We start from the raw sequence: 57,406 nt of genomic DNA, 5'->3' as shown, positions 1-57,406 counted from the left end.
AAGGACGGTTTGCAGATCGGCGGACGTGGGCGTTCCCGCGCCGAAGACATTGAGCGGCGTGCACCCCGGATAGAGTCCGGGATTGGTCAGCGTAACGCGGCAGACGATCGAATTGTTCGGACCGCGAACCGCGTCCAGCGCCGCTGCCAGCTTGGGAATCTCGACCTGCGTCTGGGCGAATTTGGTGACGGACTTGCCATGGGTGTAGTCGGCGGTGACGTTCCATCCGCCAAGGTTCCATTCAAGGCCGCCGTTGATGAGATAGGCATTGGTCGCCTCCCGCGTCGGGATCGGCCCCTGCTCACCGATGAAGCGGAAGACGGTGAAGCTGTCATTCGGCCCCATTTGCGCCTGGACCGCCGGGTTCAGGAAGGCGTTGCCGCTGAAGAAGCGGAAGCCGAGTACGGACTGGGCCTGCGTATCGTAGCTGGTGACGCTGCGCGAGTAGCTGCCCTGGACATGCGCCGTCAGCCCGTCCGTCAGGTCGTAGGCCAGGCGGCCAAAGCCCTGTGTCGTCGTCAGCGGCGCGATCAACTGGTTGAAGCCGGGAATATAAAGGCCGTCGCCGCCCACATTGGTGCCCGGCGTACCAGTGGCTGTGCCGCGCTGGATGGGCCGCACCGCGCCGCCCGGCAGGAAGATATTATTGGTGAGCGAGGGCACGGTGCTCGTCAGGATGATGCCGTTATTATAGTCGTTGGTCGTGAAACGCAGGTTCGGCAGGAAGATGAACGGGTTTGCCTCGCGGCCCGGTGCGGCGGTCGACCCGGGGACCGAACCCACGGCCGCATAGGCGTCGTCACCATAGATGCGCGCGCTGCGCTTGATGCCATCGCTGTGAAAACGCTCGACCGAGGCGAGGATATGGCCGCGATCGCCCGCAAAGCTGAGGCCCCCCGCAATGCCGATGCGATAGTTGCCGAGGTCGCCGCGGGTCGATACGCCGCGCTGCGCGACGCCCTTCACGCCTTCGAACTTCTTGTCGAGGACGAAGTTGACCGCGCCGCTGACAGCGTCGGAGCCGTAGACCGCCGATGCGCCGCCGGTCACGACGTCGACGCGCTGGATCAGCAGTTGCGGAATCGTGTTGACGTCCACCGCGCCGCGGAATGTCGTGGGCGGCACGCGGATGCCGTCGAGCAGGATCAGCGCCCGCGTCGGGCCGACGCCGCGCAGGTTGAGCAGATTGCCATGCTCGCCGCTATTGCCCTGCAACTGGCTGTTCGACTGCGGGCTGACCGAGTTGGCGAATTGCGGCAGCTTGTTGATCGCATCGGCAAGGTTGGTGGGGGTCGCCTTCTCCAGCTCCGTGGTGGGCGCGACGGTGACGGGCGTCGGCTGGTTGTAGCCGTCGCGCACGACGCGCGTTCCGGTAACGATGATGTCTCGCGTGGAAGGCGCGGCGGCATCCTCCGCCGACTGCGGTTCGGTCGTCGCCGTCGCCGCCGTTTGCGCATGGGCCGGCACGATGATCCCGGCAAACGCGCATCCCGAAAGAAGCGCCAGTCGGCCAATCTTGAACCTTGTCATCATCTCTCTCCCTCTGATTAGGGCCATTTTGTCTTTCGCCCTGAAATCTCGTTTCATCCTGTCAGAAGATCAGACTGCGCCGGCCTCCCGCGCCGCCAGCCAGGCGGCCTTGGCGAGTGGTTCGATCCGTGTGACGATGTCGGCGGCATTGCTTGCGGTCTGCACGCCGTCGCGCGCCCGGCCGGCGATGCCCTGCAGAATGGCGGCCACCCGGAACAGGTTGAAGGCGCGATAGAAAGGATGCGTCGGATCGCCGCGAAGGCCGGTCCGCTCGCAATAGCGGCGGGCGTAATCTTCGGCCGTGGGAATGCCGAGCGCGGCAAGATCGGCGCCGCGCAGGGTTCCGCGCACGTCCACGCCCTCCGGCCTGAACCACTCCATCATATGGTAGGTGAGGTCGCCGAGCGGATTGCCCAGGGTCGACAACTCCCAGTCTATGACGGCGGATACGCGCGGCTCGGTCGGATGGACCAGCAGGTTGTGGAAGGAATAGTCGCCATGGATGATCGTGGTGCGCTCTTCCGTGGGCGGGATCGCGCCGGGCAGCCAGTCTATCAGCCGGTCCATCTCCGGGATGTCGCGGGTGCGCGACGCATCATATTGCCGCGACCAGCGGGAAATCTGCCGCGCGAAATAATTGCCCGGCTTGCCATAGTCGGAGAGCCCGAGCGCCGCGAAGTCGACCAGATGCAGGCGGGCAAGCGTTTCATTGGCGGAGTCATAGATCGCGGCGCGCTCCGCACGGTCTAGGCCCGGCATAAGCGGGTCCCAGAAACTGCGCCCCGGAACGTAGCGCATCACATAGAAGATGCTGCCGATGACATCCTCGTCCTCGCAAAGCAGCAGCGGTTCGGCGACGGGCAGGCCGGCTTCGTGCAGGGCCATGGTGATGCGATATTCGCGATCCACCGCATGGGCGGATTTCAGCAAAACGCCCGCCGGCTTGCGCCGCAGGACATAGCTTTGGTCCCGCGTCGACAGAAGGAAGGTCGGGTTGGACTGTCCGCCCTCGAACCGCTGGACGCGCATGGGTCCGGAAAAATCCGCGATCCGACCCGCCAGATAAGCGGCAAGTCGGGCTTCGTCGAACGCACTGTTGACGGCGACATCGACCTTCGAGCCGATCGTCGCGGCAGGCTGCGCGGCGCTCACGACGCTGCGCCTTCCGCATATTTGGCGAGTTCCATCCGGGCGAGCTGGCGTTCATGAACCTCGTCGGGCCCATCGGTCAGCCGCACGATGCGGGTGTTCGCCCAAAGCTCCGCCAGGCCGAAATCGTCGCTGACGCCGCCGCCGCCATGCGCCTGTATCGCGTCGTCGACGATCTGCTGCGCCATTTTCGGTGCGGCGATCTTGATCATCGCTATTTCGGCGCGGGCGGCCTTGTTGCCGACCGTATCCATCATATGCGCGGCCTTCAGGCACAGCAGGCGCGCCATCTCGATCTCGCAACGGGCGCGGGCGATCCGTTCCTCCCAGACCGAATGTTCGGCGATGACCTTGCCGAAGGCCCGTCGCGAAAGGAGGCGCCGGCACATCTTTTCCAGCGCGACTTCCATCGTCGCGATGTTGCGCATCGTGTGGTGGATGCGCCCGGGACCAAGGCGGCCCTGCGCGATCTCGAAGCCGCAGCCTTCGCCCAGCAGCATATTCTCCGCCGGCACGCGCACATTCTCCAGCGCCACCTCGAAATGGCCGTGCGGCGCATGATCGTAACCGAAGACGGGGAGGTGCCGCACAAGCGTCACGCCCGGCGTGTCGCGCGGCACCAGGATCATCGATTGCTGCCGGTAGGGCGCGGCGTCCGGATCGGTCTTGCCCATGACGATGAAGAAGTCGCAGCGCGGATGGCCCGCTCCCGACGACCACCATTTCCGGCCGTTGATGACATAGTCGCTTCCGTCGCGGCGAATGTCGGTCTGGATGTTCCGCGCGTCGGATGAAGCGACGGCCGGTTCGGTCATCAGGAAGGCGGACCGGGTCTGGCCGTCACGCAGCGGCACCATGAAGCGCTGCTTCTGCTCGGCCGTGCCATAGCGATGCAGCACCTCGAAATTGCCGGTGTCCGGCGCCATGCAGTTGAACACCTCGCTGGCGAAGGAAATCCGGCCCATCAGTTCGGCGATCGGCGCATATTCGACATTGGTGAGGCCGACGCTGGTGAAAAATTCATCGTCATGCTCAGATGGCGGCATGAAGATGTTCCACAGCCCCGCCTCCCGCGCCTTGTCCTTGAGTTCGTCGAACACGGGCGGGATTTCGGTCCAGCGATCGATCGCGGCGGACTGTTGGTGATAGACCGGAACGGCAGGAACGATGTGCTCCTCCATGAACGCCCTTACGCGCTCCATCCATTCCCTGGATTTGGCCGACTGTTCGAAATCCACGCATCCGCTCCAATTACGCCGCCGGATTCGAGCCGGCCTGCTCCCGTTCTAATACTCACCCGACCGATCGGTCGAGCGATAAGTAGTCGACCGACTGGTCGGCTGTCAAACTGGTCAGGGAAGAAATTTTTGGTTGACGCCCGACCAGTCGGTCGATCATCTGGACCGAGGAGAGCAAGCGATGACGAATAGCCCAATCATGGATGTCGCCCTGTTGCAGGGCTATGCGCCGTACACGCTTGCAGGATATGATATTTTCCGATCCGTGATCGAGTCGGACGGCGCGGTGCCGGCTCGCCTGAAAGCGCTGTTCGCGGCGGTGGCTGCCGTCGATCGCCGCCATCTGCCCCTTGCGCGCCGGGAACTGGAACGCGGCGTGAAGCTTGGCCTGACCGCCAAGGAGGCGACCGCAGGCCTTATCGTGCTGTCCAGCCTTCGCGGCGAGGCGGCGGCGCTCGATTTCGCGCAGCTCATCGAGGGCAGTTTTGGCGACGCCCAGGCGCCGGAGCCGCAACCCCTGCCCATGGCGGCGGAGGGAGAGGCGGAGGCCAATTTCCGGGCTTATTGGGCGGGGAGCATCCCCGCGCCGCTCGGCGCGTTGATGCGCCTCGTGCCCCAGGCTGCGGACGCCTATTATCTCATGCGGCGAGGCAGCATCGACGCCAACCCGCTCTCGCCCAAATATGGCGAACTGCTTCTGCTCGCCATATTGGCGGCGGGATACAGCCCCATGGCCGCGACCCATGTGCGCGGCGCGCGCAATGCAGGCGCGAGCGACGAGGAAATTGCCGAAGCGGTGCTCTGCGCCATTCCGTCGGCGGGGATCGCCGCCTGGATGGCCGTGGGCGGCATGCTTGCCCCGCCCGAAGAAGGCGGCATCGCCCGCTGAAAACGACCGATCTTTTCACATCTTTGCCAAGGAGAGAGTTACATGGAACCGGAAAAGGACGTCATCCAATATGAAGTGGCCGACAACGGCATCTGCACGATCTGGCTCAACCGTCCCCATGTGAAAAATTGCGTGAGCCCCCAGCTCCTGCGCGATCTTGAAGCGGCGGTGGACAAGGCGGCCGAGGACGATTCGGTGCTGGCCGTCGTGTTCCGCGGTCGCGGCCACACCTTCTGCGCCGGTGCGGATCTCGGGCAACTGGTGGGTCCGGTGCTGCACGAGACCAGCACCTCGCTTCAGCTCGCGATCGACTCCGCGCGCACCTATGACAAGATCTACAACATGAAAAAGCCGACCATCGCCTGCGTCGAGGGCTATGCCGTCGCCGGCGGGTTCGAACTCTTCATCTCCTGCGATTTCGGCATTGCCGCCGACGACGCCAAGATCGGCGACTTCCACATCCGCCGCGCCTTGTTCGGCGGCGCTGGCCCGATCTATCGCCTGCCGCGCTATATCGGCATGCGCAAGTCGAAGGAGCTGATGCTGACCGGCAAGCTCTTGTCCGGCAAGGAATGCGTCGAATGGGGCCTGTGCAACGCCTCGGCGCCCAGCGATCAGCTCGAGCAGTTGATCCAGGATTTCTGCGCGCCGCTGATCGACAAGAGCCCCTTCTGCATGTGGATGACCAAGATGGCGGTCAATCGCGGCATGGACGCCGACACCAACTCGCTCATCACGCTGGAGACGATGACCTGCAACGTGGTGCATCACTCCGCCGATGCGAAGGAAGGCGTCGCGGCCTTCCTCGAAAAGCGCCAGCCGGTCTGGACGGGCAAGTAAGCCATGGCGGTCAGCATGGTCGTCCTGGCCAGCCGGCCGCAGGACTGGACGCACGAGCAGTTCACCACCTGGTGGCGCGGCCCGCATGCCGACGCCGCCAGGATACTGCCCGGGCTGATAGCCTATCGGCACGGTGCGGTGACGAAGGATTATGACAATCCGCAAGCACCGGGCTGGGACGGCCACGCCGTGCTGACCTTCGCCGATCAGGCGGCGCTCGACGCCGCCTTCGCCTCGCCCGAATGGAAGGCGGCGACCGCCCAGACAAAGGGCATGGGCGGTCGCCGCATCATCCTCATCACCGATGAGGTCGATCTGCTTGCCGGAGACGATCATGGCTGACTGGAACCCCGGCTTCACCGCTGCCCAATTCCGCCTCGACGGCAAGCGCGCGCTCATAACCGGCGGACGCGGCGCGCTGGCCGAAGCCATGGCCGCAACGCTGGCGGACCTGGGCTGCGCCGTCGCCCTTGCGTCCCGCACGGAGGCCGACTGCGCCGATCTGGCGGCCGGCATAGCCGAGCGGTTCCGGGTTCCGGCTGTCGGCCTTTCCTGCAATATCGCCGACGAGGCGTCGGTGGAGGCGGCGGTCGCGGGAACGGTCGATCGGCTGGGCGGGCTCGACATCCTCATCAACAATGCAGGCGCCTCCTGGTGGGGTCTGCCGCAGGACATCCCGCTCAAGGGCTGGCAGAAGGTGATGGACGTCAATGTGACCGGCACCTTCCTCGCCTGCCGCCACGCCGCGCGCCACATGATCGCGGCGGGCGGCGGCGCCATCGTCAATATCGCGTCGGTAGGCGCATTCCTGTCCTATCAGCCGGACGCCGGGCAGGTCGTTCCCTATACCACCAGCAAGGCGGCAATCGTTCACCTGACCAGCGATCTCGCCGCCCAATGGGCCGGGCACAATATCCGCGTCAACGCCATCGCGCCCGGATCGATCGAGACGGGGATGACAGAGACGCTCGATCCCGCCATTCAGGAAAAGACGCGGGCAGGCATATTGATGCGCCGCTTCGGCCGCCCGGAAGAAGTGGCAGGCACGCTCGCCCTGCTGGCGTCGGACGCGGGCAGTTTCATCACCGGTCAGACCTTCCTGGTCGATGGAGGGCAATCCCTTGCCTGAAGAGCAAAGCCATCCGGCGTTCGAATGGGATGCCGAGCGGCTCTGGCCGCAATTCGCCCGCCTTGCCGACGCTGAACCGGACGCGCTTGCCCTGGCGGATTGCGATGATCGCCTGTGGAGCCGGGAGGAGTTGCGGGAGCAGGCGGTGGAGATCGCGGCTCTGCTGAAGGCGGTAGGGGTCGAGCCGGGCGACCGCGTCCTCGTCACCGCGCATAAAAGCCCTGCGACGATCGCGACGGCGCTTGCCATATCATCGCTGCAGGCGACCTTCTGCCCCGTATCGCCAAAGCTCGGAGCGGGCGACCTTGCCTCGCTCGAATCCTCGCTCGGCCATGCCGCCAAGGTGAGCGGCGCCGGCAGCGCCCCGCCCGATATTTTCGCTGCTATCGGCGGACGATCGAGCGACCCCCGCGATCGCGACACCGCGCTCATCGGCTTCACCTCCGGCAGCACCGGCGTCCCCAAGGGGGTGATGCATGGCCCCGAAGCCCTGAACTACGCGACCCGCGCCTGCGCGGCCATTGCGGGTCTGCAACCGGATGACGCGATCCTGGGCATCGTCCCGCTCGACAGTGCGCCCGGCTTCACCTTCACGGCGCATTTTGCGTTGTCTTTGGGGCATCCGCTGGTGCTGGTCGACCCTTGGGTGCCGGCCGAAGCGCTGCGGCGGGCCGAACGCTATGGATGCGGCTGGGCGATCGCGGTGCCGACGCATCTTTTCACGATGGTGGAGGCGGCGCGGCTTGGCGAATGGACCGGCCGCCTGCCGCTTCGCGCCATGGCGGTGGGCGGCAGCGCGATGACGCCGGAACTGATCGAGGACGCCGACCGGCTGCTCGGCCTCAAGGCGCTGCGCATGTTCGGCATGTCCGAATGCATGGGCCATGCCTCCACCCATCCGTCCCATTCGCTGGAGCGTCGTCAGCTGTTCGACGGCATCCCCTTTCCCGGCACGCAGGAGGAGGCGTTCGACGCCGATCTGCGTCCCCTGCCGCGCGGCAGCCGGGGGCAGGCAGGCGTGCGCGGCCCCTCGCTGTTCCTGGGCTATGCGCAGGGCATGGGGGCGGGGCAGGAGCGCATGACGCCCGACGGCTTCTACCTGACCGGCGACGAGATCGTCCGCGATCAGGACGGCTTCGTGCGCGTAGTCGGCCGCATCAAGGACCAGATCATTCGGGGCGGCTTCAACATCGATCCGGCCGAGGTGGAGGCAGCCCTGCTGCGCCATCCCGCCGTCGCTGAGGTGGCGGTGGTGGCCGTGCCCGAACGCAAGCTGGGCGAACAGGCCTGCGCCGTCTGCCGGCTGCGCACGGATGACGGGCGCATCGACCTGTCCGCCCTGCTCGACCACCTCTCCCAGCAGGGCCTGTCCCGCAAGAAATGGCCAGAGCATCTGGTGCTGGTCGAGGCGATGGCCGTCACCGCCACCGGCAAGCTCGACAAGAAGGCGATGGCCGCCATCGCCGTGGAGGAGGTCGCCCGCAGGCGCGCGGCGCCGCCCACCAGACAGGACGCATGACATGAAGCAGACCGCAACCAGCGTCGTCACCGACGGCGTCGCCCTGATCACGCTCGACAATCCGCCGGTTAACGCGCTCTCGGCGTCCCTCCGTCAGGGATTGCAGGCCAAACTGGAGCAGGCGTTCAGCGATGGGGCGGTTGGCGCCATCCTGTTGCTCTGCGCCGGACGGACCTTCATCGCCGGCGCGGACATCACCGAATTCGGCCAGCCCTGGCAGCCGCCGTCCTTGCCCGACCTTTGCGCCATGCTGGACGACGCGCCCAAGCCCGTCATCGCCGCCATTCATGGCACGGCGCTTGGGGGCGGGTTCGAACTGGCGCTCTCCTGCCACTATCGGGTGGCGGCGCGGAGCGCGAAGGTCGGCCTGCCGGAGGTGCATCTGGGCCTGCTTCCCGGCGCGGGCGGCACCCAGCGCGTGCCCCGGATCGTCGGTGCGGAGGCGGCGCTCGAAATCATCACGTCCGGGCGGCAGATCAAGGCTGCCGAAGCCCTTTCGCTCGGGCTGGTCGACGCCGTGGTCGATGATGCGGCCTTGCAGGACGAGGCGCTGGCCTTCGCGCGCCGCATCGTGGCCGATGGCGGTGCGAAGCCGCGAATATGCGATCGGGCCGACGCGCTCCAGCGCGACCGGGATCGCCCGGAGCTGTTCACCGCCTTTGCCGCCGCAAACGCACGCCGGTTCAAGGGGTTCGTCGCGCCCGCCGCCATCATCGAGGCTGTCGAGGCAGCAGTGACCCTTCCATTCGATGAGGGGCTGGCAAAGGAAACCGCCCTGTTCGAGCGGCTGGTCGCCAGCCCGGAATCCGCCGCCCAGCGCCATGTCTTCTTCGCGGAGCGGGAGGCGGCCCGCGTTCCCGACATCGGCCCCGACATATCCGCGATCGACATCCGATCGGTGGGCGTCATCGGCGCGGGCACGATGGGCGGCGGCATCACGATGAACTTCCTGAATGCCGGCATCCCCGTTACGCTGGTGGAGACGAGCCAGGAGGCGTTGGATCGCGGCATCGCCACCATCCGCCGCAACTATGAGGCTACGGCCGCCAAGGGAAGGATGACGGCGGCGCAGGTGGAGCAGCGCATGGGCCTGATTTCGCCCAGCCTCGACCTCGCCGCGCTCGCCGACGCCGATCTCATCATCGAAGCCGTCTACGAGAGCATGGACGTCAAGACGGACATTTTCGCCCGGCTTGACCGGATCGCCAGACAGGGGGCGATCCTGGCGTCCAATACCTCTTTCCTCGACCTTGATCGCATCGCGGCGGCGACCAGCCGGCCCGAATGGGTCATCGGCCTCCACTTCTTCTCGCCGGCCAATGTCATGCGCCTGCTGGAGGTGGTGCGAGGGGCGGAGACGGCGAAGCCGGTGGTCGCCACGGCGATGCGGCTGGCCAAGCGGATCGGCAAGGTGGCGGTGCTGAGCGGCGTGTGCGACGGCTTCATCGCCAACAGGCTGCTGGCTCCGCGTGGCGCGCAGGCCGAAGCGATGATGCTGGAAGGCACGCCGATCGCGGAGATCGACCGCGTGCTTGTCGACTACGGCTTTGCCATGGGCCATTTCCAGATGATGGATCTGGTGGGCCTGGACGTCATCGGCCGGAACGCGACGGAACGCACCGTGATGGGCGATCTTGTCGCCGCCGGACGGCTGGGCCAGAAGCGCGGCGCGGGTTATTATGACTATGATGAGAAGCGGCGCTCGCGTCCGTCGGACGTGACTGGCAGCCTGATAAGCGAGGTGGCCGCGGCGCGAGGCGTCGCCCATGCGCCCACATCGGGCGACGAGGCGCTGCTTGCGCGGCTGCTCTATCCGGTCGTCAACGAAGGGGCGAAGATCCTGGAGGAAGGCATCGCGCTGCGCGCCTCCGACATCGATATAGCCGCCGTGCTGGGCTATAACTGGCCAGTCTATCGCGGCGGACCGCTATTCTGGGCCGATCAGGTCGGGTTGGACGGGATCGTGGCGGACATGCGCCGGCTGGCGGCGGTGCATGGCGAAACCTTCCGCCCCGCGCCGCTGCTCGTGCGGCTGGCAGAGACGGGGCGGCGGTTCGGCGACAGGGCGTGACCCTCAACCGCTCCTGGGTGCTTGCGCACAGGCCCGAAGGCGCGGTGCGCGCCAGCGACTTCGCCTATCGGGAGGAGCCGTTCGATACGCCCGCGCTGCAGGAGGGCGACATTCTCGTCCGCACGCGGATCATCTCCTGCGCGCCGACGATCCGCAACTGGCTGAACCCGCCCGAACGCAGCTATCGCGGCGCGATCGGCATCGGCGACCCGGTTCGGGGCATGGCGGCGGTCGAAATATTGGCGTCTCGTCATGCACGGTTTGAACCCGGGCAATGGGCTACGGCTGTGGCGCCCTGGCAGGACTATGCTGTTCTGCAGCCGGATAAGGCGGCCGTGCCCGTCACCACCCTAGAGACCGGCATCGATCCGGTCGACGCCATGACGCTGTACTCGCCCAACAGCCTGACCGCCTATTTCGGCCTCTTCGCGGTGGGGGAGCCGAAACCCGGCATGACCGTGCTCGTGTCCGGTGCGGCGGGATCGGTCGGTGCGATGGTGTGCCAGATGGCCCGCATCGCGGGCTGCCGGGTCATCGCGGTGGCGGGCGGTCCCGACAAATGTCGTTGGCTGAAGGAAGAAGGCGGTGCGGATGTGGCGATCGACTATCGCTCGGCCGACCTTCCTGCGGCTTTGAAGGAGGCCAGTCCCGACGGCATCAACATCTTTTTCGACAATGTGGGCGGGGACATATTGCAGGCGGCCGTCGACCGGATGGCGCCCCATGGCCGCATCGTGCTTTGCGGACAGTTGGCCGCCTATGATTCGAATAGCCCCGCCGCCGGCCCCCGGGATATGATGAAGCTGGTCTATGGACGGATTCGGATGCAGGGCTTTGTCGTCGGGGACTATGCCGACGATTATGCGTCCGCGATCGCATCGATACGACAGTGGGAAGCTGAAGGGCGGCTGCGCAATCGCTATGATGTGCGGGACGGGTTCGAGCGCATACCCGACGCCTTTGTCGACATTTTCAACGGGCGCAACGCCGGAACGCTGATCGTCCGGATCTAGATCTTCGCGCTTCGCGAGAGACATGGCCACATTCGAAAATCCGGGGTGGGCGGAACCCACCCCGCGCATCTCACAGTCCGTCAAGGCCCTTGCTGACTAGGATATTCACCGCGACCCGGCGGTTCTGCGCCTTGCCTTCGATGGTGTCGTTGCTCGCCACAGGGTCCGCTTCGGACATGCCGGTGGGCGTCAGCATGCGATAGGGTTTCCACCCGCACGCCTGCTGAAGATAATTGACGACGCGGCCGGCCCGCTTCTCGCTAAGCTCCTGGTTGAAATCCTCGTCTCCCGTGGAATCGGTGTAACCGACCACGAGCAGCAGGGCGTTGCTCATTCCCTCGGCAGTCGCCGCCGTGGCGCAGAGATCGTTCTTCGCCTGAGACGACAGCACCGCCTTGCCGGTGTCGAAATTCACGTTGGTCGTGCTTTTCACATTATATTGGTCGATCTCACCCATGCGGCCGCGCAGCGCCTCGGTCGCGGCAGTCTGTTCGTCGAAGCGCTGGGCCGTGCCATTGTGGATCATGGACGCGGTTTTCAGATCCTTGTTCTGGAGATTGATATGGCTGGCCACGAGCCCGCCGCCCGACTGCAACGTCTTGACGGTGACCGGCAGGCCGTTCAGCAGCGAGGTTGCGGCAAGTTTGCTGCGGTTAAGGCCGAAAAAGCCCTTGCTGGCGGTAATCCGGGTGGCATCGTCGATGGCGACGACGGATTTGGTGCCGTCTGCCGCCGTGACCTGCATCTTGTCGCCGCTGCGCGCGGAAATGATGCCCTTTATCTCTGGGCCTTCCGACTTTTCGGCGGGCAGATAAGCGGTCGCAGAGACATCGGCCGACGGTGGGTCCTGCGTCTGCGCAGCCAGGCTGGCCGATGCCCCGGACAGCAGGGCAAGCAACAAGAGACATTTGGGGCTTCTGGAAATCACACTCATCACGCTACTCCTCCAAGCTTCGATAGTCGGGCCTGCAATGCCGCAGCTTTTCGTCCGACTGCCGTCTGCGTGATGGCGTATTCGGCTGTCAGAACCCCCTCCATTGTCCTTCCTAAGATGTGCGGCATGACGCCGCGCAGCTTCTGCCTGTTGAGAATGACCTTTCTGGTACATGAACAGGCTGGATCAGTCAGCTAGTTGAAGAGGCAATTGGAGCACATCCTGCGACGAACCGAAATCAATGGATGCCGCGCGGAAGAGCATTGCTGAAGTAGATATAGGGAATAGAGTGCTGAGTTCAGTTCTTCATCAATAGACGTTCGGCCAAACCGAAATCTGGACTGATTTCAAAGGCTAAATCTTGCAGTCAGGATTTTATCTTTTGGAAACACTGATTTGCACTCCGCTGGGATGAATGTCGCCGGGAATGATCAGGCTGCCCGGTGACGCACCTTGTCTTGATACCATCAATGTGAGGAAAAGGTGGCGGAGACGGAGGGATTATTATCTATATCGTAAGTAATTGATATAGAATCTAATTTATTGTCCAAATCCTATCTTACCAATCCGTTTCCCACATTCCTGTGAAGAACAGCTTCAATCGACATCTATACTTATAAGAAAAAGACACTGACATGTCCACCGTAACCTGCACATATCCCCAGGCGTCTGGTTCATATTTTTTCTTCAGAATCACGCTATGGCTGGCACATTATTGGGTGTGCGTCAGACCTATCTGATCTCCATCAGGTGCGACCCGTCCCCCGCCGGTTCGAAAGCGCACCGGCGCTCAAGAAACAGCGCAATCACGTCACTGGCTGTCAAGCTATGCTGGCTCGGCTTGACGGTCGTAAACCTTCCGTCACCTGCGAGCGCAAAAGGCAGCAGGAGTTGGTCTGCCAAATAGGGGCCTGCAAAGGCCCTCGATTCGAGGAAACCGAGCATCCGGCCTACCGCCCGCTTCGCCACACGTTCAGCTGGTACACCCAGTTCCCCGAAACCGCTGACGATCTCGGTGCCATGTTCGAAGCGAGCCTCGAGCAACAGGATATTGCCCGGCCCCTGGTCCTCCGGCAGTTCCCGCACGAAGCATTCCCGATCATTCCATCCAAGTCCCCGCTGCGCCGCCTTGATTTCCCGCTCGGCAATATCGAACGGCAATCCCGCGAAATAGGCGCAAGCGCTTCGATCCAGCAGTTGCCCCCGCTCGATGCAATCGACGGGAGCAAGCGGGGCCGGGGCGATATCGATCTCAATCCGGCCGCCACCGCGCGGGTAGAAGCCATGGCGGACAAGCTTTGCCTCGACGCGCGGTCCCATGCGGTTGATGACCGGCAGGAAGACCTTACTGATGAAATCGAACGGCGGAGCCAGCATGTTGTGCGTGCCGCCTTCCAACACCAAGCGTGAAGGCCTGCCGGCGAGAATCAGGGGCATGAGAACGGTCTGCAGGACGAGACCCGTGGAACCGGCCGTCCCCACCGCAAAATGATAGTCTCCCGGAATCACGCGCCCCGGCCGGAAGGTCAGTTCGGACGATCCGACGCTCAATCCTTCACAACTGGCGTTGCCAATGGCGCAAGCCGCTTCGATAGCCGTCACATGCTGGCGCATCAGGCCAGGCTTGGAGCGACGGGCACGGACATTGGTGATGCGGACAGGTTCTCCAGTGACGAGCGAAAGCGCGCACGAATTGCGAACGACCTGCCCTCCGCCTTCTCCCTCCGATCCATCGATGGTGATCATTTCAGTTCGATCCAATAAGTCTGTTTCGGTTCAGCAACAAAAACATGGTCCGTCCAGCAGTCGGCCATTAACGTGCCAACCTCCAGTCCACATCCACGGCATTGCTGATTGGGTCCACTGTGCCCGCTGGGACCACAGCATCCATTGAGACGGCAGGCGTCGTCCACATCTTTCACCCGACCAGCGACATCGATCGGGTTGAGCCAATATTGCGGCACGAACTGTAACGGTGGCCTATTGCCGGGATCGTCGCTCGACACCATCGGTTCTACCGAGAGAATCGCGCTTCCCGGCTCTGTAAGTGGCTTGCACTCATAGCCTGACCACACGCGGCCAGCCGGATATCCGGCCGACAATATGTCGATGGGCCCCGACAAAGAGACATGGCATTGGGCGCAGAATAGCTGCTGTGGCACGACTGACCCTTCTGGAATAGTTCTCACGGAGAAGGGTAGGCGATCATTGCCTAACCTTACCCCTTCACGCACACGACCTGTTTCAACGCATGGACGATCTCCACCAGATCGGCCTGCGCGGCCATCACGGCTTCGATCGGCTTGTAGGCCCTGGGCGTTTCGTCGATGACGCTCTCGTCCTTGCGGCATTCGACGCCCGCCGTGTCGGCGATATGCTCGTCGAGCGAGACCAGCTTCTTGGCCTGGGTGCGGGACATCACGCGCCCTGCGCCATGGCTGCAGCTCTCGAACGATTCCACATTGCCCAGACCGCGCACGATGAAAGACTTCGCACCCATCGAACCCGGGATGATGCCCATCGTGCCCTTCGCTGCGCGCACCGCGCCCTTGCGGGTCACGAGCACATTCTGGCCGAAATGGTTCTCACGGCGAACATAGTTGTGATGGCAGTTCACCGCCTCCAGTTCGGCATCGAATGGCTTGGCGATCTGGCCACGCAGCGCCCGGATCACATTGGTCATCATCATCCGGCGGTTCAGCGCCGCGAAGTCCTGCGCCCACTCGACCGCCTCGACATAGTCGTCGAAATGGTCGGTCCCTTCCGGGAAGTAGGCCAGATCCTCATCGGGCAGGTTGATGAACCACTTGCGCATGTCCTGCTTGGCCAGTTCGATGAAGAACGTACCGATTGCATTGCCCGCGCGGATCGAGCTCCGGGTGCACGGCAACAATCTTACTGTCGCCCTTGTCCTGTGACAGCTGGAGAATTTGCACTTGCTCCTTTTCTAACTCAGCGATTGCCAAAGGATTATGCGTAGTGATCAGAATGTGGCTGTTCTCCCGGTCACCGTCATTTTGTCCGGCGAACTTGCGGAGATAGCTGAGGTAATCCAATGCCCAGCGCGGGTTGAGGTGCGTGTCAGGTTCGTCAAGCAAGAACAAGCTTTCACTTTCGGCCGTGAACCTCAGTAAGCCGAGCACGGTCAAAAGCTGCTGTTCACCTTCGCTCAACTCCCGGAATGTCACAGTGCCATCGTTTTTCTTGAGGCGCACGCGGATGCGCACTTCGTCGATAAGCTGTGAGACGTGGGTGCTTTCCATATCCCGGAAGAACTCAGCCGGACGTTGAGCGCCAACGAGATCACGCAAGGATACAATGTCCTTGATATAGAGATATTTAAATTCAAGTTGCTTACTGTTCCACAAGGAAACAGGGACGTTCCGACTCGTTACAATCGGGGCCAATGCGATATCTTGCAGCCGGCTCAAGAAATCCGCGACGATGCCTTTTGCATTCCAAAATCGCGGATCGCCCTCTTTGGACGTCCAAGGTGGCTGATGAAGGACAAACAGGACCGACTCTATGCCTTCGTCTGGATCAACGCCGAGGTGGACGTAGCCGGTGTCCTTCAGGGCCTCCGACCCTTCAAGCACGACAAATTCTCCATCCTCTTCGACCGCTTCCGCGCTGACGCCAGAGCGGTGACGGATTTCGAAGGTGACTTCGCCTGCTGTGCGTTGCGCCACTGGCGTGGCCGTCTGCGTATTTGCCCACGCGAAGCAGCCAGAAAAGCCTGCCTTAAGCCATGGGTTCGCATTGTCGATTGTTGCGATGAGCATTACGATCCAGAAGGCACCGAAGCAGTAACCTAGTCGTTCATTTAAAGAAGCGGTGCCGTTCTTCATGCGGCAAGATGAGTCAGCTACCGATGAACTTTGCCCAGTCTGTCATGAGGCTGCGGCGCTTCTCGAGGAGATTACCTCGGCGATATGCCGCCTCAGTCTTGTCCTTGACGACATGCGCCAGCGCCGCTTCGGCAATTTCGCCCTGATATTCGGTTTCCTCACTGACCCAGTCTCGGAACGCCGATCGAAACCCATGGGCGGTGTAAGGCTCTTTCATTTCCTTGATAAGCTTGGTCAGCGTCATGTCGGACATCGGCTGGTTGCCCCGCATGCCCGGAAATATCAGGGGACAGTCACTGATACGCAGTTCGACACACCGCTCGACGATGCGGATAGCGCGCGGGCTAAGTGGAACCACATGCTCCCGATGGGCTTTCATTCTTTCCTTGGGAATGGTCCAGAGCTTTTCCTCCAGATCGATCTCATCCCAGTTCGCCCCTCGCACCTCGCCAGAACGGGCAGCCGTAAAGATTGCAAATTCCAGCGCCAGACGACTGAATGATTCACGCTCCCGGAGCTTGAGGACGAACCGAGGTACCTTGGAGTAAGGCATGGCAGCGAAATGCCCGTCCTTCTTGGGCTGCTTGGGCAAGCCCTTTGTGATCGCCCGCATGGGAGCCTCGCTCTCCCGATAACCCGACGCATAGGCCCAATCGAGAACAGTGCCGATCCGCTGCCTTACGCGTCGGGCCGTCTCTGGCTTCGTCAGCCAGATTTCGGCAAGGGCGTTGCGGATCATGGGTCCTGTGATCTCGCTGACCCGTACATCGCCAATGTGCGGAAAGGCATAGGCTTTGAGGGTCTGGAGCCACTGGGCCTCATGCTTCTCGTTCCGCCATGTCTTGCGATGAGCGGTCAGAACCTTTGCGGTAGCTTCCTTAAAGGTCGGCACCCCTTGCGCCTTGCGACGCTCGAACAGCGGATCGAGGCCCATCTCCATCCATGTCCGGATTTGTCGTGCACGTTCCCGCGCCTGCGCCAGCGATATTTTCGAAGCACTGCCCAGCCCGAAATCGCGGCGGTTGCCGTTCTTCTGCACGCGGCAGACCCAGCTTTTCGTTCCACCGGGCTGCACGAGCAGGAAGAGACCATCGCCGTCACCCAGTCGACCGGGTCGCGTTGCGGCTTTGACAGCCGTTGCCGAGAGCTTTCCCATGCTCAAAATCTCCCACAAATCTTACCACAAATCCAATCGGTTGCCGATGGAAGGCGGTGGATCGCAGGAGACTCGAATCACCCTGAAAGCCGCAGAAATGCGGGACTTTCAGCGATTGGCCCGGTTGTGAGAGGATGGAAAGGTGGCGGAGACGGAGGGATTCGAACCCTCGGTAGCCCCTTAAGGCTACGACGGTTTAGCAAACCGCTGGTTTCAGCCACTCACCCACGTCTCCGCACGAATTTGCCCACCGGATGAGGTGAGCAGTGGCTAGATGTCGGCCTATAGCGGCGGGTTTCATGCATGGCAACGGTCCGCAGCGGAGAAAAATCACCCGAATTCCGAAAAAGCGGATTCGGACTGGCGCGGAATCGACTCGGGTCGCCGTTCGTTCATTGTCGTTTCAGCTTGTTCCCCGATAATCTGAAATATGGTTGAAGAGCGGGTTCTTTGGGGAGTAGCGGGCATGATCGGGATTTTGCGGCGGTTTTCGGGCCGCGCTGCACGGGCGGGCGCTTTGGCGGCCGCGCTGGGCGGCATCACGCTGGCGCCGGTCGCACAGGCGCAGGTGCGCACCGTCGACCCCAATAGCGCCATCGATTCCGATCTGGCCCCCGTGCCGCAGCAGGGCGGCAGCACGCCCACCGATCCCGGTGTGGACCCCAATGCGCAGCCGGGGAGCAGCGCGCCCGCCGACAGCGGCGCACCCTATAATCCGCCGCCGGTCAGTTCGGGCGCGACCGCAACTGGCGCGCCGGTGACGGCCAATTCTCCGCCGGCGGCGATCTCCCCCAGCGATTCCTACCAGGAAGACGATCTGATCGGCGCGGCCGAAGGGGTGTTCGGCAAGGGGGCGGAAGGTCTGGCCGGGATCATCGAGAAGATCCTGAAGGACCAGGGCCGCCCCAATGCCTATATCGCCGGGCGCGAAGCGTCGGGCGCGTTCGTCGTCGGCCTGCGCTATGGGTCCGGCACCCTCAATCACAAGGTAGAGGGCAAGCGGGAGGTATATTGGACCGGCCCGTCCATCGGCTTCGACGTGGGCGGCAACGCGGCGAACACCTTCGTGCTCGTCTATAATCTCTATGACACGCAGGACCTTTACCATCGCTTCCCGGCGGCGGAGGGCACCGCCTATCTGGTAGGCGGCTTCACCGCCAGCTACCTGCGTTGGGGCAGCGTGGTGCTGATCCCGATCCGGTTGGGCGTCGGCTATCGGCTGGGGGTCAATGCCGGTTACATGAAGTTCACCGAGAAGCGGAACTGGCTGCCCTTCTGACGGCCCGGGGACAAGTGCTGGTTTTACGAAGCCAGCCGTGACCTTCTCCCCTTTCTCCTCCACCACCGCCTTGGGCGGCGGTCCCATTCCCCATCTTTCGATAAGGAGGATTTGGGGGATTCGCTCCTGCCGCCCTCTAAAGGGAGAGGTTGAGCTGCTCGCCGGCCTCTTCCGGCTCCTCATGATCCAGATTGTGCACGCCCAGCCCGAGCAGCCTGGCCCCCATGCGCAGCGGCAACTGGGCCCGCAGCAGCGCCCGGCCCGTCTGCGCCAACAGGTCGGGGGAGCGCACCGGTCCGCCGAAGCTTTTCGACCGGGTGATGATCCTGAAGTCCGCGAACTTGACCTTGAGCACCACCGTCCGGCCATAGGCGCCGCTCTTTTCGATGCGGCCCCAGAGATTTTCCGCGATCCGGTCCAGTTCCGTGATCAGCGCTTCCTCCGTCACCAGATCGTCGAAGAAGGTATCTTCGACGCTTACGGATTTGCGTTCCTGCCGCTCATGCACCGGGCGGTCGTCCTGGCCCCGCGATGCGCGATAGTAGAATAGCGCCGCGCTGCCGAAATGATGCTGGAGAAAGGCAAGGTCGCGGGCGCGCAGATCGGCGCCCGTCTCAATGCCTAAGGCCTGCATCCGCTTCGCCGTGACCGGCCCCACGCCATGGATGCGCCGCACCGGCATCTTCGCGATGAAGGCCGCGCCGTCCTCCGGCCGTACGACGCAGATGCCATCGGGCTTGTTCTGGTCCGACGCCAACTTGGCGATCAGCTTGTTGTACGACACCCCAGCCGACGCGGTGAGCCCGGTTTCCTCCCGGATCAGGCGGCGGATTTCCTCCGCTATGCGCGTGGCGGAGGCGATGCCCGGCTTGTTCGACGTGACGTCGAGATAGGCTTCGTCCAGCGACAGCGGCTGGATGATGTCGGTGAAGCGCGAGAATATCTCCCGCACCTGCGCCGACACGCTGCGATAGACCTCGAAACGGGGACGGACGAACAGCAGGTCGGGGCAGAGCCGCCGCGCCCGCGCGCCCGGCATGGCGGAGCGGACGCCATATTTCCGCGCTTCATAGCTGGCCGTGGCGACCACCCCGCGCGGACCGCCGCCGCCAACGGCCAGCGCCTTGCCCCGCAACGAGGGATCGTCGCGCTGCTCGACCGACGCGTAAAAGGCATCCATGTCGATATGGATGATCTTGCGCGGCGGGGTCTCCATGGCTCGCGCTTATGCCACAGGGCAGAACGGAAGGAAAAGGGGAGGGCGCGCTTCAGCGCCGCAACAGGCGCAGATTGTCGAGCAGCCATTCCAGATGCGCGCGGCTGATCCGGCTCCACACATTATAGGTGCAGCGCTGGCCGCCGACGCGCAGATAAGCGAGGGAATGCAGGCCTTTGCCGCCCGGATTGGCGGCAGGATAGCGCTGCGCGCCTTCCTGCCCATAGCCGGCAAAGGATGGGGCGGGCAGGCGCGCCAGTTCGCGCATATAGGGCCATTGTTCGGTCAGCCTGCGCCGCTGTATCCGCGCATCGGCCCGGTCGTCCGGCAGCAGGCCGGTTCCGGCAAAGCCATAGGCGCTGCGCAGCCCGGGAAGGTCGAAGGCAACGCCCCAGCCGCCGCCGAAGCTGGCGGCGCGCGGCGTCCCCTCCGGAATGCCGGGCCGGGCGAGCGCGAGCGGCGCGCAGGACTGGCGGTTCTCCGCCTTGGCCCATTCAGTGCGGGCGCGCCGTTCCCCGATCAGCGTCGTGGTTTCGGCCGAAAAAGCCGGCATGGCGCCGGACAGCAGGGCCGCCGCCAGCGCCGCCAGCGCCAGCCTCATTTCCTGTCCTTGAGCGACAGCAGCGCGGCGAAGGGGCTGGCCTGCTCCTCGCTCAGCACGCCCGCTTCACGCAGGACTCCGTCGGCTTCCGGAGAGCGCGGATAGGGCGTCATCGCGAGCGCCACCGTTTCGGCCACCGCCTCGCCCATGTCGATGGTGAGGCCGTCGAAACCGATGGTGTCGCAATCCTCGGCGTCCAGCTCCAGTTCGTCGCCTTCGGGCGTCTCTTCCCCCTCCCTGACGAAGCGGAGCAGGAAATCGGTGTCCAGCTTTTCGGGCACCGCGACCCCTGTCGCGACACAGGGCTGGGCTAGGTCCGCGCGCACCCGCCCCCTGGCATAGATCGCGCCATTGTCCTCGTTCAGCGCGTAATCCGCCTCCAGCCTATCGAGCGCGAGCAGGTTGAAGCGCTTCGCCAGTGCCTCCCGCTCCGCGGCGTCGGCGGTGATGGTCACCGGCTGGGCATGACGGGCAAGCTGGTCGATTCGGACGGGCCGGGAGAATTCGGGGGCAGCGCTCATCCAAGGTCTCCCGCCATCAGCGCGTCGCGGCTGAGGCAGCCCAGCCTCACCCAGCGCGCGCGCAGATGCGATTCGACATGCGCCAGCGCGTCTGCCGACGGCGCATCGCCGCGATAGAGGTTGCGCGCAATCGCTTCGCTCAGGTCCGCCTCGCCCGACAGCGCCGCGCGATAGGCCGCCAGCCGCCCGCCCAGCGCGCTCACCATGCGGCCGATATGCTTGCCGACGACGACGTCGCCAATCCCCTCCTGCCGCAACTGGCCGTCCATGTCGTCCACGAACAGTTCGGTCAGCCAGACGCTCTCCTGCGCGGCGCCCAGCGCCTCCAGCCGCATCAGGGCCTGGGCGAGGATGGCGACGATCATGTCGAAGCGGCCGTCCATCGTGTCGGGAACCTGCCCCTCGACATACCAATGGGGCTGGCGTCCCTCCGCGACGATGGCGTTGTAGAGGGTGCGCATCGCGTCCCTGGGATCGCTCGGCGCGAACAGACGCTGGAAGATGCTGGGCATGAGTTTGACTGTTTCCTGGCTGGACCGATCGGCGGCCCCTTGCCGAGGCTCGCGCATTTCCATATTGATCGCCCGGCCGCCCGATGCAATGGCGGCTTTGTTTTTCGGCAAGGTCCGGGGCAAGCCCCCGCAGGAGAAGTTCATGCGCCAGTTCAGCCGCCAATCCCGCAGCGGGCGGATTTTGCTTGGCGCAGGCCTTTGCGCGCTGCTGCTGGGCGCGTCGGGCTGTTCGCGCATCCGCACCCATCAGGGCTATCAGGTCGACAAGCTGCTGGTGGATTCGGTCCAGCCCGGCATCGACAACCGCGCATCGGTGGAAGGGACGTTGGGCCGGCCGAGCTTCGTCGCGCAGTTCGGCGACCAGGACTGGTATTATGTGTCGCGCGACATGCGCTCGCTCGCCTTTTCCAATCCCAAGCCGGTGTCGCAGACCGTGCTGCATGTGCGTTTCGACGCGGCGGGCAATGTCGTGGCGGTGGATCGCATGGGGCTGGAGCAGGTCGCGAAAATCTCGCCTTCCGGCGACAAGACGCCGACATTGGGCCGCCATCGCAGCCTGTTCGACGAGATTTTCGGCAATATCGGCGCGGTGGGCGCCGGCGGCATGGGCGGTGCAGGCGGCGGCAGCAACACCGGCGGCGGTCCGAACGGAAGCTAGAGCATCGTGCGCAAAAGTGGGAACCGGTTTTGCGCTTAAAAGGATGCGACAACAAAAGCTTGGAGCGCGCGGCCTGCGTATGATTTAACGCAGCGCGCTCTGGAAACGACCAGGTCCGGCCGGGCTTGGCTGAGCCCGAACGGTCCTCTTGGGTCGGCAACTGGCCGTCGCAAGCGGCATTCTCCAACCCTACACCTTCCTGAGCAGACCATCGGCCAAGCGCATCGGTCGGTAGCCCAATGCCCGCAACCGATCGATGTCAAGGGCGGGAAACCCCCAATCCTGCTCTCTTCCTCCAGCCTCATGAACCACCGGCGCACCGGTTTGCCTGGACAGCAGTTGCGCCAGTTCCGCCATGGTCGTCCGGACCCCGCTGCCGACATTGAAAGGCCCTGCCTCCTCATTTCCGAGCAGCAGCAACATGGCCCGCACCACATCGTCGACATGGACAAGGTCGGCTCCGAACCCGCCGCCGCCATGCAAGCGGATCGGCCCACCGCTGGCGGCTGCCCCGGCCATCGCGGCCAGCGCGCCGCTTCGCTGGCCCGGCCCATAGACCGATGCTAGCCGCAGCGTCTGGAGCAGCACATCCTCCCCCCGGCAGCGTTCCGCCGCATAGATTTCCTGCCCGACCTTCGAACCGAGATAATAGCCCCTGCTGCCGGGAAAGAGGGGCGCATGTTCGTCCGGAGGCTGGGGAGCCGGCGCATAGGCATTGGCGCTGCTCGCCTGCATGATCCGCCGCACACCTGCCCGGATCGCCCCGTCGGCCAGTTTCAGCGTGCCGAGCGCGTTGATCCGCCAGCAACGCTCCGCTTCCGCCGGGTCGCCATGATCGGACGGGATATGTGCGGCAAGATGGACCAGCGCCGTGCAGCCGGAGAAATCCACCCCCTCGACCGCCATCAGGTCGAGAAACGCCCATTCGTCCGCCGGATGGGCTTCCGGCGGCGGTCGGCGGCCGAGATGACGGACGCGCCAGCCGGCGCGGCGCGCGGCGGGCAGGAAAGCACGGCCGACAAAGCCCGATCCGCCGGTCAGCGCCAGCAGGGGGGCACGGTCGCTCATCGCACCCTGTCGATGCGCTCCTGCGGCACGAACATCTCGTCCCAATAGCGCAATATGACCCCCGACCGAACCGGCGGCTGCACGATGGGGGTGGCGTGGAGCAGTTTCCGCACGCACATCTCCACCTCGTTGAAGCCCGCCATGGCGCGCAGCGGCGTGGTGCCGGAAAATCGGGCGTTGATCTCGAACACGCGGGGCGTGCCGTCGGCGTCGGTGCGGAACTGGAAATTGGCGGGGCCATGGGGTTGCAGCGCCCGCCCCAGCGTCCGCACCTGCGCGTTCAGTTCCGGATAATCGGCAATATAGGCGCGATAGGTGTTTCCGTCGCGCAGGTCGCGGCGCATCACGATGGATGCCTGCACCTCGCCGTCGAAGACGAGCGTGCTGGCGGTATATTCGCAATCGGCGCTGCCCACGCATTGCTGCACGACGAGTCCGCCGCGTCCCTCCAGCGCCGACGCCAGTGCGGTGCGGTCATGCACAACCGACACGCCGACCGAGCGCGCACCGATCCGGGGCTTAACCACCAGCGGAAAGCCCGCCTTGTCGATCAGCGCCTCCACCGCTTCCTCATCCTCCGCCGCGGCGGACGCGGGGTGGGGCAGGCCGACGCTTTCGAAGAAGCGCGCCGTTTCCAGCTTGTCGTCCGCTATGGCGACGACGCGGGGATCGCTGACCAGCACATGCGTGCCGAACAGCGCCTCCAGCCGGCGCCGCTCCGCCGCGAACCAGGACAGTTCCACATCGGTGCCCACCAGCACCACGTCCGGCCGCTCCCGGTCCAGCAACTGGTGGATGCGGTCGCCAAAGGCCGGATCGTCGGCAAAGGGCAGGCGATGGGCGGCGTCGGCCCAGTAGAGGCCAGCGGAAAGCGGATTGGGATCGGCCGCGATCACATGGCAGCCCAGCGCCGATTGCCGCAGCGACTTGATGATGCCCTGTCCCAGCACCGCGCCGGCTCCGGTGACGAGGACCTTCATGCGAAGAACCGGCAGAGCCGCTCCTGCGTGGCGGGGGACAGGGTGGTGGCGCGGATGGCGTGCACCTGGTCCTCCGGATCGAAATCGATGTCGCGGCTTTCGACGGTCACAAAATCTCCCCTGACTTCGATCATCGCCCATTTGGGCGTCCGGTCCCCATCGTCGCGCGGCTGGCCGAGCGAGGCGAGGGTGAAGATGGTGGCGGCGGCGCAATCATAGCGGCGATGCCGGTGAACATGGCCGAACAGGCCATAAAGGAACCCTCGCGCCGCGAGCGCGGCGGCGGCTTCCTCCGCCTCCTGCGTCGAGCGGATATAGCGCCAGTCCCCATAGTCGAAGGGATTGGCATGGGCGGCGAACAGCGGCCCCAGCGACCAGCTTTCCCTCCAGTCGAAGGCCGCCATGCCGCCCGGCGGGATATGGGCGGCGGTCCAGTCGACGCTTTCGCGCAGCCAGTCGGGCAGGGCAGCGCGATAGCTCTCTGCGGCGGGCGATCCCCTGTACAGCATGTCGTGATTGCCGCTGATCAGGATCGCGCCGTCCCGCGCCGCCGCGCCCTGCACCAGTTCCAGCGTCTCCAGCGGCTGCACGCCATAGGTCAGCAGGTCGCCCAGGATCAGCATCCGGTCGAACCCCTCCCGCCGCGCGGCGGTAAGGGCCAGTTGCAGCGGGTCGCTGGCCGCATGGATGTCGGTCAGCGCGGCTATTCGCATGGCGACACCGGCCGGGCCACAGGGGGCGGGGCGAAGCGGAGACGGCGGGCTTCGATCAGTTCCCGGTACAGGTCGAGATGCGCTGCCGCGCAGTTTTCGATGGAGAAGCGCCGGGCGACCCGCAGCGCGCCCTGCGACAGCGCGGCGTAGCGGGCGTCGTCGCCCAGCACATCCGCCATGGCCAGCGCCAGCGCGGCGGGATCGGAGGGCGGGACGAGCTGACCGTTGACGCCGGGCGAGACCATTTCCCGGTTGCCCGCCACCGCGGTCGCGACGATGGGCAGGCCGCTCATCGCGGCCTCTATCATCGCGATGGGAAAGCCTTCCCACAGCGAGCAGTTCACGAACAGGTCCGCCTGCCGCATCAGCGCGTCGACGTCGCTTCGGGCGCCGAGCAGTTCCACCGGTTCTCCAGCCGCCTGCACCGCAAGCCGGCCGAACTCCGGCCCCGCCCCGGCGATGCGGATGCGGGCGGAACGGCCCCGCGCCGCCAGCGCATCCACCAGCGGCCGGGCGGCGCGGAGCAGGGTGGGATAATCCTTCTGCGCCGACACCGTGCCCACGGCGAGGATCGTCGGATCGCGACCGGCGGCGGCGCGCGGCTGCCCGGTCCGGAAGCGGGCGCCGGCGGCGTTCAGGATCATGCGGATCGGCTTGCGGGCATGGCCGCGCAGCAGCGTCTCGCACTGGTCGCTGATCGCGACATAGCCGTCGACGATGCAGTTGAAGAGGGCGAAGGCCGACGGAGGAAAGGAGAGGCGGCTGTTATGATGGGTCAGCACCACCGGCACGCCGGGCATGGCCAGGGCGAGGGGGAGGAGCGCGCGGGCGCTATGGGCGTGGATCACATCGGGCCGGATCGTCCGCAAGGCGCGGCGCAGCGCCAGCGCCCCGCCGGGCAGATTGTTGCGATTGGCGAGTCCCAGGGAAAGGGCGGTGGCGCCGCCAGCCCGCACCCGCGCCATCATCGCCGCCTCGGTATCCGGCGCATTGCCGACCTGCGCGGCGTGGCTCAGCGAAAGGACCGCTGGCTGATGCCCGGCCCCCGCAAAGGCCTCCGCCAGATTGCAGACCAGCATCTCTGCCCCGCCGGACGTAAAGCTGGTGATGATCGAACAGATGCGCATATCAGCGCGCCAGATCGACGCCGGTGGCCGCCAGCAGCGCCAGGGCGCGGGGCGACAGGTCGGCGCGGCAGCGTTCCAGCACCAGATCCGCCTGGTCGGGCCTCAGCCACTCGCCGAAGGCGCCCGCCTTGCCGCTGCGCATGCGCAGGCTCTGGTCGTCCTTGCGATCATAATCATGGCCCGGAATGCCGCTTTCCCGCTCCTTGTCGCGCATCCGGTCGAATTGCGCGGCGGCCACGGCGCGGGCGAGCATGGCGGGCTGCGGCTCGACACCCAGAAAGGCGAGGATGGCGGCGGCGGTCGGCATCGGTTCGGCCAGCATATGCTCATAGCTGATCAGGTGATGCGGTCGCCCCGCCAGCCCCGCCGCCCAGCCGTTCAGATAGCCGGTGAGCGCCGCCATCCCATATTTGGGCTCATCCAGGAAAGCCGTCATGTCGCCGGAAAAGCTATGCTTGTGCCGGGTCGCGTGGAAATAGGCGGACACGATCACGTCGCGCGGATCGCGGACCAGGAACAGGACCGGCCGGTCGAGGAACAGCCGCTCGCGATAGGGCAGGTGGCTGACCAGGATCAGCGGCAGCTCGGCCTCGCCCGCCCGCCCGATGAAGGCGTCGATGCCGCGCACCGGATCGCGGTCGAAATTGGGCAGGATGCGGAAGGTGCTGGTAAGATCGGGCTCGAAGCCCAGCTTCGCGCTTTCCGCGAAATAGCAGGAGAGCAGGTAGCGCAGCCATGTCCGCCCGCTCTTGGGGTAGGACACGAGAAAGGCGTCGGCCCGCGCCGCCGCCAGCCGTAATGGCGGTTCGTCCCGTAGCCGCCGACGCATCGCCCGCGCAAAGCCCTTCAGCGACATCATGTTCATGATCCTGCCCTCACGCGATGATGGTCGAGAATGCTGGTGATGACCGACTGCCAGCGGGCAAGCACCCGATCATGGCCGAAATCGGCCATCCGCTCCCGCGCCGCCTGTCCCAGCGCCGCGCGCCGCGCCGGGTCGGCGCACAATGCCACGATGGCGTCGCCCAGCGCCGCGCCGTCGCCATTGGGCACCAGCAGGCCGCTTCGGCCATGCCCGATCATTTCGGCCGGACCCCATTGGCAATCGAAGGAGACGACCGGCAGGCCCGCGCCCATGGCCTCGCCCACGACGATGCCCCAGCCTTCGAAGCGGGAGGAGAGGACGAACAGGTCGGTCTGGGGAATCCAGTCGCCCGGCCTTTCCGTCACGCCGGGCAGGCTGACCCGACCGGCCAGGCCCAGCCGGTCGCGCTGCCGCTCCAGCGCCGCGCGCTCCGGCCCCTCGCCCCAGATCACCAGCTTCCAGTCGGGAATGCGTTGCGCCACATGGGCAAAGGCGTCCAGCAGCAGGTCGAAGCCCTTTTGCGGCACCAGCCGCCCCACGGCTCCGATAGTGCGGCCGTCCGACCGGCGATCCGGCGCGGCGCCGGCAGGCGGCACCGGATTGGGGATCACCCATCCCTTCACGTCCATGGCGCCCCTGAACCAGTCCATCGCCCCTTGCGTCATGGTGATGAGGCCCACGGCATGCGGATAGGTCATCTGCCGCAGCCGGCTCCAGACCGGCCCTACGGTCTGGAGCGCGGGATTGTTGCGTTCCGACACGATCACGGGGATATGCAACGACCGCGCGGCCAGCACGGAAAGGATGTTGGTGCGCGTCAGGAAGCTCACGACCAGTTCCGGCCGCACCGCCTTCAACGCCCGCCTCAGCCGCCTCTGCCGCCGCAGCATCGCCAATGCACCGGTCGCGGCGGCGCGACGCCGCGACTTCATGCCCAGCCTGACGATCCGCACCTCCGGATGATAGGCGTAATAGGAGGGGGCGGACGGCTCCTCGAACACGATCAGGGTGATGCTCCAGCCCTGCGCCGCGAAATGGTTGCACAGCAGGCTGACGATATGTTCCGACCCGCCGGCGCCCAGCCCCGGAAGGACGAAGGCGAGCATGGGTGGCCTGGATGCTCTTACCAGCATGGCGGCGGGGTCCTGTATAATCACGCTGTTATGCGGGGCCAGTGTCTTTGGCGGGCGATCCCAAGTCCATTGCGCGAAGGGGTTAGGGGGTGGCGCTTTGGATCAGTCCTGTCCCACCCCGGCACGGCTGCGCGTCAATAATGGATGCGCAGTTCAAGCCCGGCGCGGGTGCGGTCGAATTCGTCCAGCGCGACGCTGCTGTCGCGTTTGGAAAAGCGCGCTGTCGCCGCGATGGCGACCCGGCGGTTGACGGCATATTCCAGTTCGCCGGTGACGCCATAGAGATTGTCGGTGTCGTCGACGCCGAAATATTTGCTGCGGCGATAGAGAATCCCCAGCCGCCCCCTCAGATTGTGGCGGATTTCCTGGTTTATGCCGAGCCGGAAGCGCATGTCCTCACGCGATTGCACCCCGGTCCTGTAGGTGGCGACATTGCCGACGAAGCCGTCCAGCGTGATGGTGGTGCGCGGGCGAGGGGCATAGGTCAGCCCGATCTGCACCGACATGCGGGTTTGCGATTCGATCCGCCTGTCCTTCGCGTCGAGGCGATAGACGCCCACCGCGGCATCGCCGCGCAGCGTGCCGCCCGGATCGATGGCGATGCCCACCCGGCCGCCATAGGTCGACGCATCGCGGTTGAACTGGCCTGGCACGGGGGCCAGGCGGAAATCGCGATGCGCCGCGACGCCCTCCACGAAGAGGCTCGTCAGCGGCGACACGCGCAGCATCACCCGCGCAAGGCCGCCGACGGCATCCAGGTCGCGCTCCTCGTCTATGGCGCGGGTGTAGCGCATCCGCGCGCCGGTCGCCTTGAACAGAAATCCGATACGCGAACCCTGATGCAGATAGGACAGGTCGCCCTCCACCAGATTGAGTTCGCGCGGGCCGATGCCGGGCAGGGTGTTGCCCTCCGGCTCGCCTCGATCCTCTATGATATGCTGCCAACCGGCGGCGACGTTCAACCGGTCGGCGGCCGACGGGTTCCAGTTCAGCCCGGCCGACAGGCGCCCGCCCACCGCATCTTCCTTGTCATACTGGAAATATTTGCGGAAATCCCCCTCGGCCCGGGCGGTCAGCTCCAGTGCGCCGCCCTTGCGCAGCAGGTCGACATAGGGGCGGACCTGAAGGCGGAAATCGTCCTTCTCGCCAAAGGCCTGGGCATAGATATTGCTGTCATATTCCAGCCGGGCGCTGCCGCCGATCCTGACGGTCGCGCTGCCCAGCGCCAGCGGCGTCGGTTCGAACAGCGCGGCGGGTTCGCCCTGCAACGGGTCGGAAGCGTCCATGTCCTGCGCCTGGGCGTCAGGCAGGGCAGCCATCAGCAAGAGGGCGGCCGCGCCCCCCGAGGCCGGACCAAATGCCGGGCGGCGCATCAAAACCACTTCTCATAGATGCGCAGCGTGTCGCCCGGCTGGATCATGTCCCGCTCGCCCGCGCGGCCGACCACCTGCCGCCCGTCGACCATGCGGGTGATGGCGACGCTGCCCTGTTCGGCGCGAAAGGTGTATCCGCCCGCAACCGATACCGCCGCCAGCACCGACATGCCCGCGCGATATTGATATTCGCCGGGACTCTTCACCTCGCCCAGCACATAGAAGGGGCGCAGCTTCACCGGCTGCACGCTGACGGTGGGCGCATTGAGCAACTGGCGCTGGGTCAATTGCTGGGCAATGCTGGCCTGCAATTCCGGCACCGTCTTGCCGCCCGCGTCGACATCGCCCAGCACCGGCAGGGAAATCTGTCCCCGATCGTTGATCGTGTAGCTGCTGTCGCCGGAATCGGTGCCGCTGAGGCCCGGAATCGCCACCCGCACCTCGTCCCCCGCGCCCAGACGATAGGCCACGGTCGGCGCGGGCGGAAGGCTGGCCAGGCCCGACAGCCCGCTCGAACAAGCCGTCGTCAGGGCGAAAAGGCCAAGGAAAAGGCCATGATGAAGCCGGTTGCGCATCTGTGTCCCCTCTGGATGGATAGGGCGGAAGTTTAAGCCCTTTGGCTGATTCAGGGGCGGGCAATAACGGCTGGCGGACGGGCAAAAAGGGGCGAGAGCCGGAGCGCTTTGGGGGTGATACGAAGGAGGCGTGCCTGCCATATCGTGCTCCTGAAGGCAGGAGCAGCTACCGTCAGGCAGCCAGTTTCCTATCCTGCCTCCAATGGCTGAGGTCCCGTCCGATCAGCTCCTCCAGATCGGCGATGTCCCGCGCATAATAATCGACCATCCGCTGGCGGAGCATCGCCGGCAGGGGCGGATAGGCGATCTGCCGCGCGAACATGCCGCGCACCTTTTCGAACATCGCGTTGCCGCGCAGGGGCCGCACCGCTTCCTTCAATGGCGCCAATGCGGTGCGCACGGGCAGGGGCAGGAATCTTTCGCTGCTGTCGTTGCGCGGGTCGGCACCCACCTGCGTCGAATAATGGCAGGGCGCTCCGATATGGTCGCTGACGATGGCGACGCTCGCTTCCGGCGCGGCCTTCACGTCCTCGAACAGCAGCACCTTGATCTGCTCGGCATCGAAATGCGTGAGCCAGCGGCGCAGATGCCTGGCGTAAAGCCCGTCCTCCAGAAAGCGCGGCTGGTCGCTTGGCCGCCCGTCCAGATAATGTTCCGGCCCCTTCGTCACCGTGCCGCGCCGGAACAGCATCTTGTAATCCGAATAGGCGCGGTCGACCGGATTGCGGAGCTGCACCACCAGCCGCGCCCTGGGCAGGACGGCGGCGAGACGGGCGGGCGCGTCCGGATGGGCGAGATAATCGGCGGACTTCTCCCCCAGCATCTGGTCGGGCCGGGCGCCATCGAAGAAACGGCGGTAATGGTCCAGGCCGCGCGCATGGTCCTGGCTGAAGAAATGCGGCTCCGGCGCGGGCAGGTAGATGGCCGGGTTGTCCTGAAGCTGGTTGTGGATCCAGGTCGTCGCGCCCTTGACGGCGCCGATGATGACGAAATGCGGCAGGCGGTCGTTGGTCATCCTCTTTCCCCTCTTCGTCCGGATGGCAGTTCCGCCATGGCGATCTCCAGGCAGTTGGCGAGGCGATGCATGTCGCCTTCGTCCAGCAGATGGTCGACCGGAAAGGCGATGCTGCGGCGGCCAAGATCCTGCGCCACCGGCAGGGCGCCGTCGCGGCGCACCTGCCGGTCCGCAAAGGCGGCTTCGCCCGTCATGTCGGCGCAGGAACCGCTGCCCACGGGCATGCCCATCTGCGCCATACGGCCTATGATCGGCGTGGTTCCCGTCTCCCCCAGCCGGTCGGCGGCGATGGTCACATAGAGCCGGTAGAAGGCGTGACCGACCTCGGCTGGAATTGCGGGCACCTCCACCGCCCGATTGGCGCGCAGCAGCCGCATCAGGGTCGCGGCGTTGCGACGGCGGGCGGCCAGCCAACCGGGCAGCTTGGCAAGCTGCGCCCGCCCGATGGCGGCCTGCATCTCCGTCATCCGCCAATTGCTGCCGAAGCTGTCGTGCAGGTAGCGAAAGCCGTTCGTCGTTGCCGGCGCGAAGAATTTGTCCGGATTCTTGCCATGGTCCTTATAGGCCCAGGCCCGTTTCCAGTGCCTTTCCTGCCGCAGCAGGAGCATGCCGCCTTCCCCGCCGGTGGACATGATCTTGTCGGTGCAGAAGGAAAAAGCGGCGGCATCCCCAAAGCTGCCCACGGCCCGGTCGTGAAGGGTCGCGCCATGCGCCTGCGCGCAATCCTCGACCAGCCACAGGCCGTGTTCATCGGCCAGCGCGCGCAGCGCCGTCATGTCGCAGGGCCAGCCCGCCAGATGCACGCACATTATCGCCCGGCTGCGCGGCGACAGCATGCGGCGGGCGGATTCCGGGTCGATATTGTTGCTGACCGGATCGATGTCGGCAAAGACCGGCGTTGCGCCGACCGCGACGATGCAGGCCGCGCTGGCGAAGAAGCTGCGCGAGGGCAGGATCACCTCGTCTCCAGCGCTGACGCCCAAGGCCCGCAGCGCCAGTTCCAGCGCGACCGTGCCGTTGCTGACCGCGATGCCGTGGGGCATGCCGCAAAATGCCGCGAACTCGGCCTCGAAGGCGCGGTTTTGCTCGCCATGGACCATGGCATTGACCCGCCCGGTCTCCAGAACCCGCGTCACCGCCGCGATCTCGTCGGGCTCATGCTGCGGCCAACGCAGCGCGGCATGATCGAGCGGACTGAGGCGGAGCGGAAGCTGGGGCGGAATCTGGGCTTGGGCAGGCGCGGCTTGCATCATTGTTCCCCCAAAAAGTCAGGCGACATCGCGCGGCAGCGGCGAGGACAGGACGGCTGGAATGTCCGCGGGGCGCGGCGGCATCATCAGCAGCGTGTCGGAACTTTCCGCCGCCAGCCGCCGCAATATCTCCGCCCAGCGCGAACTGGCGGAGGCCGCGACCATCTCATGCGTCAGCCGCACCAGCTCATCCGCGTCGCCCGCCGCGATCAACCGGGCAAGCTGGGCGAAGCCCTCCACCAGCATCTCCAGCGGGATGGGGGAGGGCATGGCCTCGAAAATGCCGGGAATGGCGCTTTCGATCTTGTCCTCGCTGCTGTCGAACAGCTCCTCGAACAGCTTTTCGCCGGGACGAAGCCCGATGAACTTGATCGGCACGTCGATTTCCGGCCGCAGCCCGGCCATGCGGATGACGCGGCGGGCGATCTCCACGATCTTCACCGGCTCGCCCATGTCGAGGACGAAGATGGTGCCGCGTTCCGAATCCGTCTCCAACGCGCGGGCGCTGCTTTGCAGGATCAGCAGCACCGCCTCCTGCACCGTCATGAAGAAGCGTTCGATGTCGGGATGGGTGACGGTCAGGGGCTTGCCGCTGGCGAGCTGCTGCTGGAACAGCGGGATCAGCGAACCGCTGGACCCCAGCACATTGCCGAAACGCACCGTCAGGAAACGCGGACTGTCCGGATCACAACTGCCGATCAGGTCGAGCGCCTGGCAGTATAGCTCGCCCAGCCGCTTGGTCGCGCCCATCAGGCCCACCGGGTTCACGGCCTTGTCGGTCGACACCTGGATCATGGCGCGAGCCTCGAACTCGCAGACCGCGTCCGCGACGTTGCGGGTGCCCAGCACATTGGTGTGCACCCCGGCGCAGGGATTGGCCTCCACCATCGGCACATGCTTCAGCGCGGCGGCGTGGAAGACGATCTCCGGCCGCCGCCGCTCGAACACCTGCCACAGCGCGGGGCGCTGGCGGATCGAGCAGAGTTCGGCGTGGAAGCGGACATGGGGGAATTTCTCCCGCGCCTCCATCTCTATGGCGTAGAGATTAAATTCGCTGTGATCGAGCAGCACGATCTCCGCCGGGGCGTAATAGGCAAGCTGGCGCACCAGTTCGCCGCCGATGGTGCCGCCCGCGCCCGTCACCATGATCCGCGCGCCGGTGACCACCCGTTCCAGATAGCTGTGCTGCACCGTGATTTCCGGCCGCCCCAGCAATTCCGCGAGCGGCATCTTCTCTATCGCCATTCGGTCGCCGCTCAGCGGCTGGGCGCTGGTCCAGGGATTGCGGAAGCGGGAGACCACCAGATTTTCCTGCTCCGCCAGCGCCGCGATGCGCAATATCTGCTGCCGGTCGAGCCGCTCGCTGCTTTCCTGCACCACCAGGCTGACCGGCCGCCGGCCTGCGCGGTCGAGGTCCGCGACGATCCGGGGGAGCATCTCGGGCGAGCCCAATATCGGCAGTCCGCCGACATGCAGCCGCCGCTCATGCCCGTCGAAGGAGATGACGCCGACGATCTCCAGGCCCGAATGGGCGTCGGTGGGGACAAGGTCCGCCATGACCCGCGCCCAATCCAGTTCGCCGAGCAGGAGGATGCGCCGGCGCGCCTGCACTGTCCGGCGGAGCCGCGCGGAGCGGACATGCTTGAAGAACTGCCGCCGCAGCACGCGCACGGCCAGCAGCGCCGCGACGGTCAGCGGCACGTCGACGGTCAGGAAGACGGTCATGGGCCCACGCATCATCTTCTGCGGCACCAGCAATCCCGCGGTGATCATCCATATGAGCCAACTGCTGGCGAGCAGGCTGGCCGCCAGCGACAGCGCGTCGCCGATGGACAGGAAGCGCCAGCTTTGCCGATAGGTGCCGACGACGAACAGGACGCTGAGGTTCACGCCGACGAACAGGGCCATGAACCAGGGTTCCAGGAGCGTCCGGGGCATGGGCAGGTCGGACAGGATCAGCCGGGAAAGCACGAAGCTGCCCAGCATGATCAGCGCGTCCAGCGCCAGGATGACGGCCAGCCTGATCGCCCAGAAGCGCGTGGCGCCCCGCGCGGCGAAGGCGCGCGCGGCTGCGTCCAGTCGCAGGAGCATGGCGGCGGGCGGCGTTTGCGCAACGCTGTCCTGCCCGTCCGGCCTGGCTGATGCGATGTTCGGCATTCCGATGTCTCCGAGTCCATGGTCCGCCGGTTGCGGGGGCGGAGGGCTGCCTGGAGGCGCCACCCTGCATGCCGTCCGCAACCGACGGTGGCGCCAAGGCTATCGGAACGGGTGCATCGCGGTAATCGGTCGAGCGGACACTATCCTTTATCCCATGCGCAACCCGACCGGCGCGCCCTTCCGCCCATTGGGGCTATGCCACAGGCTCGATGGCGCCGGACGGCAGGGGTTGGCGGGCGCGGAGGGGAGGCGGATTGCCTCAAAGGGGTAATCTACCGATGCACCGCCGGGCTGCGGGGCGGGCTGTGATAGCTGTCTTCAAGAGTTGGATCTGTCCGCCCGCCTGAAGCGGCGGTGGGGTCGTGCGCAGCAACATGTGGAAAACCGGAGGGCATAAGCGCCGTGAAAGTCGTGATCCTCTCCAGCCTGTCCTGGTCGCTGATCAATTTCCGCGGGGCGCTGATCGCCCGGATGGTCGGGGAGGGGCATGAGGTCGTCGCCTGCGCCCCGGACGAGGAGCCGGAGGTGCTGGAAAGGCTGGCGCAAATGGGCGTGCGCTTCCGCCGGACGCCGATGGCGCGGGCGGGCACCAACCCGCTGCACGATGCGCGCACCTTGCTGCATTACCGGCGGCTGATGCGGGCCGAGCGGCCCGATGTGGTGGTCGCCTATACGCAGAAGCCGATCATCTATGGCGGTCTGGCGGCACGGCTGTGGAGCCGGGCGCGCTATTTCGCGATCATGAGCGGCCTTGGCTATGTGTTCAGCGAGGAGGCGGATGAGCGCCGCTGGCTGCGCGCCGTCGTGTCCCGGCTCTACCGGATCGGCGTCGCCCGGGCGCGCTGCATCTTCGTCTTCAACGGCGACGATCATCGGCTGATGCGCGAAAGTGGGATCGTTTCGCCGTCGCAGCGGGTGATGCAGGTTCCCGGTTCGGGCATCGACGTGCGCCATTTTGCCGAGCAGGCGCTGCCGGAAGGGCCCTTCACCTTCCTGATGATGGGTCGCCTGATGCGCGACAAGGGCGTGGGCGAATATGTCGATGCCGCACGGATCGTCCGGGCCCGGCACCCGGACGTGCGTTTCCTGCTGCTGACCCGGCCGGAGACGGAAAATCCGACCGGCTACACCGCCGCCGATCTCGACCAATGGCGCAAGGCGGGGCTGATCGAATTCCTGCCGGAGACGCGTGACGTGCGGCCCTTCATCGCGTCCGCCCATGCGTTCGTGCTGCCGTCCTTCTACCGGGAGGGCCTGCCGCGCACGATATTGGAGGCGCTGGCGACCGGGCGGCCCGTCATCACCACAGACATGCCCGGCTGCCGCGAGCCGATCCGGCATGGCGTCAACGGCCTGCTCGTGCCGCCCCGCGACGGAGCCGCGCTGGCGGCGGCCATGGAAACGATGATCGCCCATCCACGGCGTGTCGCGGCCATGGCCGCCGCCGCCCGGCGGACGGCGGTCGACATCTATGATGTGGACAAGGTGAACGCCATGCTGCTGGACATCATGCAGTTGCGCGGTGCGGCCAGTGCGATGCCCATGCCAGCGCCTCCGCCCGCGCTGCTGGTGCCGGAGCGCGCATGACCGCCTGTCTGCGCCCGGCGGGATTGCTGGCGGTCGGCCTTTTCGCGCTGCTTGCCCCCCTGCTGCTGCTGCTGTCCCTGCTGGTGCTGCTCTGCTTGGGGCGGCCGGTGCTGTTCCGTCAGGTCCGAAGCGGCCTGGGCGGCCGCCCCTTCGCCATGATCAAGTTCCGCAGCATGCGCGACCTGCGCGACAGCGACGGGGCCTTGCTGCCCGACGCCCGGCGGGTCACGGCCGTTGGGCAGTTCCTGCGCCGCTTCCGGCTGGACGAGCTGCCCGAACTGATCAACATCGCACGGGGGGACATGGATTTCATAGGCCCCAGGCCGCTGCTGCCCCACAGCATCGCCGCCATGGGCCGCGACGGCGTGGAACGCGGCAGGGTGCGGCCTGGCCTGACGGGTCTGGCGCAGGTCAGCGGCAACACATTGCTGACCATCGAGGAAAAGCTGCGCTTCGACCTCCGCTATGTGCGCCACCGCAGCGCCCGCCTCGACGCGCAGATCATCGCCCGCACGCTGCTGGTGGTGGTCGGGGGTGAAAAAAGGATCGACTGGCATGCCGACGAAGCGCGCCCTCCTCATCGGGGCAGTTGAAACCACCCGGATCGCCTTCGAAGCGATCGCCCGCCACCCGGCATGGGACATGGCCGCCATCGTCACGCTCGATCCCGCTCTGGCCCGGCGCCATTCGGATCATGTCGACCTGCGGCCGGCGGCGCGGGAACGGGGCTGCCCGGTCATCCATGTCGACAATATCAACCGGGAGGAATCGCTGTCCGCCATCCGGGACGCGGGCGCGGACATCGCCTTCGTCATGGGCTGGTCGCAGATTTGCGGGACCGCCTTTCGCGCGCTCTTTCGCGACCGGGTGATCGGCTATCATCCTGCCGCCCTGCCCCGGTTGCGCGGCCGCGCGGCCATTCCCTGGACGATATTGCAGCAGGAACCGATCACGGCGGGAACGCTGTTCTGGATCGATGCGGGGACGGACACGGGCGACATAGTCGACCAGCAATATTTCCATGTCGCGCCGGACGAAACGGCGGCGACCCTCTACGCCAAGCATATGCGGGCGCTGGCCGTCATGCTCGACCGTGCGCTGGAACGGATCGCGGCTGGGGAGATGCCACGCATGGTCCAGGACGAAAGCTGCGCCACCTGGGCCGCGCGCCGGACCCCGGCGGATGGGCTGATCGACTGGCGTCGGCCGGCCGGCGACATATTGCGCCTGATCCGCGCAACGGGCCGCCCCTATCCCGGCGCCTTCACCCGGCTGGGCGGCGCGGACCTCCGGATCTGGGCGGCGGCGCCGTCGGACATGGGCGGGCGTCACGCGGCCCTGCCTGGACAGGTCGTGGCGCGGACGGCGGACGGCTTCACCGTGCTCTGCGGTCAGGCCACCGCCCTTATCGTCACGCAATGGAGCGGCCCGGACAAGCCGCCCAAGCTTCACGCCATTTTGGGGGATTAGCCGATGTCGCTGCCGTTCAACGCCCGCCGGATCGCGGTCGTCGCGCCCCATCCCGACGATGAGATATTGGGATGCGGCGGCACCATGGCGCGGGCGGCATCCGCTGGGGCGGAGGTGCATGTCGTCGTCGTCACCCGCGGCCAGCCGCCGCTGTTCGACGAAGAGCTGGTGCGGCAGATACGCTCCGAAACCCTGCGCGCCCACGGGATGATCGGCGTGGCAGACACCCGGTTCCTAGATTTCCCGGCGGCCGGGCTGGATCAGATCAGGCGAAGCGAACTCAATGCGGCGCTGTCGGAGGCGCTGTCGCGGATCGAGCCCGACCTGCTGCTGATCCCCTTCATCGGGGACATCCACCTCGATCATCAGATCGTCTTCAACGCAGCGCTGGTCCATGCCCGGCCGCGTGGGCCCGGCGGGCCGAGCTGCGTTATGGCCTATGAGACGTTATCGGAAACCAACTGGCTCGCCCCCGGCGTCACGCCCGCCTTCATTCCGAACATTTTCGTGGACATCAGCGAGACGATCGAACGAAAGATCGCCGCCTTCCAGGCGTTCCGGACGCAGGTGAAACCCAGCCCCGACGAGCGGTCCATAGAGGCCATTCGCGCCCTCGCGACGCTACGTGGCGCAACCGTCTATCGTTCCGCCGCTGAAGCTTTTGTTCTGGTTCGACAAATTAATTAACATGTGTTATTTCGCGGGCGAATCGCTTCATTTGCGAAACGATGTGGCAACGGGGCCCTAGACCGTTTGCGATACCACCAAAGTGGTAAGTTTGACTGCCGATGGCGCAGCATATTGCACAAGTGGTAAGAAAAATTCAGCAACTTAACAATGTGTTAACGCCTTGTCGCGCGCACCCGAAATTTCCATTGTACATTCGGGGACTCTCACGGCACAAATATGTTACTGATAAGTTGTTGAAACGAAAAGAAAGGGTCGCACTACAGGCATTTGATTACTGGTCTTCTACATTCCGTTTGGGGCCTGCTTACGGACGTAGAAGAGATCATGAGGGGACCACCCAATGTCTTACCCAGTTAATGTGCGTCTGTTGTGCGGTAATGCGATCGTTCGGGAGGGGCTTAGCCGCATCCTGATGGAACGGGATTTCCGTGTAACCCAATATCCCAACGTGGCTACGGTGCTTCAGCAAGTCGAGGTGCCGGAAGAAGATACCGAACCATCCCTGTTGCTGATCGATGACGGAACCGACGCGATGGATGTCGAAACGCTGTCGGTTCTGCAGAAACGTTTTCCCTGTTCCTACCTTGTCCTTCTATCCGACCGATTCGATTTCCAGATCATGCTGAAGGCGTTCCGGCTGGGGGCTCTGGCCTATATCGTCAAGGAAATCTCCTGCGACCGGCTGGTGGCGACGCTGCGGCTGGTGGCCATGGGTGAGCGCGTCCTTCCACCGCAACTGGCGGACGAACTGCAATCCCGGCCCAGCCTGACCGATGCCCTGGAAGTCGAACGCCCGGTGGATGCGGCCTGCCTGTCCGACCGGGAACTGGAAATCCTGCGCTGGCTCATCATGGGATGCCCGAACAAGGTCATCTCCAAGCGGATGGACATCAGCGAGGCGACGGTGAAGGTCCATGTGAAGGCCGTGCTGCGCAAGCTGCGCGTCAAGAACCGGACCCAGGCGGCGATCTGGGCGGCCAATCACGGCATGCGCGGGCGCGTGACGGAAGTCGAACCCGAACTGCCCGTCGCCATTCCCCATCCGGCGCAACTGCCGGTGCTGGAGATGGCGGGCGTCGCAAGCCGCGCCTGATCCGCGCATTCCTGAGGCATCGCGCGCCGGCGCGATGATGCAACGAAGAATCTGGAGCGTGCGACGGCGTCCGATGCGACGCCGCGCGCTCCAGGGGGATCGTCATGGCCTATGATGTGAAGGGCGTGCTGACCGCACGCGCCTTGCCGATGCTGCGCGGCCGGTTTTCGGGCTTCCTGGTCAAGGGAACCCGGGGCCGGCTGGTCGCGGTGGGGCATTTGCTGTCGGGCAATTTCCTGAACGCGCTGATCATGCTGGTCAGCGTGGCGATGGCGGCCCGGTCGCTGGGACCGGCCACCTACGGCGTCATGGTGCTGGTGCTATCCTATAATCGCGTGGTCGAACGGATATTGCGCTTCGAATCCTGGCAGCCGCTGATCCGCTTTGCCGTGGAGGAAGAATCCAGGGGCTCGCCGCGCCGGATGCAGCGGCTTTACTGCTATGGCCTGATGCTGGACATGGGCGCAGCGGCGGTGGCGGCCTTCAGCGCGATTGGCCTGGCGTGGCTGTTCGGGCCGCTGTTCGGCCTCAAACCCCTGCATGTGGAGCTGGTGGCGATCTATTCGGTCGCGACCCTGTTCAACATCGCAGGCGTGCCGACCGCGGCGCTGCGCCTTTCCGGCCAGTTCAAGATGCTGGCCTATGCGCAGGTCGCGGGCAATGTGCTGCGCATCCTGCTCGCCTTCCTCTGCATGGTGACGCATGCCGGCGTGATCGGCTTCATGGTCGCGTGGACGGTGTCGCAGGCCCTGGGTTCGGTGCTGGTCTTCTGGGTCGGCTTCCGCGCCCTGAGACAGATGGGGATCCCCAATCCGCTGCACGCCCGGCTGAAGGGGCTGGTGAAGGATTTTCCCGGCTTCTTCGGCTTCGCCTGTTCGACCAACCTGTCGCTCACCCTGCGCGTCATCACCACGGAAGCGGACTCGCTGTTCGTGGGCGCGGTGGCGGGCAGTTCGGCCGCGGCGGTCTATTATCTCGCCAAGCGCATCGCCAAGGTCGCGACCCAGGTCGGCGCCCAGGTGCAGGCGGTCGTCTATCCCGATGTCGCGCGGATGTGGGCGAACGGCAATATCCGCAATTTCCGGGCGGCCACGCTGCAGGTGCAGATGGCGTTGGGGGCGGTCGGCTTCGTCATGTTGGCTGGGGCCTGGCTGCTGGGACCGTTGCTCATCCGGGTCGGGCCGGGCATGGCCTATTCGGAAACCTATATCCTGCTGCTGACGCAGTTGGTTGCGGTGATGCTGATGCTGCATGCCGCGCCTTCCCGGTCAGCGATGCTGGCGATGAACCGAAGCTGGACGGTCCTTGCGATCTCGGGCTTCGGAACGGCGCTGTTCGTGGCGGTCGCGGCCTATGCCGTACCCCGCTATGGACCGATCGGCGGGAATATCGCCCATGTCGTGCTGGGCGTGGTGACGGCCGTGTTGCTGGACGTGAGCTGGCTGCGGCGGGCGAAGCCCCGGCCGGTCGCGGCGAGCATGGGATGAGCCGGGCGGGAGGTGGCTATTTCAAGACCTTCTTTCTCCCTTGAAGGAGAAGAATAGGAAGCCTTCGCGACGAAGGAGCCTGGGTTGATTTGGAGGGAGGAAGCGGGTCTGCGGCCCGCGTGATCCGTTGGATCGCACCCCCTCATCCAGCTACGACTAAGGCAGCAAGCTGCCAAGTCTGCGCAGCCCTCTCCCTCAAGGGAGAGGGATAAAGCGGGTGTCCGCTTCCCACCCGTTCCGCTAATCCTCGCCCCCGCCCTTCAACAGATGCGCGACGATCTGGGTGCGGTTGGATGCGCCGTTCACCGCCATGATCGCCCGCACATGGACCTTCACCGTGCTTTCGCTGATGTTCAGCCGCTGGGCGATGTCCTTGTTGGATGCGCCCTGCGCGAGCAGGCGCAGCACGTCGCGCTGCCGCTTCGTCAGCAGCTTGAACCTGTCCACCGCCTGGGCGATCCGCTCGGTCAGGCCGTCCACCGTGTCCGGCTGGCGCCTGTGCAAGGTGGCGGCAAGCGCGGCCGGATAGACCGCCAGCCCCTCCTTCAGCAGGAAAAGCACGCGCTGCATGCTGACGATGCCGGTGCTGGAGCGCAGCAAGGCCTGCGCCCCCGCCGCGATAGCCGCCTGCATCAGCGCTTCATTGCCATGGTCCGCGATCACCAGGATGGCAGCGGCGGGCCATAGCTGCTTCGCCTGTGCGATCTGCAGCGGCAGGGCGGCGCCTTCCAGTTCGGATTCCCCGGTCTGGAACAGGATGATGTCGGGCGGCTCGCCGGCTTCCGGTTGGTCCAGGCTGGATTGCTGCAATATCCTAACGCCCGCCGTCTCCAGCGCCACGGCAATGCAGGCCCGGCGAAGCGGGCTTCCGTCGAGGATCAGCAGATTGAGACGAAGGGCATCCTCTTCCACTATTACGCTTTCGAAACGAACGAGAGGCGAAGGCGCCTCCTGCAAAGGCGGCAGGCGGCTCATGCCGCCTTGCGCGTGAAGACGTGCCGGACGCGGTCCGTCCAGCTCTGGCGGATGGGGAAGCTGTCGGAATAATAGGCGGCCGATCCCATGTAGAACTGGACCGCGTCGCCATAGCCGCGACGGGCATGGTCCTCATAATCGACCTGGTTGAACACGGCACCGACCACTTGGTTGTTCACCATCTGGAGCGAGGCGCGCAACTGTTCGACCGTCGTATGCCCCCAGCGCACGACCATCAGCGTCGAATCCGCCAGCGAGGAGAGAGTCCGCGCATCGCGCACCGCCAGGATGGCCGGCGCGTTGATGACCACCAGGTCGAAGCGCTCGCGCAGATCGTCCAGCAGGCGGCCGACCTGCCAGCCCTGCACCACGGCGGCCGGATTGCGGATCTGTTCGCGGGTGCTGAGCACCACCGGCATCAGCGCGACGGGCGCCGCGCCTTCGGCGGCGTCATGGTCCACATGGCGTTCGGCCTGCGGGATCAGCCGGCGGCTTTCCTCTGCATGGGTCAGCACCTCGATCAGGTCCGGCGTGTCGGAACCGTCCTGGATCGAACGCAGGATGCTGGGGCCGGGTCGGCGCAGGTCGAGGTCGACCACGATGGCGCGGCGGCCCATGGACGCGGCGGCTGCGGCCAGCGTCAGCGCGACGCTGGACTTGCCGTCGCCCGGCAGCGGCGATGTCACCAGCACCCGCTGGCTGGTTCCCTGATGGGGCAGTTCCCCGATCTCGCTGGCCAGGTTGCGGGCCACCTCCGTGAACAGGGACTGCGGCTGGGTGGTCACCGGATTGTCCTCTATCGTGGTGCCGATCGATTCCTCCAGCTTCGGCAGCATCGCCAGCGTGCGAAGGCCGAAGAGGCGGCGGAGCTGGTCCCCGCTGCGCAGCCGGTTGTCGAACATCTCGATCCCCAGCACGATCAGGAAGGCGAGGACGGACGAGCCGACGAACGCGGCCAGCGCCATCTTCTTGGGCGCGGGCGCGACGGGCTGGAGCGGCACCGCCGCCGCCGAGACCATGGTCGAGTTGACGCCGGTGGTCTGCAATTCCGACTGCACCGTCTGGGCGCGCTGCGCCGTGGTGAGATAGGCCTGCCGCGCCACCTCCGCCCGGCGGTCGAGGATGGAGAGATCGACCAGATTGGCGTTGTTGCGGAAGGCGGCGCCGGTCATGGCGTTGAGCTTCGCCTGCAACTGGCCGGCCCGGGCGGAGGCAGCGTTCGCCTCCGCCAGCGCCATCGCCCGTTCGCGCCCGGCATCGGTGTCGTTCCGGGTCTGCTGGGTCGCGACGACGGAGGCGCGCTCCTGCACCAGTGCCCTGCTGACCTGTGCGATCTGGGCCGACAGCGCCTGCATCTGCGGATGGTTGGCGCCCATCTGGACGGAGATTTCGGAGCGCTGGCGGATCAGGTCGTCATATTGCTTCTGCAGATTGTCGAGCGCGGGGGAGGTCGCGCCCGCCACCGTCCGCATGCTGGCGGCGCGGCTGACGCCGGCGGCCTGCGCCTGCATCGCGCTGCTCATCGCGGCGGTGGACGCCGCCTCCACGGCGATGCGGTTCATCTGCTGATAGTCCTCCGCACTGCCAGCGCCCATCGGCATCAGGTGCTGGCGGCGGAAATCGGCAACGGCGCGCTCGGCCAGCTCCACTTCATGGGCGAGGCGCCTGGTTTCCTTGTCGAGCGCGGTGCTGAGACCGTTGCGCCATGTCTGGCGGCGCTGGGAGCGCATCTTCTGCAGGCTGTCGACGAAGCGGTTGGCGATGCGCGCGGCCAGTTCCGCCTTGCGCGACTGGACCGTGATGTCGATGAAGTCGGAATCGGTCGAACTGACTACGCGGGTGGTCTTGGTAAGCTGCACGGCCGCCTGCTGCACCGTCATCTGCACGCCATGGGTGAAGGCCTGGTTGCGATTGAGGTTGAGGTCGCGCACCACCTGCTCCGCCAGCGCCTGCGACCGGTACATGCGCGCCTCATTGGCGACGCGCTGCTGGTTGCGGGTCGCGTCGGCCTGGTTGGAACCGGTGGAATCGTTGAGCTCCACCTGCACGGTCGCCGTCGCTTCATAGCGATTGGGCAGTTGCAACTGGACGATCAGCACCACCACGACGCAGGCGATGACGATGCTGGCCACCAGCTTCATGTGGCGGTGGAGCAGGAACCAGATCTGCCGCGCGGACATCTGCTGCAACTCGAAGGACAGGTCGCGCGGCTTTTCCGCGCCGCCGCCCGGCGCGGCGCCATCGATCAGAGTGAGCTGTGCAGACGCCATGATAATCTCCCGGTCGCATCGGCGCGCGGACGCGCCCGCCGTCAGGGCCGTCCCAATGCAGCGATAGTGCGGGTTGCGGCGGAAGAGCGCAAAAGCGCATCGGGGACCGGCGATGCGCATAGGTGCTAAACCCTTCGGATCAAGGCGGGGGCCCATGTCCTGTCCTGACCGAAAACCCATCGATGGCGTCTCGAACCCGTCAGCAATGGGTCCTGAGCCTTCACATTTCTGATGCGTGTCTGACTATTCCGGATCGCCCCATTCCGCGCCATTGTGCGAAAGTTGATCGAGGATAAGAACGCTCCGCACGAGGGGACCGGCCATGATCGCGGAGCTGGCATATCAGGAACTGGAACCGGGATCGCTCGCCCGGCTGTTCGGGGCTGGCCATGCCGCGGTGCTGGTGCGTTGTCCGGAAATCGTGGCCGAGCTGTGGCACGGCCTGCTGGAGGACAGGGCGGAGCAGATGCCCTGGGAAGCGCCGCTGGTCGACATCGCCCGCAACTATCATGGCAGCGGCGACATCACCGCCAGCCTGGGCGACCTCTTCTACTTCCAGCCCGGACGCCATGGCTATATCGCCCGGAAAATGGCCCTGTCACGCGAGGCGGGGGAGGATCATGCCACCGTGCGTCCTGCCTATTTCGTGCAGGGTGGGGAGCATTATGCGCCCGGTCAGGCGCTGCTGGACCGGTGCTGGGCCATCGGCTGGCGGTTGATGGCGGCGCTCGCGCCGGAGGGGACGCCGCCTGGGGATTTCCATGTCGTGGTGCAAAGGCTGAAATATCAGGAAAGCGCGGGCGATTTCGAGCGGCTGGGCGCGCTGGCGCGCAATTCCCTGGGGCGCTGGGGCCGTGCGGGCTGCGCGCTGGATGAAAGGCGGTGGCAGGCGGCTGGGGTGCTCAGCCCGCGCGGCCTGTCCGACCTCTATGGCCTGTTGGCCGATGTGCCGGTCCTTGGGCGGTTGTTGCAGGGCATCAACCGCCTGTTGCTGCGCCGCGACCGTAGCAGGGACATCGCGCCGGGCCAGAAGCTGATCGAGGGCGCGCATTTCGACTATCGCTATTTTTCCGCCCTGTGCGGCGAACGGACGCAGATGCTGACGCAGGTCTTTGCCGGCGGGCGATGGATAGACCTGCCGATCGACCGCGCGACGCTGGCCGTCTTCCCCGGCAGCATGGCGACGCAGGCCTATGGCATGCGGCACGTGCTGCACCGCGTGCTGCATGTGGAGAAACCCGGCCAGACCGGCGGCGATCCGCGGACGGACAATGTGACGCTGCTGATCGGGTCGGCTTAAGCGGAGACAGTAATGAAGGGGACAGGGATTTTCACCATTGGGTGAGTGCCTTCGCGGGAGCATGTCGCGTTTCAATGGGCAAAACCGATTGAATCCCGTCCTTGCCTATAATTCAGGCAGGGGCTGCGGCCCGACAGGCCGCGCATAGATCAGCCGCGCCGCTTCCGGCCTTGCCTTGCGGGGGACATAGATCGTCGCCAGCGCCACCATCACCGGCATCACCCACATGCGCGAATACATGTGCGGGTAGGACAGGGTGTAGATCAGGAACACCAGCACCACCGCCACCGCCATTGCGCCCTTGTCGCGGCTGGTGCGCAGTCCGTTCGCCGCCAGCAGGGCGATCAGCCCCAGCAGGACGATCAGCCCGCAAAAGGCGATCGCCCCGCCCTCGTTCCAGATCAGCAGGAACAGGTTATGCACCGGATTGTCATAGGCGCTGAGTTCGCGATAGCGGTCCACGCCCATGCCGATGACGGTATAGTCCTCGGCAAAGCCCCAGGCTTCCTCCATGAGCTGCGACCTGTTGAGGAATGTCCCCGCCTGGTTGATGTCGCCGCTTTCCACGGCATTGCCGACGCGCTCCTGGAAAGCCTTGGGCAGCGGGGCGCCGCTGGCGAAGAACAGCCCGGCCGCCACCGCCACCGCCAGCCCCAGGCGGAAGATGTAGCGCACGCCCATCAGCAGCAATGTGGTGAAGATCGCCAGCAGCGAGGCAGAAAATCCGGTGAAGGACGCGCTCAGCATAAGGCCCCAGAGCAGCAGGATCAGGCAGGCGACTCCGGCAAGGCCACCGATCAGCCGATGGCGCATCGAATAGAGCAGCATCGGCAGCGAGAAGGCGACCACCGCGCCGTTGGGATTGGGCTGGCCCGCCATGGACCCCAGGCGCCCATTGCCGGTGATGAAGCCGTCGCCCAGCCAGTGCAGCGTGTCGTGATAGGTCAGGAAGGCGCTGGCGGCGATGCCGACCGCTTCGGAACAGGCGATGCCCAGCATGAAGATCAGCGGCGCCTTGCGGATCGTGCCTTCCTCCTGCTGCATCAGCAGGATCGGGATGCAGAGGAAGGCGACTGTATATTGCAGGGCGATGTTCACCCAGCGCAGCGGATCGCCGTTGATGATCGATCCGATGAACAGCCCGCCCAGCATCATCACCAGCCCCGCAAGCCAGAAGGGCGTAAGCGAGCGGAAGGGCGTGACGCTCAGCCGCCCGCGCAACGCGGAGATGGAGAAGCTGATGAGGAAGAAGAGGTCGGAAAAGGTGAGATTGATCTGGCCGACGCGCAGCAGGCCCCAACCGCTGAGGAAGATCGCCGTCATCAGGCACCAGCGCGCGATCCTGTCCCAGATTTCCTCATGCGCCGCGAAAATATCCGTCGCGGCGGCGGATGCTGGACCATGGGAGGCGGGGCTGGCGAGAGTCGTCACGGTGGCATAGGCTGGGCCTGGCGACCGCTCCGCGCAAACGCCCTTCGGGGCAGGGCATCGGGCGATTCCAGCCAGCCCGCCTTATCCGAATTTGCCGGAGGATCAGCCTTGTGATCCGTTGAAATGGCCTTGGGACTGACGGGATAACGGCAGCCCGAGCGCCGCCGGACCGGCAGGCGTCTCGTGCGACGAGGATAAGCCTGGTGACGGATGCGATCCTGCCCCTGCGCGACAGCGAACCGCCGGCGACGGTGGAGCGGACCGTCGATCCTTCGACTCGTGCCGCGCGGCAGGGACCGGTCAAGCTGATCTATGTGGCCGGCTATGGGCGGAGCGGGACGACCCTGCTCGACATCGCGCTGGGCGAGCATCCGGCGATCATGGGCGCGGGTGAGGTGACGACGCTGGCGCGGCATGTCTGGGACCGGGGTGAATATTGCGCCTGCGGAGCGCGGGTGCGGGACTGTCCGCAATGGCGCGCCATCGTCACGGGTTGGACGCAGGGCGAGCCGGATGGGTTTCTGGCCCGTTACCGCCGCGCACAGGAGCGGACGGAGGCGCTGCTGGCCCCGGCGCGGCTGCTGCGGCTGCCGGGATGGCGGGACCATGCTCGCCGGACCGTGAAATTGCTGCGCGGCATGGCGCTGGTGTCGGGGCGGCCGATACTGGTCGATTCCTCGAAGCTGCCCGGCCGGGCCTTTGCGCTGGCCGCCATGCCGGGCATCGACCTGCATGTCGTGCATGTGGTGCGCGACGGGCGCGGCGTCGCCTGGTCGCTGATGAAGGGGCATGGCCGCAGCGTCGAGAAGGGGGTGCAGCGCGAATTGCGGCCCAAGCCCCTGCTTTACACCGCCCTGCGCTGGTCGATGGTGAACATCGCCGCGGAGATGCTGTGCCGCCGGGTCGGGCCGGGGCGCTGCATCCGGGTGCGATATGAGGATTTTGTCGACGATCCACGCGGCATTATCGGCCAGATCGTCGCGCTGGTGGGGGAAATGCCACATCTGCCCGCCACCGGCCTTACCCCCTTCGCGCCGCAGCACCAGGTCGCGGGCAGCCGCCACCGCATGCAGAAATCGCTCAGCATCAAGGGCGACGACAAGTGGAAGCGCGAAATGCCGGGGTGGAAGCAGCGGCTTTTCACCCTGTTGTGCGCGCCCTTGCTGCGACGTTACGGCTATGCGCTGCGCAGCGGGGACGAATCATGAGGCGGCGGCTGATCGGCATGCTGCTGCCCATTGTGATGGCGGGCTGTTCGGGCGCGGGCAGCGAATCGCGGGCGCAGCCGGTGAGGGGCGAACCCGCCTTTCCCGGCGCAGTCGGCTATGGCGCGGCGGCCAGGGGCGGGCGCGGCGGGCAGGTCATCGCCGTAGATACGCTGGCCGACGGCGGTCCGGGCTCCCTGCGCGCCTGCATCGAAGCCACGGGCCCGCGCGTCTGCATATTCCGGGTGAGCGGCACGATCCGCTTCACCACGCGCCCGCCGGTGATAACCAACCCCTATCTCTCCATAGCGGGGCAAACGGCGCCGGGCGGCGGCATCGTCATCGCCCATGCGGGCGGCGCGGAAGGGCGCACGCCGATCCTGATCAAGAACACGCACGACATCGTCATCCGCCATATCCGCGTCCGCAACGACCGCACCGGCGCCCATCGCGGGTCGGAAGACAGTTTCACCATAGAGAACAGCCATCAGGTCATCATCGACCATGTGAGCGCAAGCTGGGCGCGGGACGAGCTGATCAACGGCTATGGCGACAATGACTGGATCACGATCAGCAACTCGATCTTCGCGGAGGGGATACCGCGGCACGACAAATGCGCGCTGCTGGCGAGCGATCCCAGGGGGCCGCAGCATTTAAGCTTCATCGGCAATATCTGCGCCCATAATGGCGACCGCAATCCGGACCTCAATTTCCCCCCCGGCTCCTGCGCGGAGGTGATCAACAACATCCTCTATAACGGCCAGTCGGAATTTGCGGAGATATGGGAAAGCTTCGGCGGCGTGCCCGTCTCGCTGATCGGCAACAGCTTCGTCGCGGGGCGGAACACCCGGCCCGACACGATCGGCGTGGCGCGCAACGTCATGGGGTCGAAGGGGACGGCGAAGGTCTATCTGGCCGACAACCGTTTCGACGGGGATTTCGTCCATCTCTCTCCGCTGCTGAAGGCGGCGGAGGTGGATCGGCCGCCCTGCCCGCCGACCATCGCCGCCGAACCGGCCGACGCGGCCTACAAGGCGGTGCTGAGCGACGCCGGCGCCTTCCCCCGCGACCCGTTCGACCGGCGGATCGTCAAGCAGGTGCGCGAGCGCAAGGGGCATATCGTGAAGCAGCCCGGCCTGATCGACGATCCGGAACCGGGGACGCCCTATGCCGACGCGGACGGAGACGGCATGGACGACCGGTGGGAGGCGGAGCATGGCGCCGATCCGCGCAAGGCCGATCCTTGGGCCGATGGCGACGGAGACGGGCTGGCCAATCTCGACCAGTTTCTGGACCAGCGGGCGCGCGACCTGATGGACGGGGTGACGCCATGAATGCGCCCTTGCCCCGCCTGATGCCTGCGGATGCCGCGCCGGACGAGCGCCTGCGCATCTGCTTCCCCTTTTCCGGGGACAGCATCGGCGGCAGCCATATTTCGGTGCGGGGGCTGATCGGGCATCTCGACCCGGCGCTCTACCGTCCGCTGGTGGTGACGGAGGTGCCCGGCGGCATGATCGCCAATTTCTTCGCCGGGCATGAGCAGATGGACGACCCCGCCGCCCACGGGCTCTTCGTGCCGGGCGAGGCCTTCACCCTGCGGAAATTCGGACGGACGCTGGGCGGCGTTCTGCCGCGTGCCCGGTTCCTGCGGCGCAACCGGGTCGACATCGTCCATGTCAATGACGGGCGGAGCAGCGCCAACTGGGCGTTGCCGGCGCGGCTGGCCGGGGCGAAGCTGATCTGGCACCATCGCGGCGATCCCGGCGCGCTGGGCCTGCGCCTGCTCGCACCCGCGCTGGCGCATCGGGTGCTGGCGGTTTCGTCCTTCGCTTTGCCGCCCGCCGGCATCTGGTCGGCGCGAAACCGGGCCTCGGTGATCCACAGTCCCTTCGACACGACGCTGGAGGTGGACCGGACCAGAGCGCGGGAGGCGCTGATCCGCGAACTGGGCGTATCGCCCGATACGTTGCTGCTGGGCTATTTCGGCGCTTTCGTGCCGAGGAAGCGGCCCCTGCTGTTCGTCGACATGATCGCCCGGCTGACGGACGCGACGGGAGGGCCGGTCATGGGCCTGATGTTCGGGGAGGCGCGCGTGCCCGCCATGGACATCGCCCTGCGCAGGCGGATCGCGGAAAAGGGCGTGGAGGATCGGGTGAGGGTGATGGGCTATCGCACGCCCGGCCCCTTCTGGATCGCCGCCTGCGACCGGCTGGTCGTGCCCGCCGTGGGCGAGCCGTTCGGGCGGACATTGGTGGAGGCGATGCTGGTCGGCACGCCCATCGTCGCCGCCCGGTCCGGCGGCAATGTCGAGGCGCTGGAGGGCGGCATCGGCCTGCTGGTCGAGCCGGACGACGCCGGGGCGCTGGCCCGGGCCTGCGCCGATCCGGACGACGTCCGCGCCATGGCCCTGCGCGCCCGTGCCGATGCCCGCGCCCGCTTCAGCGAAGCCGCGCATTGCGCCAAGGTCTGCGCCATCTACGAAGCGTTGCGGCCATGATGGGCGTGGTGAAGCGGCATTTCCTCTGGGCGGCGCTGTTCAGTGCGCTCGCCAATCTGCTGTTCCTCGCGCCGACGCTCTACATGCTGCAAATCTATGACCGGGTCGTGCCGACGCGGGGCGGGACGACGCTCGCCTTCCTGACGGTGGCGCTGCTGCTGGCCTATGCCACCCTCTCCCTGCTGGAATATATCCGCTCGCGCATATTGGTGCGGGCGAGCATCGGGCTGGACCGGCGGCTGGCGCGGACGCTGATCGCCGCCACGCTGCGCCAGCAGGCGGGGGAGGGGATCGGGCGCAGGAGCCGCCAGCCGATCCGCGAATGCGACCAACTCCGCCAGACGCTGACCGGTCCGGCCATGTTCGCGCTGTTCGACGCGCCGTGGACGCCGATCTACATCCTCGTCTGCGCGCTGATTCACCCGCTGATCGGGCTGATGGCGCTGGCAGGCAGCCTGACGCTGGTCGCCATCGCCTGGGCCAGCGACCGGGCGACGCGCCGGCCCCTTTTGCAGGCCAATGCCGCCGCGAACCTGTCCTACAGCAGCCAGGAACAGACGATGCAGGGGGCCGAAGCGGTGCGGGCGCTGGGCATGCAGGGCGCGATGGTCCGACGGCACCTTGCGGAGCGGGAGGACATGCTCGGCTGGCAGGCGGAGGCCAGCTTCGCCGCTGGCAGCCGCATGGCGGTGAGCCGCTTCCTGCGCAACATGCTGCAATCCGGCGCGCTGGGACTGGGGGCGTTGCTGGCGATAGACGGGCAGATTTCCGGCGGCGCGATCTTCGCCTCCTCCTTCCTGCTGGGGCGGGCGGTGGCGCCGGTCGACCAGCTTGTGGGAAGCTGGCGCAGCTTCGTCGCGGCGCGGGCCTCCCATGGGGAGGTCATGGCCTGGCTCGACGGCGCGGCGGACGACATGCCCCAGACCAGCCTGCCTCGCCCGAAAGGCCGGGTGGATGTGGAGCGCGTGACCATCGAGGACCCGCATTCCCAACGGCTGATCCTCAACAACCTCTCCTTCGCGGTCGGGCCGGGGGAGATGGTCGCGGTGATCGGCGCGAGCGGCGCGGGCAAGTCCACGCTGGCGCGGCTGGTGGCGGGCGCCATCGCCTGCGACCGGGGCGAAATCCGCATCGACGGGGCGGAACGGTCGCAATGGGACGGCGATGCGCTGGCGGTGCATGTCGGCTATATGCCGCAGCAACTTTCCCTCTTCGCCGGGTCGATCCGCGACAATATCGCCCGCTTTGCCGATCCGGACGCCGACGCGCGGATAGACGCCGACGTCATTGCGGCGGCACAGGCGTGCGGCGTGCATGAGATGATCCTGCGACTGCCGCAGGGCTATGACACCATGCTGGGCTGGGGCGGCATGGGACTGTCCATGGGCCAGACGCAGCGGATCGCGCTGGCCCGCGCCCTGTTCCGCGACCCGGCGGTGCTGATCCTGGACGAACCCAATGCGCATCTCGATTCCGATGGGGAGGCGCAACTGATCGCGGCATTGGCCAGGGCCAAGGCGCGCGGCGCGGCGATCATGGTGACGGCGCACCGGACCGGCCTGCTGGGACCGGCGGACCGCATACTCGTGCTGGACAATGGCCGCATGCGGATGAGCGGGCCGCGCGATCAGGTGCTGGGCGCGCTGACCCGTCCCCGTCCCGCGCCCGTGGCGGGAGCGGCCTGATGCTGATGCGGACCACGCGGCCCTTGCTGTTGCCGCCGCCCGGCCCGCCGTCGCCGGTGGCGGTCGACCCCAGGCCGGAGGTGCGCGGCGGGCTGCTGGTGGCGGCGGCGTTTTTCCTGCTGTTCCTCGGCTGGGCGGCCTTTGCCCGGCTGGACGCGGCGGCGCTGGCGCCGGGCCGGACGACCGTGGCCGGGCAAAGGCAGAGCGTGCAGCATCGCGACGGCGGCATCGTCGCGGCGATCCTGGTGAAGGAGGGGCAGCGCGTCCGGCAGGGCGAAGTTCTGATCCGGCTCGCCGCGCCTGCCGTGGCCGCGCAGGAACGGGTGCTGGCGTCTCAGGCGATCTGGCTGATCGCCCAGCGCACCCGTTTGCGCGCCGAACAGGCCGGGGCGGGGATGGAGACGCCGGTGGAGTTCCGCACGCTGACCGGGGACGACCGCGCCGATGCGCAGGCGGCGATGCGCGCGCAGCAGGCGCAGATGGCGGCGCGGTCGGCGCTGCTCGGCACGCAACAGGGCGTGGCGATGCATGAGGGGAGCCAGGCCGGGTCTCAGGCCGTGGGCTATCGCGAGCAGGTCGCCTCCGTGATCGAGCAGGAGCGGCTCATCACCGACGAACTGGAGAGCCTGCGCACCTTGGCGGAGAAGGGCTTCGTCAGCAAGACGCGCATCCGCGCGCTGGAGCGGGCCAGGGCGGACCTGATCGGCCAGCGCGGTCGCCTGAGCGCGGCGCGCGACAGTGCGGCCAATATGGTGGGCGAAGCGCGGCTGAAGGCGCTGGAGGCGAAGCAGAATCTGCAGGAAAAGGTGACCTCCGACCTGCGCGATACCGAAGCGCTGCTGGGCGACGTGCTGCCCAAATGGAGCGCGGCGCGGGACGAACTCGCCCGGACGCAGGTGCGCGCGCCGGTGAGCGGGACGGTGGTGGGCCTCAGCGTGCATACGGTGGGCGGGGTGATCGCGGCGGGACAGACGCTGATGGACATCGTGCCGCGCGATTCCGCCATCGTGATCGAGGCGCGCTTCTCCCCCGCCGATGTGGACGATCTGGCGGTGGGGCAGAAGGCGGAGATACGCTTCGCCGGCTTTCCGGGGCGCAGCCTGCCGATCATAGAGGGCAAGGTGACGCGCATATCGGCGGACAGCTTCGTCGAGGAGAAGACGGGCATCGCCTATTTCGCGGGAGAAGTGACCATCGCCCCCGATCAGATCGCGCTGATCCGGCAATATCGGGAAGGCGATTTCGCGATGAAGCCGGGCATGCCGGTGGAGGTGGTCGTGCCGCTGCGGCGGCGGACGGCGCTGCAATATATGATCGATCCCCTTGCCGATACGATGTGGCGCTCCTTCCGGGAGCAGTAGACGTTGTTCCTACACCCATAGGCGCACTCCCGAAGGTGTAGGCGCTATCCCTAAGACCCCACCGCTTCCGCCCGATTTGCCGCTAAGGATTCCGGACCTTTCACAAGGACGCTGGACAGGGGGCGAGCATGGCGAATTTCTTCAACGTGGTGGGAAGCCAGACCATCACGGCAGGGAGTGAGAAGGACCAGTTCTTCGCCTTCACCCGGCTCGCCAATCTCGATACGGTGCGCCCCGATGCGGTGCTGGCGCAACTCGTCTGGAACTCCGCGATTCTCACCGGCAGCGGCGCCGCCTATCAACTGACGGCGAGCAACATCCAGATTTCCATGGACCTGCTGATGGGGGGCACCGGCACGGACGTCATCTACGGGTCCAACCTGTCCGACGCGATCTTCTACAATAATGGCGTTATCGCGGGCGGCTTCGGCAGCTTCGACAATATCGAGCAGTTCTGGCTGGGCGACGGCGACGACATCATCGACCTGACGGCGCATGGGGCGGGCGGGATCGACTATGCCAAGGACGTGCTGGTCCAGGCGGGCCTCGGCAATGATGTCATCATCGGCGGCGCGGGCAAGGATAATCTTCAGGGCGACGGCGGCAACGACATCATCTTCGGCTGGCGTGGCAGCGACACCATTTCCGGCGGAGCGGGCGACGACCTGCTCTATGGCGATGATCTGGGCTTCAACAACATTTCGGGCGACGACACCATCGACGGCGGTACGGGCAACGACATCCTCTATGGCGGGCGCGGCAGCGACAGGATGACCGGCGGCGACGATGACGACATCCTCTATGGCCAGGCCGGCGGCGACAATATGTCGGGCGGGTCGGGCAATGACATTCTCCATGGCGACGATGCCGACACCAACAGCAACGACACGCTGAACGGCGATGCCGGGAACGACCAGCTCCATGGCGGCGCGGGCAGCGACGAGCTGTATGGCGGCACCGGCGACGACATGTTGGATGGCGGCAGCGGCAACGATTATATGCATGGCGGGGCAGGCAACGACACGATCCTCGCCGGTGCGGGCAATGACGTGATCGACGGCAGCGCGGACGTCGACACGCTCGTCTTTTCGGGCAACCGTATGGATTATGTCTTCACGCTCCAGACCGACGGCAGCTATGTCGCGGTCGACCAGCGTGCAGGCTCTCCGGAGGGCAGCAAGACAGTCCGCAACGTGGAATTTTTCCAGTTCGCGGACATGACGACGCCTTCCACCGCGCTGAACGCACCGCCGGTCATCACCTCGAACGGCGGCGGCTCCAGCGCGGCGCTGGCGGTCGATGAGAACGGCACCGCCGTGACCACCGTCACCGCGACGGACCCCGACATGGGACAGACGGTCTCCTTCTCCATCGTGGGAGGCGCGGACGCGGCGCTGTTCGCGATCGACGCGATGACGGGCGAATTGCGTTTCCTCACAGCGCCTAATTTCGAAAGCCCGGCCGATGCGGACCGCGATAATGTCTATCAACTGATCGTTGCCGCCAATGACGGCAATGGCGGCGTTGACACGCAGACGCTCTCCGTGACCGTGAACGATGTGCCGGACGGTTTTGCGCCGGTCATCACCTCCAATGGCGGCGGCGCAAGCGCGGCGATCACCGTCAACGAGAATGCGACGGCGGTGACCGGCGTGACCGCCACCGATGCCGACAGCCCGTCGATCAGCTTCGCCATCATAGGCGGAGCGGACGCCGCGCTCTTCGAAATCGATGCGGCAACCGGCGTCCTCCGCTTCAAGACCGCGCCCGATTATGAAGCCGCCGCCGACGCCGATCACGACAATATCTACAATGTCGTGGTGCAGGCCAGCGACGGCACCAACAGCGACAGCCAGGCGCTGGCGGTGGCGGTCGCCAATCTCAACGACAATGCGCCGGTGCTGACCTCTTATGGCGGGGCGGCTTCGGTCGCCTTCTCCGTCGCGGAAAACAGCCTGCTTGCCGCCATCGTGCAGGCCAGCGACGCGGATGGCGCTGCGCTCAGCTACAGCATCAGCGGCGGCGCTGACGCGGCGTTGTTCACCATCGACCCGCAGACCGGCGCGCTGAGTTTCAGGACGGCTCCGGACTATGAAGCGCCGGACGACAGCAATGGCGACCGCCTCTACCATGTGATCGTCAGCGCGAGCGACGGCAGCAACAGCGTCTCGCAGACCCTGGCCATCGGCATTACCAATCTGAACGACAATGCGCCGGTCATCACCTCCAATGGCGGCGGCGCCTCGGCGTCGATCAGCATGGCGGAAAATGCCAGCGCCGTGACAGTGGTGACGGCCACCGATGCGGACGGCTCCGTCCCCGGTTTCGCCATTTCAGGGGGAGCGGACGCCGCGCTTTTCACCATCGATCCGGTGACCGGCGCGCTGTCCTTCATCAACCCGCCCGATTATGAGAACCGGCTCGATGCCGATGGCGACGGCGTCTATCAGGTGACGGTGCGCGCAACCGACGGCAGCAACGTCGATGATCAGCTTTTGTCCATCGCCATCACCGATGTCGCGGAAAACGGGAGGACGATCACCGGATCATCGGGCAACAACATGATCGGCCCGACGACCACCGTGCTCGCCTATCAGACGACTGCCCTCAACGACACCATCTACGCCCTTGCCGGCAATGACGTCATCGATGGCGGGGCGGGCGCCGACTATATGGATGGCGGCGCAGGCAACGACATCTTCTATGTCGACACCTGGTCGGACGACGGCTTTGCCGGCAATGACGATCAGGTGATCGAACTGGCGGGGGGCGGCAGCGATCTTGTCTATGCCTCCGTCAGCTATCGCCTTGCCGCCAATGTCGAAAAGCTGACGCTGACCGGCGCGGCGGCGATCAACGGCATGGGCAATGATCTGGCCAACACGATCACCGGCAATGACGCGGCCAACATTCTGTCGGGCGGGACGGGCGCGGACATTCTCTATGGCATGGGCGGCGGCGACACGCTGGATGGCGGTGACGATAACGACACCCTCTTCGGCGGCGACGGCAACGACATGCTGATCGGCGGGCTGGGCGACGACTATCTGGACGGCGGCACGGGCGCCGACAACATGGCCGGTGGGCTGGGCAATGACAGCTATATCGTCGACAGCTGGTCCGACGACGGCAACAGCGCCAATGACGACCTCATCGTCGAACTGGCGGGCGAGGGGACCGATCAGGTGAGCGCCTCGGTCAGCTATAAAATGGCGGCCGAGATCGAGAAGCTGGTTCTGACCGGCCCGGACCCGATCGACGGCATCGGCAACGACATCGCCAACAGCATGACGGGCAATGGCGGCAATAACGGCCTCTGGGGCGGCCTGGGCAACGACACCCTGCTGGGCAATGGCGGCGACGACCGGCTCTATGGCGAGGACGGGCAGGACAGCCTGGACGGCGGCGCGGGCAACGACCTGCTGGACGGCGGGGCGGCGGGCGATACGCTGAAGGGCGGCGCGGGCAGCGACACGCTGATCGGCGGCGCGGGCAAGGACACGCTGACCGGCGGGACGGAGGCGGATGTCTTCCTGTTCAACCGCGGCGACACGACGCTCAACACGGCGAGCTATGACCGGATCACCGACTTCAAGGCGGGCGAGGGCGACCGCATCGACCTCGACTTCCTGAACGGCTCCCTGCCCGCCGTCGACTATGCCGAACGGACCATTGCCACCAACAGCTTCTCCGACGCGCTGGCTGCCGCGAATATGACCGCCGGGGTCAATCATGTGGCTTTCGTCGCCGGGTCGACGGACGGCTGGATATTCTACGACGCCAATGGCGACGGCGCATTCGAACAGAGCGTCCAGCTTGTCGGGGTCAACAGCCTGGCGGGGGTGGATTCGAATAGTTTCTTCTAGGCCGTAGTGACGATTTAATCATTTGAGCCATAGCATGATGCTGGCGAGTTTGACGAAGCCGAGGAAGTTTGCGGCGAGTTTGTCATAGCGTGTTGCGATACGGCGCCACTGCTTGAGCTTGGCGAAGAAG

General features: G+C 65.8%; 48 protein-coding genes, 1 tRNA gene and 1 pseudogene (1 of these 50 cut by a window edge). 22 read left to right on the top strand and 28 right to left on the bottom strand.

Annotated features, from left to right (window positions below):
- The 3 genes from EWH10_RS20735 to EWH10_RS20725 form a co-directional block, all read right to left on the bottom strand.
- Window positions 1-1,530, bottom strand: the 5' portion of a protein-coding gene (locus EWH10_RS20735; RefSeq protein WP_229742757.1) for a TonB-dependent receptor plug domain-containing protein. The gene continues 1,356 nt to the left of window position 1, outside the view; the window shows 1,530 of its 2,886 coding nt (coding positions 1-1,530); it begins with the start codon at window positions 1,528-1,530; the stop codon falls past the left edge of the window.
- Window positions 1,531-1,599: 69 nt separating this feature from the next.
- Window positions 1,600-2,682 (bottom strand): phosphotransferase family protein, encoded by a 1,083-nt coding sequence (locus tag EWH10_RS20730; RefSeq protein ID WP_065846442.1) that lies wholly within the window; start codon window positions 2,680-2,682, stop codon window positions 1,600-1,602.
- Window positions 2,679-3,917 (bottom strand): acyl-CoA dehydrogenase family protein, encoded by a 1,239-nt coding sequence (locus tag EWH10_RS20725; RefSeq protein ID WP_262856971.1) that lies wholly within the window; start codon window positions 3,915-3,917, stop codon window positions 2,679-2,681. The genes EWH10_RS20730 and EWH10_RS20725 overlap by 4 nt, the downstream gene beginning before the upstream one ends.
- Before the next feature lie 181 nt (window positions 3,918-4,098).
- Between EWH10_RS20725 and EWH10_RS20720 the strand changes: the two genes are divergently transcribed.
- Genes EWH10_RS20720 through EWH10_RS20690 form a run of 7 tightly spaced genes read left to right on the top strand, consistent with a single transcriptional unit; the run spans window position 4,099 to window position 11,378 of the window.
- Window positions 4,099-4,806, top strand: coding sequence for a carboxymuconolactone decarboxylase family protein (locus EWH10_RS20720; protein ID WP_044660530.1), 708 nt, complete (start codon window positions 4,099-4,101; stop codon window positions 4,804-4,806).
- Window positions 4,807-4,848: 42 nt separating this feature from the next.
- Window positions 4,849-5,646 (top strand): enoyl-CoA hydratase/isomerase family protein, encoded by a 798-nt coding sequence (locus tag EWH10_RS20715; protein ID WP_007682879.1) that lies wholly within the window; start codon window positions 4,849-4,851, stop codon window positions 5,644-5,646.
- A gap of 3 nt (window positions 5,647-5,649) precedes the next feature.
- On the top strand, window positions 5,650-5,988 hold the full coding sequence (locus EWH10_RS20710; RefSeq protein ID WP_044660531.1) for an EthD family reductase: 339 nt from the start codon (window positions 5,650-5,652) through the stop codon (window positions 5,986-5,988).
- The gene (locus tag EWH10_RS20705; protein WP_044660532.1) at window positions 5,981-6,775 is read left to right on the top strand and encodes an SDR family NAD(P)-dependent oxidoreductase; all 795 of its coding nucleotides are present in this window, start codon (window positions 5,981-5,983) and stop codon (window positions 6,773-6,775) included. Before EWH10_RS20710 ends, EWH10_RS20705 begins: the two co-directional genes overlap by 8 nt.
- Window positions 6,753-8,294: a class I adenylate-forming enzyme family protein gene (locus tag EWH10_RS20700; protein WP_065846441.1), complete on the top strand. Its 1,542-nt coding sequence runs from the start codon at window positions 6,753-6,755 to the stop codon at window positions 8,292-8,294. The genes EWH10_RS20705 and EWH10_RS20700 overlap by 23 nt, the downstream gene beginning before the upstream one ends.
- Window position 8,295: 1 nt before the next feature.
- The gene (locus tag EWH10_RS20695; RefSeq protein ID WP_065846440.1) at window positions 8,296-10,365 is read left to right on the top strand and encodes a 3-hydroxyacyl-CoA dehydrogenase NAD-binding domain-containing protein; all 2,070 of its coding nucleotides are present in this window, start codon (window positions 8,296-8,298) and stop codon (window positions 10,363-10,365) included.
- On the top strand, window positions 10,362-11,378 hold the full coding sequence (locus tag EWH10_RS20690) for an NADP-dependent oxidoreductase (RefSeq protein WP_044660535.1): 1,017 nt from the start codon (window positions 10,362-10,364) through the stop codon (window positions 11,376-11,378). Before EWH10_RS20695 ends, EWH10_RS20690 begins: the two co-directional genes overlap by 4 nt.
- A gap of 70 nt (window positions 11,379-11,448) precedes the next feature.
- On the opposite strand, the gene EWH10_RS20685 is transcribed toward EWH10_RS20690, so the two are convergent.
- From EWH10_RS20685 to EWH10_RS20660, 6 genes are all read right to left on the bottom strand, one after another.
- The gene (locus EWH10_RS20685; protein ID WP_044660536.1) at window positions 11,449-12,312 is read right to left on the bottom strand and encodes an OmpA family protein; all 864 of its coding nucleotides are present in this window, start codon (window positions 12,310-12,312) and stop codon (window positions 11,449-11,451) included.
- A 732-nt stretch (window positions 12,313-13,044) separates the two neighbouring features.
- Window positions 13,045-14,058, bottom strand: coding sequence for an RNA 3'-terminal phosphate cyclase (gene rtcA / locus EWH10_RS20680; protein WP_065846439.1), 1,014 nt, complete (start codon window positions 14,056-14,058; stop codon window positions 13,045-13,047).
- Window positions 14,059-14,530: 472 nt separating this feature from the next.
- Entirely contained in the window at window positions 14,531-15,127 is a 597-nt protein-coding gene (locus EWH10_RS20675; protein WP_274049158.1) for an RtcB family protein, read from the bottom strand.
- Window positions 15,096-16,160: an ATP-binding protein gene (locus EWH10_RS20670; RefSeq protein WP_207212595.1), complete on the bottom strand. Its 1,065-nt coding sequence runs from the start codon at window positions 16,158-16,160 to the stop codon at window positions 15,096-15,098. The genes EWH10_RS20675 and EWH10_RS20670 overlap by 32 nt, the downstream gene beginning before the upstream one ends.
- A 13-nt stretch (window positions 16,161-16,173) precedes the next feature.
- Entirely contained in the window at window positions 16,174-17,316 is a 1,143-nt protein-coding gene (locus EWH10_RS20665; protein ID WP_065846446.1) for a tyrosine-type recombinase/integrase, read from the bottom strand.
- Between the two features lie 143 nt (window positions 17,317-17,459).
- Window positions 17,460-17,551, bottom strand: a tRNA-Ser gene (locus EWH10_RS20660).
- 231 nt (window positions 17,552-17,782) lie between these two features.
- Between EWH10_RS20660 and EWH10_RS20655 the strand changes: the two genes are divergently transcribed.
- Window positions 17,783-18,595, top strand: a complete 813-nt coding sequence (locus EWH10_RS20655) for a DUF1134 domain-containing protein (protein WP_044660476.1) — start codon at window positions 17,783-17,785, stop codon at window positions 18,593-18,595.
- A 136-nt stretch (window positions 18,596-18,731) separates the two neighbouring features.
- Here EWH10_RS20655 and dinB read toward each other — a convergent pair whose 3' ends face one another.
- The 4 genes from dinB to EWH10_RS20635 are packed head-to-tail and all read right to left on the bottom strand — an operon-like array spanning window position 18,732 to window position 21,445.
- The gene (gene dinB, locus EWH10_RS20650) at window positions 18,732-19,811 is read right to left on the bottom strand and encodes a DNA polymerase IV (protein WP_044660475.1); all 1,080 of its coding nucleotides are present in this window, start codon (window positions 19,809-19,811) and stop codon (window positions 18,732-18,734) included.
- A gap of 52 nt (window positions 19,812-19,863) precedes the next feature.
- Entirely contained in the window at window positions 19,864-20,412 is a 549-nt protein-coding gene (locus EWH10_RS20645) for a hypothetical protein (RefSeq protein ID WP_044660474.1), read from the bottom strand.
- Complete coding sequence (locus EWH10_RS20640) at window positions 20,409-20,933, bottom strand: YceD family protein (protein ID WP_044660473.1); 525 nt, start codon at window positions 20,931-20,933, stop codon at window positions 20,409-20,411. Before EWH10_RS20640 ends, EWH10_RS20645 begins: the two co-directional genes overlap by 4 nt.
- Window positions 20,930-21,445 (bottom strand): ubiquinol-cytochrome C chaperone family protein, encoded by a 516-nt coding sequence (locus tag EWH10_RS20635; protein ID WP_044662835.1) that lies wholly within the window; start codon window positions 21,443-21,445, stop codon window positions 20,930-20,932. Before EWH10_RS20635 ends, EWH10_RS20640 begins: the two co-directional genes overlap by 4 nt.
- Before the next feature lie 88 nt (window positions 21,446-21,533).
- On the opposite strand from EWH10_RS20635, the gene EWH10_RS20630 reads away from it, so the two are divergent.
- Complete coding sequence (locus tag EWH10_RS20630; RefSeq protein ID WP_037481813.1) at window positions 21,534-22,103, top strand: outer membrane protein assembly factor BamE; 570 nt, start codon at window positions 21,534-21,536, stop codon at window positions 22,101-22,103.
- Window positions 22,104-22,292: 189 nt separating this feature from the next.
- On the opposite strand, the gene EWH10_RS20625 is transcribed toward EWH10_RS20630, so the two are convergent.
- The 11 genes from EWH10_RS20625 to EWH10_RS20575 form a co-directional block, all read right to left on the bottom strand.
- Window positions 22,293-23,171 carry an NAD-dependent epimerase/dehydratase family protein gene (locus EWH10_RS20625; protein ID WP_044660472.1) on the bottom strand — a complete coding sequence of 293 codons (879 nt, stop codon included), beginning with the start codon at window positions 23,169-23,171 and terminating at the stop codon, window positions 22,293-22,295.
- Entirely contained in the window at window positions 23,168-24,151 is a 984-nt protein-coding gene (locus EWH10_RS20620; protein WP_044660471.1) for an ATP-grasp domain-containing protein, read from the bottom strand. Before EWH10_RS20620 ends, EWH10_RS20625 begins: the two co-directional genes overlap by 4 nt.
- Window positions 24,148-24,864: a metallophosphoesterase family protein gene (locus tag EWH10_RS20615; protein ID WP_025550772.1), complete on the bottom strand. Its 717-nt coding sequence runs from the start codon at window positions 24,862-24,864 to the stop codon at window positions 24,148-24,150. The genes EWH10_RS20620 and EWH10_RS20615 overlap by 4 nt, the downstream gene beginning before the upstream one ends.
- Window positions 24,855-25,991, bottom strand: coding sequence for a glycosyltransferase family 4 protein (locus EWH10_RS20610; protein ID WP_044660470.1), 1,137 nt, complete (start codon window positions 25,989-25,991; stop codon window positions 24,855-24,857). Before EWH10_RS20610 ends, EWH10_RS20615 begins: the two co-directional genes overlap by 10 nt.
- Window position 25,992: 1 nt before the next feature.
- Window positions 25,993-26,850, bottom strand: coding sequence for a sulfotransferase domain-containing protein (locus tag EWH10_RS20605; RefSeq protein ID WP_238320114.1), 858 nt, complete (start codon window positions 26,848-26,850; stop codon window positions 25,993-25,995).
- A 2-nt stretch (window positions 26,851-26,852) separates the two neighbouring features.
- Window positions 26,853-27,989: a glycosyltransferase family 4 protein gene (locus tag EWH10_RS20600; RefSeq protein WP_044660468.1), complete on the bottom strand. Its 1,137-nt coding sequence runs from the start codon at window positions 27,987-27,989 to the stop codon at window positions 26,853-26,855.
- A 134-nt stretch (window positions 27,990-28,123) separates the two neighbouring features.
- On the bottom strand, window positions 28,124-29,275 hold the full coding sequence (locus EWH10_RS20595) for an outer membrane beta-barrel protein (protein ID WP_235600810.1): 1,152 nt from the start codon (window positions 29,273-29,275) through the stop codon (window positions 28,124-28,126).
- A gap of 86 nt (window positions 29,276-29,361) precedes the next feature.
- Entirely contained in the window at window positions 29,362-29,937 is a 576-nt protein-coding gene (locus EWH10_RS20590) for a polysaccharide biosynthesis/export family protein (RefSeq protein ID WP_025550778.1), read from the bottom strand.
- Between the two features lie 172 nt (window positions 29,938-30,109).
- On the bottom strand, window positions 30,110-30,952 hold the full coding sequence (locus tag EWH10_RS20585) for a sulfotransferase family protein (protein ID WP_044660467.1): 843 nt from the start codon (window positions 30,950-30,952) through the stop codon (window positions 30,110-30,112).
- Window positions 30,949-32,205, bottom strand: a complete 1,257-nt coding sequence (locus EWH10_RS20580; protein ID WP_044660466.1) for a DegT/DnrJ/EryC1/StrS family aminotransferase — start codon at window positions 32,203-32,205, stop codon at window positions 30,949-30,951. The genes EWH10_RS20585 and EWH10_RS20580 overlap by 4 nt, the downstream gene beginning before the upstream one ends.
- Before the next feature lie 15 nt (window positions 32,206-32,220).
- Window positions 32,221-34,359: a polysaccharide biosynthesis protein gene (locus tag EWH10_RS20575; protein ID WP_044660465.1), complete on the bottom strand. Its 2,139-nt coding sequence runs from the start codon at window positions 34,357-34,359 to the stop codon at window positions 32,221-32,223.
- 402 nt (window positions 34,360-34,761) lie between these two features.
- Here EWH10_RS20575 and EWH10_RS20570 point away from each other — a divergent pair, with 402 nt between their 5' ends.
- The 6 genes from EWH10_RS20570 to EWH10_RS20545 all read left to right on the top strand — a co-directional run bounded on the left by EWH10_RS20570 (window position 34,762) and on the right by EWH10_RS20545 (window position 40,686).
- On the top strand, window positions 34,762-35,946 hold the full coding sequence (locus EWH10_RS20570) for a glycosyltransferase family 4 protein (protein ID WP_044660464.1): 1,185 nt from the start codon (window positions 34,762-34,764) through the stop codon (window positions 35,944-35,946).
- A complete protein-coding gene (locus EWH10_RS20565) occupies window positions 35,943-36,539 on the top strand; it encodes a sugar transferase (RefSeq protein ID WP_044660463.1) in 597 nt (198 codons plus the stop codon). The genes EWH10_RS20570 and EWH10_RS20565 overlap by 4 nt, the downstream gene beginning before the upstream one ends.
- Entirely contained in the window at window positions 36,502-37,416 is a 915-nt protein-coding gene (locus EWH10_RS20560; RefSeq protein WP_044660462.1) for a formyltransferase family protein, read from the top strand. Before EWH10_RS20565 ends, EWH10_RS20560 begins: the two co-directional genes overlap by 38 nt.
- Window positions 37,417-37,419: 3 nt before the next feature.
- Window positions 37,420-38,103: a PIG-L deacetylase family protein gene (locus tag EWH10_RS20555; RefSeq protein ID WP_044660461.1), complete on the top strand. Its 684-nt coding sequence runs from the start codon at window positions 37,420-37,422 to the stop codon at window positions 38,101-38,103.
- Window positions 38,104-38,446: 343 nt separating this feature from the next.
- Window positions 38,447-39,199 carry a LuxR C-terminal-related transcriptional regulator gene (locus EWH10_RS20550; protein WP_025550792.1) on the top strand — a complete coding sequence of 251 codons (753 nt, stop codon included), beginning with the start codon at window positions 38,447-38,449 and terminating at the stop codon, window positions 39,197-39,199.
- Window positions 39,200-39,303: 104 nt separating this feature from the next.
- A complete protein-coding gene (locus EWH10_RS20545; protein WP_044660460.1) occupies window positions 39,304-40,686 on the top strand; it encodes a lipopolysaccharide biosynthesis protein in 1,383 nt (460 codons plus the stop codon).
- A 240-nt stretch (window positions 40,687-40,926) separates the two neighbouring features.
- Here the strand turns inward: EWH10_RS20545 and EWH10_RS20540 are convergent, their stop codons facing one another.
- Entirely contained in the window at window positions 40,927-41,661 is a 735-nt protein-coding gene (locus EWH10_RS20540; protein ID WP_229742760.1) for a helix-turn-helix transcriptional regulator, read from the bottom strand.
- A complete protein-coding gene (locus EWH10_RS20535; RefSeq protein WP_025550571.1) occupies window positions 41,658-43,931 on the bottom strand; it encodes a GumC family protein in 2,274 nt (757 codons plus the stop codon). Before EWH10_RS20535 ends, EWH10_RS20540 begins: the two co-directional genes overlap by 4 nt.
- 322 nt (window positions 43,932-44,253) lie before the next feature.
- Here EWH10_RS20535 and EWH10_RS20530 point away from each other — a divergent pair, with 322 nt between their 5' ends.
- Window positions 44,254-45,231: a 2OG-Fe(II) oxygenase family protein gene (locus tag EWH10_RS20530; protein ID WP_044660459.1), complete on the top strand. Its 978-nt coding sequence runs from the start codon at window positions 44,254-44,256 to the stop codon at window positions 45,229-45,231.
- A gap of 105 nt (window positions 45,232-45,336) precedes the next feature.
- Here the strand turns inward: EWH10_RS20530 and EWH10_RS20525 are convergent, their stop codons facing one another.
- Window positions 45,337-46,662, bottom strand: a complete 1,326-nt coding sequence (locus tag EWH10_RS20525; RefSeq protein WP_044660458.1) for an O-antigen ligase family protein — start codon at window positions 46,660-46,662, stop codon at window positions 45,337-45,339.
- Between the two features lie 203 nt (window positions 46,663-46,865).
- On the opposite strand from EWH10_RS20525, the gene EWH10_RS20520 reads away from it, so the two are divergent.
- The 6 genes from EWH10_RS20520 (at window position 46,866) to EWH10_RS20495 (ending at window position 57,276) form a co-directional block, all read left to right on the top strand.
- On the top strand, window positions 46,866-47,870 hold the full coding sequence (locus EWH10_RS20520; protein WP_044660457.1) for a sulfotransferase family protein: 1,005 nt from the start codon (window positions 46,866-46,868) through the stop codon (window positions 47,868-47,870).
- The gene (locus EWH10_RS20515; protein ID WP_044660456.1) at window positions 47,867-49,201 is read left to right on the top strand and encodes a pectate lyase family protein; all 1,335 of its coding nucleotides are present in this window, start codon (window positions 47,867-47,869) and stop codon (window positions 49,199-49,201) included. Before EWH10_RS20520 ends, EWH10_RS20515 begins: the two co-directional genes overlap by 4 nt.
- Complete coding sequence (locus EWH10_RS20510; protein WP_044660455.1) at window positions 49,198-50,364, top strand: glycosyltransferase family 4 protein; 1,167 nt, start codon at window positions 49,198-49,200, stop codon at window positions 50,362-50,364. Before EWH10_RS20515 ends, EWH10_RS20510 begins: the two co-directional genes overlap by 4 nt.
- Window positions 50,361-52,049 carry a type I secretion system permease/ATPase gene (locus EWH10_RS20505; RefSeq protein WP_044660454.1) on the top strand — a complete coding sequence of 563 codons (1,689 nt, stop codon included), beginning with the start codon at window positions 50,361-50,363 and terminating at the stop codon, window positions 52,047-52,049. The genes EWH10_RS20510 and EWH10_RS20505 overlap by 4 nt, the downstream gene beginning before the upstream one ends.
- Complete coding sequence (locus EWH10_RS20500; RefSeq protein WP_052628082.1) at window positions 52,049-53,410, top strand: HlyD family type I secretion periplasmic adaptor subunit; 1,362 nt, start codon at window positions 52,049-52,051, stop codon at window positions 53,408-53,410. Before EWH10_RS20505 ends, EWH10_RS20500 begins: the two co-directional genes overlap by 1 nt.
- Before the next feature lie 128 nt (window positions 53,411-53,538).
- Window positions 53,539-57,276, top strand: coding sequence for a calcium-binding protein (locus EWH10_RS20495; RefSeq protein WP_044660453.1), 3,738 nt, complete (start codon window positions 53,539-53,541; stop codon window positions 57,274-57,276).
- Window positions 57,277-57,294: 18 nt separating this feature from the next.
- Here EWH10_RS20495 and EWH10_RS20490 read toward each other — a convergent pair.
- A pseudogene (locus EWH10_RS20490) lies at window positions 57,295-57,406 on the bottom strand (IS5/IS1182 family transposase); the annotation flags it as partial.

It is taken from the genome of Sphingobium fuliginis (assembly GCF_004152845.1).
Lineage (GTDB): Bacteria > Pseudomonadota > Alphaproteobacteria > Sphingomonadales > Sphingomonadaceae > Sphingobium > Sphingobium fuliginis.
The sequence above is the reverse complement of the archived record's forward strand: the minus strand, read 5'-3'. Positions and strand labels throughout refer to the sequence as shown.

What these genes read in the sequence shown, in the direction of transcription:
- EWH10_RS20630 (WP_037481813.1), top strand. Translation starts at nt 21,534, where the DNA reads ATGGCGGCTTTGTTTTTCGGCAAGGTCCGGGGCAAGCCCCCGCAGGAG.
- EWH10_RS20705 (WP_044660532.1), top strand. Translation starts at nt 5,981, where the DNA reads ATGGCTGACTGGAACCCCGGCTTCACCGCTGCCCAATTCCGCCTCGAC.
- rtcA (WP_065846439.1), bottom strand. Translation starts at nt 14,058, where the DNA reads ATGATCACCATCGATGGATCGGAGGGAGAAGGCGGAGGGCAGGTCGTT.
- EWH10_RS20640 (WP_044660473.1), bottom strand. Translation starts at nt 20,933, where the DNA reads ATGAGCGCTGCCCCCGAATTCTCCCGGCCCGTCCGAATCGACCAGCTT.
- EWH10_RS20675 (WP_274049158.1), bottom strand. Translation starts at nt 15,127, where the DNA reads ATGCGCAAGTGGTTCATCAACCTGCCCGATGAGGATCTGGCCTACTTC.
- EWH10_RS20560 (WP_044660462.1), top strand. Translation starts at nt 36,502, where the DNA reads ATGCCGACGAAGCGCGCCCTCCTCATCGGGGCAGTTGAAACCACCCGG.
- EWH10_RS20700 (WP_065846441.1), top strand. Translation starts at nt 6,753, where the DNA reads ATGGAGGGCAATCCCTTGCCTGAAGAGCAAAGCCATCCGGCGTTCGAA.
- dinB (WP_044660475.1), bottom strand. Translation starts at nt 19,811, where the DNA reads ATGGAGACCCCGCCGCGCAAGATCATCCATATCGACATGGATGCCTTT.
- EWH10_RS20575 (WP_044660465.1), bottom strand. Translation starts at nt 34,359, where the DNA reads ATGCCGAACATCGCATCAGCCAGGCCGGACGGGCAGGACAGCGTTGCG.
- EWH10_RS20670 (WP_207212595.1), bottom strand. Translation starts at nt 16,160, where the DNA reads ATGAAGAACGGCACCGCTTCTTTAAATGAACGACTAGGTTACTGCTTC.
- EWH10_RS20535 (WP_025550571.1), bottom strand. Translation starts at nt 43,931, where the DNA reads ATGGCGTCTGCACAGCTCACTCTGATCGATGGCGCCGCGCCGGGCGGC.
- EWH10_RS20510 (WP_044660455.1), top strand. Translation starts at nt 49,198, where the DNA reads ATGAATGCGCCCTTGCCCCGCCTGATGCCTGCGGATGCCGCGCCGGAC.
- EWH10_RS20505 (WP_044660454.1), top strand. Translation starts at nt 50,361, where the DNA reads ATGATGGGCGTGGTGAAGCGGCATTTCCTCTGGGCGGCGCTGTTCAGT.
- EWH10_RS20565 (WP_044660463.1), top strand. Translation starts at nt 35,943, where the DNA reads ATGACCGCCTGTCTGCGCCCGGCGGGATTGCTGGCGGTCGGCCTTTTC.
- EWH10_RS20585 (WP_044660467.1), bottom strand. Translation starts at nt 30,952, where the DNA reads ATGACCAACGACCGCCTGCCGCATTTCGTCATCATCGGCGCCGTCAAG.
- EWH10_RS20580 (WP_044660466.1), bottom strand. Translation starts at nt 32,205, where the DNA reads ATGATGCAAGCCGCGCCTGCCCAAGCCCAGATTCCGCCCCAGCTTCCG.
- EWH10_RS20555 (WP_044660461.1), top strand. Translation starts at nt 37,420, where the DNA reads ATGTCGCTGCCGTTCAACGCCCGCCGGATCGCGGTCGTCGCGCCCCAT.
- EWH10_RS20615 (WP_025550772.1), bottom strand. Translation starts at nt 24,864, where the DNA reads ATGCGAATAGCCGCGCTGACCGACATCCATGCGGCCAGCGACCCGCTG.
- EWH10_RS20605 (WP_238320114.1), bottom strand. Translation starts at nt 26,850, where the DNA reads ATGATGTCGCTGAAGGGCTTTGCGCGGGCGATGCGTCGGCGGCTACGG.
- EWH10_RS20500 (WP_052628082.1), top strand. Translation starts at nt 52,049, where the DNA reads ATGCTGATGCGGACCACGCGGCCCTTGCTGTTGCCGCCGCCCGGCCCG.
- EWH10_RS20530 (WP_044660459.1), top strand. Translation starts at nt 44,254, where the DNA reads ATGATCGCGGAGCTGGCATATCAGGAACTGGAACCGGGATCGCTCGCC.
- EWH10_RS20600 (WP_044660468.1), bottom strand. Translation starts at nt 27,989, where the DNA reads ATGCTGGTAAGAGCATCCAGGCCACCCATGCTCGCCTTCGTCCTTCCG.
- EWH10_RS20720 (WP_044660530.1), top strand. Translation starts at nt 4,099, where the DNA reads ATGACGAATAGCCCAATCATGGATGTCGCCCTGTTGCAGGGCTATGCG.
- EWH10_RS20610 (WP_044660470.1), bottom strand. Translation starts at nt 25,991, where the DNA reads ATGCGCATCTGTTCGATCATCACCAGCTTTACGTCCGGCGGGGCAGAG.
- EWH10_RS20710 (WP_044660531.1), top strand. Translation starts at nt 5,650, where the DNA reads ATGGCGGTCAGCATGGTCGTCCTGGCCAGCCGGCCGCAGGACTGGACG.
- EWH10_RS20620 (WP_044660471.1), bottom strand. Translation starts at nt 24,151, where the DNA reads ATGAAGGTCCTCGTCACCGGAGCCGGCGCGGTGCTGGGACAGGGCATC.
- EWH10_RS20515 (WP_044660456.1), top strand. Translation starts at nt 47,867, where the DNA reads ATGAGGCGGCGGCTGATCGGCATGCTGCTGCCCATTGTGATGGCGGGC.
- EWH10_RS20685 (WP_044660536.1), bottom strand. Translation starts at nt 12,312, where the DNA reads ATGAGTGTGATTTCCAGAAGCCCCAAATGTCTCTTGTTGCTTGCCCTG.
- EWH10_RS20550 (WP_025550792.1), top strand. Translation starts at nt 38,447, where the DNA reads ATGTCTTACCCAGTTAATGTGCGTCTGTTGTGCGGTAATGCGATCGTT.
- EWH10_RS20655 (WP_044660476.1), top strand. Translation starts at nt 17,783, where the DNA reads ATGATCGGGATTTTGCGGCGGTTTTCGGGCCGCGCTGCACGGGCGGGC.
- EWH10_RS20715 (WP_007682879.1), top strand. Translation starts at nt 4,849, where the DNA reads ATGGAACCGGAAAAGGACGTCATCCAATATGAAGTGGCCGACAACGGC.
- EWH10_RS20635 (WP_044662835.1), bottom strand. Translation starts at nt 21,445, where the DNA reads ATGCCCAGCATCTTCCAGCGTCTGTTCGCGCCGAGCGATCCCAGGGAC.
- EWH10_RS20645 (WP_044660474.1), bottom strand. Translation starts at nt 20,412, where the DNA reads ATGAGGCTGGCGCTGGCGGCGCTGGCGGCGGCCCTGCTGTCCGGCGCC.
- EWH10_RS20545 (WP_044660460.1), top strand. Translation starts at nt 39,304, where the DNA reads ATGGCCTATGATGTGAAGGGCGTGCTGACCGCACGCGCCTTGCCGATG.
- EWH10_RS20590 (WP_025550778.1), bottom strand. Translation starts at nt 29,937, where the DNA reads ATGCGCAACCGGCTTCATCATGGCCTTTTCCTTGGCCTTTTCGCCCTG.
- EWH10_RS20695 (WP_065846440.1), top strand. Translation starts at nt 8,296, where the DNA reads ATGAAGCAGACCGCAACCAGCGTCGTCACCGACGGCGTCGCCCTGATC.
- EWH10_RS20540 (WP_229742760.1), bottom strand. Translation starts at nt 41,661, where the DNA reads ATGAGCCGCCTGCCGCCTTTGCAGGAGGCGCCTTCGCCTCTCGTTCGT.
- EWH10_RS20495 (WP_044660453.1), top strand. Translation starts at nt 53,539, where the DNA reads ATGGCGAATTTCTTCAACGTGGTGGGAAGCCAGACCATCACGGCAGGG.
- EWH10_RS20595 (WP_235600810.1), bottom strand. Translation starts at nt 29,275, where the DNA reads ATGGACGCTTCCGACCCGTTGCAGGGCGAACCCGCCGCGCTGTTCGAA.
- EWH10_RS20665 (WP_065846446.1), bottom strand. Translation starts at nt 17,316, where the DNA reads ATGGGAAAGCTCTCGGCAACGGCTGTCAAAGCCGCAACGCGACCCGGT.
- EWH10_RS20625 (WP_044660472.1), bottom strand. Translation starts at nt 23,171, where the DNA reads ATGAGCGACCGTGCCCCCCTGCTGGCGCTGACCGGCGGATCGGGCTTT.